This window comes from Amycolatopsis mongoliensis, assembly GCF_030285665.1.
GTDB lineage: Bacteria > Actinomycetota > Actinomycetes > Mycobacteriales > Pseudonocardiaceae > Amycolatopsis > Amycolatopsis mongoliensis.
Window position 1 is genome coordinate 8,332,823 of sequence record NZ_CP127295.1, and the last position, 57,671, is coordinate 8,390,493.

Here is a 57,671-nt window from a genome sequence, read left to right on the forward strand (position 1 = left end):
GGATCGACGCGGAAACCGTCACCACCATGGCGGACTTCCGGAAGCTGCCGCTGCTCGACAAGGCCGGCTACCACCGGAAGTACCCGCTGCCCGAGCTGTGCCGCGGCGGCACGCTCGCCGGCACCGACATGATCGCCGTCTCGTCCGGCTCCAGCGGCCACCCGACGATCTGGCCGCGTGCGCTCGAGGACGAGCTGCACGTCGCGCGCCGGTTCGAAACCGTCCTGGTGGACGCCTTCGAGGCCGACCGGCGCAGCACCCTCGCCGTCGTCTGCTTCCCGCTCGGCACCTGGGTGGGCGGCCTGTTCACCACGGCGTGCGTGCGCCACCTCGCGGCCAAGGGTTGCCCGATCACCGTCGTGGCGCCGGGCAACAACAAGGCCGAGATCCTGCGCGTGCTCCCCGAGCTCGCGCCGCACTTCGAGCAGGTGGTGCTGCTGGGCTACCCGCCGTTCGTCAAGGACGTCGTCGACACCGGCCTCGCCGAAGGCGTCGAGTGGCCCGCGTACGCGATCAAGCTCGTGCTGGCGGGCGAGGTCTTCAGCGAGCAGTGGCGCGAGCTCGTGGCCCGGCGCGCCGGGATCGCCGACCCGGTCCGGGACATCGCGTCGCTGTACGGCACGGCCGACGCGGGTGTCCTCGGCACCGAAACCCCGGTGTCGGCGGGCATCCGCCGGTTCCTGGCCGGCCACCCCGACCTGGCCCGCGAGGTCTTCGGCGACGCGCGCCTCCCGACGCTCGTGCAGTACGACCCGGCGAGCCGCTTCTTCGAGGTGCACGAGGGCACGCTCGTCTTCACCGGCGACGGCGGAATCCCGTTGATCCGCTACCACATCGCCGACGACGGCGGGCTCCTGCCGCACGCGGAGCTGCTGGACTTCTGCGCCCGCCACGGCTTCACCCCGCCGCCGGGGCCGGAGCTGCCGTTCGTGTACGTGTTCGGCCGGTCGCTGTTCACCGTGTCGTTCTTCGGCGCGAACGTCTACCCGGAGAACGTCACGGTCGGCTTGGAGCAGCCCGGCATCAGCGACACGGTGACCGGCAAGTTCGTCATCGAGTCGGTGGAGGACGCCGACCGGGACCGCCGGCTGCGGATCACGGTCGAGACGGCGCCGGGCGCGACCGCCGACGCCGGCCGGATCGCCGCGGCCGTGCGCGAGCAGCTGCGGCGGCTCAACAGCGAGTTCGCGCACTACGTCCCGGCCGAGCGGCAGCTGCCCGACGTCGTCCTGCGCCCGGCCGGCGATCCCGAGTACTTCCCGGTCGGGGTGAAGCACCGCTACACGCGGCAGTCCTAGGCTTCGGACGCCCGGATGACCCGCTCGGTCGGGTCCGGCGCACCCGGGTCGCGCACGCGGTCGGTGATCAGGAAGCCCGGGAGCTCCGGCCCGGTTTCTTCGGTGAGCCGGAAGGTGCCGCCGCACGCGCCGGGGTCCCAGCCGAGCGCCCGCGCGTGCTCGACGAGCCGCCGGACGTCGCCGGACGCCGGGTAGGAGCCGTCGGTCGCGGCCGGGGTCCAGCCCGCGCTCGTCGCTTTCGAGAGCAGGTCGGCTTCCAGCGCGCGGCCGTTCTTGCCCGCTCCCCAGACGCGCACCCGGACGCACCGGTGGAGCTCGGCGCCGTCGCCGCGCACGGAGCCGATCGTCGCCCGCCAGGTGTAGTCCCGGTCGTCGGCACGCAGGTGGCGCAGCCTCGTTCGCACGGGCACCAGCTTAGGGCCGGAGCAACTTGCGGAAGCGGTCGCGCCGTTCGCCGGCGGACGAGCCGTCGGCGATGTCGTCGTCGAACCACGAGCAGAGCGCCGCCCACAGCTCCGCGCGGGCGCCGAAGCCGTCTTCGGCCACCAGGGAGTGTTCGAGCTCGGCGATGTCGGCGGCCAGCTGGTCGAGCCGCTGGTCGCACAGGCGGACGTACTCGCGGACCACGATGTTCGCGTCCAGGCCCGTCTTCACCCGTCGTCCGGCGGCTCCGCGCAGCTGGGCGTGCAGCTGTTCCTCGCGGTACGGCGGGAAGCCCGCGATCGATCCCGGGTAGCCCGAGTCGGCCGCCCACCCGCGGAACGCGCAGATCGCCTGGTAGCGCGTGTACCAGTCCTGCTTGCCGGTCGCGAGCTCGGTCAGCCGGCGCCAGGCGTCGCGGTCGGCCGAGCGCCAGCGGTCGAGCGTCCGGCCGTCCGGCGCCGGCCCGTCGTCGAGGACGCGGGTGCGCCAGAAGTGCGCCCGGCAGCCGGCGATCTCCCCGACGAGCTGCCGGACGTAGCTGACCTGTTCCCAGACGTGGGCGCGCTGCGGTCGCAGCGGCGCGGCGCGATCCGGGGAGAACGTGACCATCTCGAAAACGCGGAACAGCTCGTGGCCGCGCAGCGCGACGAGGTCGGGGTCCTCCCCCATCACCCACGACCGCCGCTCGGGCAGCCGGCCGCTGTGGCTGATCGTCGCGGCGTGGTACAGCTCGCGGACCGCGCGGCGGGCCACTTCGTCGCGCGCTTCGCCTTCGAGACGCGGGTTGCGGGCGCGGTCGCGGAGATCGCGTTCGCCGCGCGGGCCGACTTCGAGCATCGCGACGGCGTACACGCTCGCCGCGTTGTAGCACTCCTCCCACGACTTGCGGGAGCCCGCCGCTTCGACGGTGTCGTCGAGCGCCCGCGGGTCCGGCGGCCAGCGCCGGTCCGGGCAGACGTCGGCCAGCCGCACGCGGCTGGCCGGGTAGGCGGGCTGGGGCACCGGGACCGCGCCGGTCACCGGCTCGACGTCCGCCATCGCGCGCCGCACCACCGCCCAGACCAGCGACAGGTCGAGCGCGCGGTTCGTCAGCTGCTGCCAGCTGCCGCGCCAACGCCGGCCGAACCGGCGGTAGTCCGCGATGAGCCGTTCGATCTCGTACTGCGACAAGGCGCCGAAGTACGAGCGCATCTCGGCGGCGCGCTGGTTGTATTCGGCCAGCTGCGCCGGCGTTGCCTCGTGGACGACGAGCTCTTCGGCCGGGACGCGCAGCACGCGGCGGTGCAGCTCGAGCCGCTTGTCCGGCGGGATCGCATACGGCCGCACGCGCACGTCGAGGTCGACGTACCGGCGGAAGCGCAGCTCCAGCGCCTGTCTCAGCTCGGCGCGGCGCAGCGCCCGAGCGTCGCCGGGCGCGCCCGCCGTCGTGCGCCGCACCCACCACGAGCCGGCCACGGAGTCGCCGTGACCGAGGACGAGCGCGTGCCGGTAGCGGGCGATCAGCAGCGCGACGGCGCGCCCGCGGCCCGCGTGGCGGGGCTGGCGCGCGAAGTCGGGGCCGATCCACCAGCGCGCCAGCTTCGGGTGGCCCCGGCTGCACAAGGTGATCACGTCGTCGTACGTGGCGAGCGCGTCGAGGTGCAGGTCGAGCTGCTCCTGCAGGGCGGCGATCTCGAGTCTGATGTAGACGTTCGACGGGTCGAGGCTCACCGCGCGGTAGTACTCGGCGAGGGCTTCGTCGTAGCGGCGGTGGACGATGAAGTGGTTGGCGCGCTGGTAGGCGTCGAACAGCTCGTACGGGATCTTCGCGCCCCGCCAGGCGGCCCAGTGGATGTTGGTGCGCACGTAGGCGCTGCGCGGGATGACGAGCGCGGCGACGGCGTTCGCCGCGCGGTGCAGCACGCGCGGCCAGTTCTCGTCCTCGATCACCAGCGGGCTCGCGGCGAACCGCGGCACGCGGACGAGCTCCAGGATGAGCTGGTGGCGGCCGGTGGTGTTGCCCGGCCGGACGGTGCCGGTGACCGTGAACGCCGCAGGTGGCTGGGCGAGCCGGACCAGCTTGGTCGCGGCCTTCCACCAGCCTTCCGCGGAGTCGCCGGCGTGCTCGACGATCTGGATGAAGTCGTAGGAGCTCCCCGCCCCCGGCACCGGGGTCGGGGTGTAGAGCCGGGATTCGTTGAGGATCCGCTTGAACGCGGCGGTCAGCTCGACGGCGGAGTCGATCTCGCGGTCGTGGTCGCCTTCGAGGCGCTCGTCGGCGAAGAGGCGGATGTCGATCTGGTTGGCGCGGAAGGCGGCGGCCTCCAGGCGGGCCCGGCCGACGAAGTACAGCGTCAGCACCGCGGAGATGATGACGACGGACGTCTGCAGCACGGTCCAGGTGATGACGCTCGCGACCTTCGGGTCGCGGACGAACGTCCAGCTCTGGAAGAACGGCAGGTACGGCACGACGGCGAAGCCGGCCGCGACGAGCCCGGCCGTCACCGCCGCGAGCCACCACCTGATCCGGTGAGCCGCCGGAAGTTCAGCCTGATCGAAGCCGCCGTGACGTCGCGCGGGCACCGTCGATCACCCCCTCGTGTCGCCAGGTTACTCGCGGAGGGGGTGTGGTTCGTTACGGCCCGTGATCCGCGATCTCGGCGATCACCTGGGCGTGGCACAGCTCCGGGACGCACCAGCAGCCGAGCCGCTTTCCCCGCAGCCCGGGCAGGAGGGCGAGCAGGTCCGGCCGGGAGAGCAGGTACTCGCGGTACTTCGTGACGACCTCCTCGCGGGAACCGTCCGGACCGGGCCGGAACGGGCTGGCCAGCTTCGACCCCGCCAGGTGCCAGCCGCCGCGGTGCATGGCCCGCCCGACGTAGACGACGTCGGCGTAGTCCGGGTCGTCGCGGTGGCCCTTCAGGTTGACGACGGTGGTGGGCATGCGTCCTCCTTCCTCCCCGCCCAGCCTGGCGGCCCCGGCGCGGGGCCGCCAGGGGCGGGCGTCACGCCCGCTCGGTCACCGGCACGTTCCGCCCGGTCCGCCCGGCGCAGTGCGCCTCGGTGGTCCACCTAGTGCAGATGCACTATGCTGAGGGCTCACGGTTGAGCCGTCAGCCGCTGCCGGACGTTTCCGCGCCCGGGCCGGCGAGCTGCCTTGACCGGCATCACTCCGACCCCACGTCCGGCTCGCCCCCGCTGCCCGACGAAAGGGTGTGCCCGCGATGGTTCCTGAACCTCGCTCGGCCGACCACGAGCTCACCACCACCGGCTGGATCACCACCGGCGGTCACCTGTCCCTGCGCGTCTCGCGCCCCGGCCCGCGCACCGTCCTGGTCCGGGTGACCGGGGAGGTCGACCTGAGCACCGCGCGCGGACTCGACGAAGTCCTGCGCTCGCGCATCCACAGCCCGGTCGGCGAGGTCGTCATCGACCTCTCCGGCGTCACGTTCTTCTCCGTCGCGGGCCTCAACTCGCTGCTGCGTGCCCAGCTCCTCGCCGACGCCACCGGGGCGCGCCTGACGGTGGACCCCGGCGGCTCGCGCGCCGTGGAGCGGCTGTTCACGTTGCTGCCGATGGACTTCTACGGGGTGATGAGCCCGCGGGCGGCCGGCTGACCGCTCACGACGGCGGCTGCCCCAGCCGCCGGACGGTCTCGACGATCTTCGCGTTCGGCACGCCCTTCACCAGGTACTCGGTGACGCCGACCGCGGCGAGCCCGGCCATCGACGCCCGGTCGGCGTAGGCCGAGAAGGCCAGGATCGCGGTGTCCGGGCAGCGCCGGGTGATCTCGCGCGCCGCCCTGGCCCCGCCGCCGCCCGGCATCCGGACGTCGAGGACCGCGACCGCGGGCCGGTGCTGCTCGGCGAGCCGGATCGCCTCGTCGGCGTCCCCGGCGACCGCGACGACGGCGATGTCGGGCTCCTCGTCGAGGACCTCCCTGAGGACGGCGCGGATCATCTCGTCGTCGTCGGAGATCAGCACCCGCAGCACCTCGGTCACGGTTCGGCCCCCGCCACCTCGGGCAGCGTCGGCAGCCAGAACTCGACGGACGTGCCGCGGCCGGGCTCACTCGTCACCGACAGCCAGCCGTGCGCCGCTTCGGCCCGTTCGTGCATCTCGATCAGGCCGAAGTGGCCCGCTCCGGCGTCGCCGCCCGCCGTGCCGACGCCGTCGTCGGTGATCCGCACGAGCGTCCCGTTGTCCACTGTGGACAGCCGGAGGTCGACCCGGGTGGCGCGGGCGTGCCGGTGGACGTTGCTGAGCGCCTCCTGGCAGATGCGGTACACGGTGATCGCGACGGCCGGCGACGGCTCGGCGGTGAGCTCGTCCCGCAGCGAGTGCGCCAGCCCCCAGCGGCCCGCGACCTCGTCGACGTAGCCGGAAACGGCCTCCACCAGGCCGTGCCGGTCGAGCTCCGGCGGCCGCAGCCGGGACACCAGGCCCCGCAACCGGCCGATGGCGGCCTGCACCGACTCGTCGAGCCCCGCGACGGCGCTCGCGTGCGGCTCCGGCAGCCGGGCGGCGAGCAGCTGCAGGCGCATGCCGACGGCCACCATGGACTGGATGGACTCGTCGTGGACGTCCCAGGCGATCCGGCGCCGTTCGACCTCCTGCGCGTCGACGAGGTGGCCGACGAGCCGTCGGCGTTCGCGCAGGGCCTGCTCGGCGTTGCGGCGCTCGGTCATGTCGCGGGTGACCTTCCCGAAGCCCTGCAGCCGGTGCCGCCCGTCGAACAACGCCGTGATCACGACGTTCGCCCAGAACCGCGTGCCGTCCTTGCGGACCCGCCAGCCCTCGTCCTCCAGCCGCCCCTGCTCGGCGGCGATCTCCAGCTCCCGCACCGGCTTGCCCGCCGCGACGTCCTCCGGCGGGTAGAACACCGAGAAGTGCCGCCCGATGATCTCCGCCGCCGACCAGCCCTTGATCCGTTCCGCACCGGCGTTCCAGCTCGAGATGTGCCCGCCCTGGTCCAGCATGAAGATCCCGTAGTCCTGCACGCTCTGCACCAGCAGCCGGAACCACTCCTCGCTCTCGCGGTCCCCGTCGGCCGGCCGGGCCACCGAAAGCCGCCGCCCGACCACCTCGTCGGCCGGCCACCCGGTGATCCGCTCGGCCGCCGGGCTCCAGCCCGAAACGCGTCCCCCCGCGTCCAGCGTGACGGTGGCGTGGTCCTCGCCCGGCCGAAGCTCGTCGTCCATGCGGCAACTCTGCCGGATGAGCGCCGGGCCGGCACAGCGCGCCGGCCTCAGCCGATCAGGCCTTCCCGGCGGGCGACGGCGACCGCTTCGAGCTTCGACCGCGCGCCGAGCTTCCCGAGGACCCGCTGCACGTGGTTGCGCGTGGTGTTGCGGGAGACGCCGAGCCGCTCCCCGATTTCCTCGGTGGTGGCGCCCTCCGCGAGCAGGTCGAGGGTCTCGCGTTCCCGCGCGGTCAGCGCCGCGCCGGTGAGCCGGTCGAAGATCTCGGGCTGCGGCTCCGGGTCGAAGACCACGCCGCCGGCCGCGACCTCGCGCACCGCGGCTTCCAGCACGCCGAGCTGCGACGACTTCAACAGGAGCCCCGCCCCGCCGGCCTTCGCGACCTGCGCGGCGACCGACGGCGGCGCGTCCCCGGTCAGCACCAGCACCCGCGCGCCGCCGGAGCCGAGCTCCGCGACGACGCCGAGGGCGTCGCCGTCGGCGAGGCGCCGGTCCAGCACCACGACGTCCGGGGCGTGCTCGCGCGTGTCGGCGACGGCTTCCACCCGGGACCGGGCGCGGCCGACCACCGTGATCCCGTCGGCGCGGTCGAGGGCCAGCTGCAGCGCCTCCGCCACCATGTCGTGGTCCTCCACGAGGAGGACACGGACGGGACTCGGCTCATCGGCGCTGCTCACGGGGTTCCCTCGGTGGACGGGTCGCTGCCGGCCCATCCTAGGCGCCCCGCGCGCGTCACCACGCGGGCGAGCTCGCCCGCAGCAGTCCCTCGGGGCCGGTGACCGGCAGCCGGTCGACGAGATCTTCGTGGTGGCCGGGTGCCCGGAACACCGGCGGCCGCGCCGGCCCGGCGACCGGAAGCCGGTCGACGAACCGCGCGACGGCCGGCGGTGGCGGCAGGACTTCGGCCCCGCCGAGGTAGGCGAGCACCTGCGGCGCGCCGCCGCCCGCGGGCTCGGTCACCGCCGACCAGCCGTGCACCTCGTCCCAGATCAGCGCCAGGTCGAGGCCCGGCCGATCCGGGAGCTCACGCTCGATCGCGACGTAGCCGGAGGTGGGCACGTGGAGGTCGAGCGAACACGATTCGAACCCGACGCCGACGGCGCGGGCGACCCGGCCGAGGTAGGCCCGCAGGCCGCGGGCGAAGTGGTATTCGATGTCCCTGCCGAAGCCGATCAGGGTGTTCATGCTGGCCTCCCACGCCCCCGTGGCGCCCGGATACCCCCGCCGACGGAAGATCACACGTTCGGGTCACTCCTCGATGGCGCCGCCGACCGCCCGCAGGTGCACGCGGAAGGTCAGCCCCGGATCGGCTTCCCGCGCGGCGAGGAAGTCGGCGAAGCGGACCTGGTCCCGCAGCGGCTCGCCGGCCCGGATCCGCTCGGCCTGGCGGCGTTCGGTGTCGCGGATGCCCTCGGCGAGGGTGAACAGCTCGTCCGCGCGATCCAGCGGGAGGAAGACGACGCCGTCGTCGTCGCCGGCGACCAGGTCCGACGGCCCGATCCGCCACGTGCCGACGACGGCTTCGGCGAGCCCGCCCTCGATGCGCGGGCCGAGGCTCAGCGGACCGGTGGGGATCGAGCCGAGGCTGAACACCGGCAGGCCGATCGCGCGGATGTCGGCGGTGTCGCGGTGCAGGCCCCAGATCACGACCCCGGCGAGCCCGGCCGCGCGCGCTTCGAGGACGACGAGGTCGCCGACGCAGCTTTCGTCGAGGCGGCCACCGTTGTCGACCACCAGCACCCCGCCGGCGACGGCGTGCTCGAAGGCCTCCAGGAAGACGTCGACGCTGCCGACGTGCCGCGCCGGGACCGCCGGCCCGAGCACGCGGGCGCCGGGCACCACCGCGCGCGTCGGCGCCGGGGCGCAGCGCACCGGGAGGCCGGCGCGGATGCACGCGTCCGCGAGGTGGGCGGTGGTGAGGGTTTCGAAGCGCTGAACGAGGTCTTCCATGCTCCGAATCTAGCCAGCGGATTCGGCCGTCAGCCAGGCCAGGTAGTCGGCGCTGCCGCCTTCGATCGGCGTCGCGATCACCTCGGGCAGGTCGTAGCCGTGCAGCTGCCGGAGCCGCTCGGTCAGCGCGGCCACCCGGCCGGCGGTCGTCTTGATCTCGACGCGCCACTCCCGGTCGGTCCGCACCTCGCCCTCCCAGCGGTACACGCTGGTCACCGGCCCGACGACCTGCGCGCAGGCGCCCAGCCGCTCCTCGATCGCCTTCGCGGCCAGCTCCCGGGCCGCGGTCTCGGAGTCGGTCGTGGACGTCACGATCACGTGCTCTGCCGCCATGCCGCGAGGTTACCGCCGGCGCAGGCGGTGCATCGCGAGCGCGCCGGCAGCGCGCTGCCCGCGATCAGTGTCCGCGGCGGGACACGCTCCGATTGCGCCGGATCGGCCCCTCGGTGGCAACCGGGCCCGACGGTGGCCGGGCCGGCCCCCGAACCGCACGCGCCGACCCGGCCCCCTCGCCCGGCGGCCTCGCCCCGGGCCGGCCGCCGCGGATCCCCTTGCGCCGCCGGGAACCTCCCCCGCTACGGCGTGGGCTTCGCGCTCGTCGTGGTCGTCGGCGTGGTGGTCGTCGTCGGAGTGGTCGTCCGCGTCGGCGTCGTCGTCCGGGGCGGGGTCTTGCGCCGGGTCGTCACCGGTGGGTTCGTGTGCGGGGCCGCCACCGTCACGTGCGTCGTCGCCGGGGTCTCCGGGGACGGCACCGTCACCAGCGTAGGTGTCTCGGTCGCCGAACTCGTCGCCGGTGGTGTGCCGCCCGCCGGGCTGCCACCCGAGCTGCTCACCGCGACCGCCACGCCGCCGATCGCCACCACCGCGACCGCGCACAGCCCCACGACGACCCCGCGGCGCGAGGCCCGCCGGCCCGGGCTCGCGTCGGTCTTGACGCGGCCCAGCGACGGCGGCGGTGCGCCCGCGCCGAACCCGGGCGTCGCCAGCTCGCGCGTCTCCTCGCGCGGCGCCGGCACGCGCGGGACCGGAGGCTGCGGGACCGGGGGCGGCGGCACGGGCCGGATCGCCGGCTGGGAGCGCGTCGCCTGGACCAGACCGGACCGGCCCGAGGCCAGCGCCGCGGCGCCGAGCGCGACCCCGTACTTCGGGTGGATGTCGACCGCCGTCGGGCGGCCCAGCTCGGCCGAGACGAGCTGGGACACCAGCGGGATCCGCGACGAGCCGCCGACCAGCAGCACCGCCCCGAGGTCGGCCGGCCGCAGGGTGGCCGAGCGCAGCGCGCGGTGCAGCGAACCGATCGTCGCGGTGATCGACGGGCGGATCATCTCCTCGAACTCGCCGCGGGTCAGCCGCACCTCCGTCTGCACCGACGGCAGCAGCACCGGGATCGCCGTCTCGGTGTCGGCCGACAACGCCTCCTTCGCCAGCACGCACTCCTGGCGCAGCCGCACGACCGCGGCCACCGCACCCGCGTCGTCCGGGTCGATCTGCGACAGCTTCCCGTCGAGCGCCCGGTCGACGTGCCCGAACACGGCCTCGTCGAAGTCGACCCCGCCGAGGCCCTCGATGCCCTCCGGAGTACCGAGGATCTCGAAGCCGCTGCCGCGCTTGCGCAGCACGGTCGCGTCGAACGTGCCGCCGCCGAGGTCGTACACCGCGACGACGGCGCCGTCGTCCAGCCGCTCCTGGGCCGCGTAGTGCGCCGCCGCCGCTTCGGGCTCGGTGATCAGGCCGACGTGGTCGATCCCGGTCAGCCGCGGCACCTGCTCGAACAACTCGCGCTTGTACGGCCCCCAGTTCGCCGGGTGCGTCAGCGTGATCCGGTCGGGACGGCCGCCCTGCTGCCCGGCGACCGTCCGCACCACGTACCCGAGCAGGTGCGCCATCAGCGATGCCACCGAATGCGGTGCGCCGCCGAGCAGCACCGGCGTCGGGTCGCCGAGACGCCGCTTGAACTCGCGCGCCACGCGGTCCGGTTCGACGGCCGCGCGCCGGCTCGCCGCGTCCCCGACCAGCACGCTGCCGTCGGCCCGCAGCAGCACCACCGACGGGATGGCCGCCGTGCGGTCGCCCAGCGACACCATTTCGACGTGGCCGGCGCTGTCGACGGCGGCAGCCGTGAAGGTCGTGCCGAGGTCGATGCCCAGTCCGTAGCCCATGTCAGCCTCCGCCGCCGGTGTGCACGTGGTCAAAAGTCGGGTGCTCGTCCGGAACCTGCTCCGGTTCCCCGAGGTGGTCTTCGTGCCCCGGCGGACCGGGTGGCTCCACCGGGGGCAGGTCGTGCGGCTCCGGCGGCGGGTCGTCCGGCGGCGGGCCCGCGGCCGGTACGGGGTCCGGCTCCGGCCGGTGGCCGGGCTCCGGCTCGGGGTGCCGCGGCGGCTCGAACGGGTGTTCCTTCTCCGCGGGGTGCGGCCGGGTGCCCGTGACCTCACCGGCGTCGTGGTGGGCCGGCTCGCGGTCGGTGGCGAAACTGTGCTTCACCACCGGGTGCTCGGCGAGCGAGTTCGACGCCGCCAGCGTCGTCGTCTCGACCGCGATCGGCAGCGGCGCCGGAGCGTCCACTGTGGACGGCTGACGGCTGAACGTCACGACCGGCGGCGACGCCGGACCGGGCATCGAGGGCGCCGGGGCCGTGACCGACGCGGTCACCGTGGCCCCGCGGCCCTTGTCGGCGATCACCTCGGTCTGGTGGATGGTCGGCCCGGCCGGCTCGCCGAAGGGGTCCTCGGCCGTGGCCTGCTCGTCCACGCCGACCTCGACGTCGATCCCCGGCGGGCCGGCCTCGGCCTCGTCGAGGACGACCGTCTCCTCCTGGAACACCTCGATGTCGCCGTGCCCCGGTGCGTCGGGTGTGAGTTCGTAGGTCAGCGAACCCTCGTGCTCGACGGTGATCGTGCCGTCCGCGTTTTCGTGGATCACGATGTCGGCGTCCTGGACGACGTCGATGTCCGTGTCGCCCGGTGTCCCGTCGCCGGGCACGACGAGGTGCTGGTGGTCGACATACACCTCGTCGTGGCCGTGGTTGTGCACCACGAACCGCTCGGTCGCGTCGATGACGAAGTTGCCGAACTCGTCTTCCCGGACGTCGATCTGCTCGAACTCCTCGACGGTCGGCAGGTCCTCCAGCGGCGCGCCGTCGGTGGTCTCCGGGTGCCACACCGTGCCGGTCCGCGCCTCGACGGAACCGTCCTCGCCCCGGGTGACGGTGCTGGTCTCGACGTGGGGCACGTACTCGTGGGCGGGAGCGTCGTGCGGGGTCTCCGCGGCGGCCGGTTCCGGCCGGGGCGGGGGCGCCGACGCGCCGGGCGATCCCGGCGTGAGCAGGTTGCCGGCCACCTCCGACGCGACGGCGCCGGCGACGGCCGTGGCCGCGCGCTTGATCTTCTTCGGCAGCTCGTTCACGACAAGACCTCCGCCCTGGCTTCGCTGAGCAGGATTCCTTCGCAGGTGCGCACCAGTACGCGGGCCGCGTCGCGGACGTCGCGCGGGGACGCGGGGTGCTCGGCGCGCCGCTGCCACCTCAGCAGCTGCGCGCCGAGCGCCTGCCGGATCGCGGCGCGGCCCGCGTTCCCCGGCAGGTTCAGCCGGCTCGGCACGTCCACCCCGGCCGCGCCGAGCAGCCGTTCCGCGTCGCGGGCCTCGTCGGAGGTGAAGAGCACGACGCCGAGCCGGATCGAGTCGATCAGCTGGATCTCGGCGAACTCGTGCGCGCCCGCGACGATCCGCTCCCATTCGTGCAGCAGCCCGCCCGTGCGGTCCGGGTAGGCGCGCAACACCAGTTCCGCCGCCTGCAGCGCCGAACGCGCCTTCAGCACGTCGGCTCGCGCGGCGAACTGGGTGGTCAGCAGGGACCGCAGCCGGTGCAGGCCGCTGCGGGCCAGCAGCTCGCCCGACAGCGCCCGCGCGCCGGTCACCAGGCCGCCGCGGGTCAGTTCGACGGCCAGCCGGACGCCGAACAGGCCGTAGCGCGCCAGGAGCTCGGCGCGTTCGGCCGCCGGGACGTCCGCTTCGGACTCCGCGCGGACGAGCCGGTCGGCCGACGTCAGCAGCCGCGCCACCTCGGCCTCCGGCGCGGCGGCCAGCAGCCGGAACGCGCGGTACTCGGACTCCTTCAGCGACGCGGCGGAGCTGGCCAGCAGGCCGGCCACCGGGACCACGGTCTGGCAGAGCCCGCGGACGCGGGAGTCGCGGGCGTAGCGGTCGGCGATCTTCGCCGCCGAGTCGAGCGCGTCGGTCCGCGCGTGCCCGACCTCGTCGGCCCGCGACAGCACGCCGATCGTGTTCACCGGGCGCCGCTGCGCCGGGTCGTCGTGGAAGGCGTCGAGGAACCGGACGTCGTCGCCGTGGACGTGGCGCATCAGGTAGACCACGGCGTCCGCGGTGCCGACGCCGTCGCCCTCGGGGACCAGCGCCACCTCGGTGCGTTCGGAGACCGCCGAGCGCGCCGAGCCCAGCCCGGGCGTGTCGATCAGCGTCATCGCCCGCAGTGCCGGCGACGGCCAGTCGACGACGAGCCGGTCGACGTCGTCGGGCGCCACGCCGAGCTCGAGGCCGAGCGTGCCGGACAGGCGCCCGAACGGCAGCTGGCGCGGCATCCCGCGGACCGGGTGCAGCATGATCCGGTAGGTCGGGCCGTTGCGGTACCAGGTGACGACGCGGGTGCACTCCCCCGCGTCCGTCGCCGCCAGCTCCTGGCCGACGAGCGCGTTGAGCAGGGTGGACTTGCCGGCCTTGACGCGCCCGGCGATGGCGACGCGCAGCGGTTCGGCCAGCCGGGCGGCGATCTGCCGCAGCTGCGGCTCGGCCGGCGTGCCGGCGTACCCGGCGCACGCGCGGGCGACGAACCCGCGGACCTGGACGTAGAGCGGGGTCATCGCGTCACCGCCGGGACGGGCTTGGGCGCACTGCGCAGGGTGAGTTCGTCGGCGCGGCGGCCGAGCACTTCGAGGGCTTCGATGTCGGCTTCGAGGCGTTTGAGCTCGGCCGCTGCGGTGTCGTCCTCGACGACCGCCTTCTTCGCGTTCGCCAGTGCTTCGGTGAGGGACCGCTGCAGTTCTTCGACGCGCGCGCTGTAGGCGTCGCGGAGTTCCCTTTGGACGGTCCGCATCGCGTCGCGGGAGTCCTTGCCGACCTGGAGGTTGAATTCGTCGACGAACCGACGCACAGCGGTCTTGGCCAGGCCGCGGCGCTTTTCCAGCTGCCGCTTGCGTTCGTCGAGGAAACCGGAGCGGCCCATGAGCAGGCCGGCGGCGACGCCGAACGGCGTGGGGATGGCCAGCGCGGCCATCTTCGTGAGCATGGAGAACATCAGGAAGCCGCTGTAGGCCTTCTGGAACGCGGCCATCCCGGTGGTGCCGCGGGTCTTGACGCCGGTGAACGACGAGTCGATGTCGATCTCCTCGACGACCTGGACCGGCGCCTGCACCTCGCGCGGCAGCACGGCCTGGGACTCGGCGAGCTCGAAGTGCTCGGCGACGCGGGACGCGAGACCGCGGGCCTGCTTGACGAAGGTCGCGTAGTTCTCGAGCGTCTCGTTCGCGAGGCGCTGGCGCAGCCACTTCTCGAACTCGGCCCAGTTCTTGGCCGGGTCGCCCTCTTCGATGGCCTCTTCGGCCTCGTGCAGCACACCGCGGGAGCGGGCGCGCAGGTCGTAGTCCACATCGGACGAAATGTCGGCGAAGCCGTCGAAGAGCAGCTGCTGCCACTTCGCGGACTGGCTGCGCAGCGCGTCGACGCGGTCGTTGACCCGGTTCAGTTCCGCGACGAGCGCGGCGGACTGCTCGGGGTGGGCGAGCGCGGTGCGGCGGGCGCGCAGGGCGGCGTGCAGCTGGCCGACCGCGGACCCGACGTGCAGGCCGACGGCGTTGAGCGCGGATCGTTCGGCGTCGCCGACCACCCCCTGCAGCCGCTTGACCAGCTGCGGGAAGCCGGATTCGACGTTCATCTGCTGGTCGGCCGAGCGGGCGGCGACGGTGCGCAGCTCCGAGGAGACGGCGACGGTGTCGATGGCGATCCCGCAGGCTTCGAGGTGTCCGGCGTTGAGCTCGAGGATCCGCCGCCACTGCGGGTAGAGGTCGGTCTTGGTGAGGACGAAGAAGACCGTCGGGCAGAGTTCCTTCACCGTCCGGAGGAACCGCAGTTCGGCGGCGGTGAGTTCCTGCGAGGCGTCGGAGAGGAAGAGGACGGCGTGCGCCCGCGGCAGCGAGCTGACGGTGACGGCGTTGTGCAGCGAACCGAGCCCGCCGACGCCCGGGGTGTCGACCAGCACCAGCCCGCCGGAGAGCAGCTGGCGGCTGATCGACGCGGTGACGGATCTCAGCTTGCGGAGGTTGCCGGGGTTCCCGGCTTCACTCACGTGGGACGGAAGATCTTCGAGGGAGATCCGCTCGGTCCACGGCGGCGACGACGGGTCGGCCGGCTCGTAGGTCGCCAGGGCCCCGGACTCCGGCGCGTAACGGACGACGGTCGGCACCGCGGTCGCGATGTCGTCGTCGACCGGGCAGATCTTGGCGGTCAGCAGGGCGTTGATCAGAGAACTCTTGCCCTGCTTGAACTCCCCGACGACGTAGACGGTGACGTCGGGCTCGGACAGCAGGCGCCGGGCGTCGGTGAGGCGCTGGACGAGATCGTCCCGCCCGTAGGCCTTCGCTCCCTTGACGGCGAGGTCGAGGGTGTCGAGGGCGATGTGCCCCCCGCCGCTCGGCTCCTGCATGACCGCTCCTCGGTGCTTTCTTGCCTCAGTGCTTTCTTGCTTGGTTTCCCGCTGACGCCGGCTCAGTAGTGGTCGACGTCGTGGTGGTGGTCGGCGTGGTGATCCTGGTAGTGCTCGCCGCTGTGGTGGTGCTCGTGCTCGTGTTCGTGGCGCTCGTGGCCGTGGTGCTCGGTGGACGCCTGCTCGTTGAACTGGTTGCCGCCGTGGTGGCCCGAGCCCTGCTCGTTCTGGAAGATGTTGCCGTGGCCGCCCGTGGAGGCCTGCTCGTTGAACTGGTTCCCGCCGTGGCCACCGGAACCCTGCTCGTTCTGGAAGATGCTCCCGTGACCGCCGGTCGAAGCCTGCTCGTTGAACTGGTTCCCGCCGTGGCCACCGGAACCCTGCTCGTTCTGGAAGATGCTCCCGTGACCGCCGGTCGAAGCCTGCTCGTTGAACTGGCTGCCACCGTGACCACCGGAACCCTGCTCGTTCTGGAAGATGCTCCCGTGACCGCCGGTCGAAGCCTGCTCGTTGAACTGGTTCCCGCCGTGACCACCGGAACCCTGCTCGTTCTGGAAGATGCTCCCGTGACCGCCCGTGGAGGCCTGCTCGTTGAACTGGCTGCCACCGTGACCACCGGAACCCTGCTCGTTCTGGAACACGTCACCGTGGTGGCCGGCCGACGCCTGCTCGTTGAACTGGTTGCCGCCGCGGCCGGAGCCTTGCTCGTTCTGGAAGATGTCGCCGCGCCCGCCCGTCGAGGCCTGCTCGTTGAACTGGCTGCCACCGTGACCGCCCGAGCCCTGCTCGTTCTGGAAGATGTCGCCGCGCCCGCCCGTCGAGGCCTGCTCGTTGAACTGGCTGCCACCGTGACCGCCCGAGCCCTGCTCGTTCTGGAAGATGTCGCCGCGCCCGCCCGTCGAGGCCTGCTCGTTGAACTGGCTGCCACCGTGACCGCCCGAGCCCTGCTCGTTCTGGAAGATGTCGCCGCGCCCGCCCGTCGAGGCCTGCTCGTTGAACTGGTTCCCACCGTGACCGCCGGAACCCTGCTCGTTCTGGAAGATGTCCCCACGACCACCCGACGAAGCCTGCTCGTTGAACTGGTTCCCACCGGAACCACCAGAACCCTGCTCGTTCTGGAAGATGTCCCCACGACCACCCGACGAAGCCTGCTCGTTGAACTGGTTCCCACCGGAACCACCAGAACCCTGCTCGTTCTGGAAAATGTTCCCCGAGCCCCCCGTGGAAGCCTGCTCGTTGAACTGGTCCCCGCCACGGCCGGAACCCTGTTCGTTCTGGAAAACGTCGCCCGATGAAGTCGTCATCGTGTGCACTCCTGACATTCGGATCGGTGAAGCCCGTGCCCCTCCGTTGTCATCCAGTGTTGGGCCGGCGGGCGCCCGGGTCATGAGTAGCGGACTACTCGGCTTGCCCACGGCCCCGGCCGCGGACTACCTATGGACCGTCGCCGGGACTACTCCCCGAGACGAGCGGGCCTACCACCGAAGCCAGTTCGCGCCGCCCGGAAATACCCAGCTTCGCGTAGACCCCGTGCAGCACGTTGTCGACCGTGCGCACCGAAACCACGAGCCGGTCCGCGACCGCGCGGCTCGTCAGGCCCGTCGCCACCAGGCGGGCGATCTCCAGCTCCCGGACCGTCAGGTCCAACGGCGTTTCCAGGGAAGCGAGCGCCGGCGTCGCGGCGTCCTCACAGGACGCCAGCCACCCGCGCGCCCGCTGGGCCGACATCGCCGCGCTGCCGTTCTTGCCCGCGAGGCGGTACTCCCGCGCTGCCTGGGCCGAGGCCTCCGCGGCCAGCAACCGCGCGCCCGCGTCGGCGAACGACGCAGCCACCGCGTCCAGCTCCGAAGCGTCCGAACCGGCCGCGGCGTGTGCCGAGTAGAGCTCCGCCATCCCGCCCACGGCCGGGATCTCGCCGGGCTCGCCCCCGAACCGGACCAGGTCGTGCCGGATCTCGGCGGCGACCGCGAGCCGGCCGTCTTCCGCGGCGGCCGACGCGGCGGACGCCGCCAGCTCCAGAGCCCGGGTCAGCTCGCCCCGGGCCGCCGCCACCCACGCGCCGTCCCAGTCGCCGAGCGGCTCCGCGGTGCGCCCGCTCATCGCCGTCGCCCGCACCAGCGCCGCGGCGACGGCGGGGCGGAACTCGTGCGGCTGGTCGTGCGCGTCCGCGGCCAGGGCCTCGCGCAGCCAGCGGATCGCGCCTCGGACGTTGCCGTAGGCCAGCGCGACCGTCCCGAGCGACGCCGCCGCGCCCGCGACCGCCGGGCCCCACCGGTCCCGGACGGCATCCCGGTAGTCGTCCCCGGCCCGGTCTTCGGCCTCCTCGAGCCGGCCCGCCCGGCACAGCGCGACGATCCGGGCGTGCTCCAGCCGGACCTGCGCACCGGGCGCGGACGCGTCCGAGATCCGGGCCGCGATCGCCAGTCCTTCGTCGACGACGCCGAGGCACGCTTCGGTGCGCCCGGTTTCGGCCAGCGCTCCGGCCGCGACCACCAGCGCCGCCAGCCGGAGGGCGTCGCCGCGGCGGTTGCGGTCCAGCACCGGCCCGAGCAGGTCCAAGGCCTCGCGCGCCGCACCCGACGCCGCCCGCAGGGCCGCCCGGGCGGTCGCCAGCTCGTCCGCGGCCAGGGCCCCGGACACCGCCGTCTCGGCGGTGTCGAGCACCGCCGCAGCCTCCTCGGGGCGGTCGAGACCGAACGCCAGGTTGCGGGCCCGGGTCGCGGCGACGCGGGCGTGCTGCGCGTCCGACACCGTTTCGCCCGCGAGCTCGGAAAGCAGCGAGTCGGCGTCGGCATGCCGGCCGCCGGCGATCCGGACCTGGGCGAGCAGGAACTTCGCGCCGAAACCGCCGCCCGTCCGGGCGGCCTCGGCCGCCAGCTGCTCGGCCTGCGGGAAGTCCTTGCGCAGCAACGTCTCCGCCGCGGCCCGGACCAGCTGCGGGTCGGTCGGAAGCCCGGCGGCCAGCCGCCACCGCACCAGCCTCGGCTTGTCCTCGGCGCGCCGCGCGCCGGTGAGGTCCAGGGTCTGCGCGAGGATCCGGTAGGTGTCGCGCTGGCGCAGCGGTGACGTCCGGCGCCGGATCACCTCGGCGTAGAGCGGGTGCGCAAGGCGGACGTTCAGCCGTCGCCCGGTCCGTTCGGACACGACCAGCCCGGCCTGCTCGGTCGAGGCGAGGACACGCGCGGCGCCGAGCCGCACCAGCGGTTCGACGCCCAGCGGCTCCCCGAAGGCGAGCAGTTCCAGCAGCCGCCGTTCGTCGGCGTCGACCCGGTCGGTGCGGGTTTCGATCAGCTCCACCAGCCGCGGGGTCGCCATGAGGGCACCGCTCCACCGCCACACGCCGTCTTCGGCCGAGAGCGAGCCGCTGTCGAGCCCGCCCTGCACCAGCTCGCGCAGGAACAGCGGGTTGCCGAGAGTCAGGTGCCACAGCCGGTGCTCCGCGCCGTCGTCGAGCCGCCCGCCCAGTGCCGCGGTGATCAGCTCGGTGGTCTGCGGCCGGGTGAGCTCGCCGATGTCGAGCCGCTCGGCGACGCGGTCCTTCCACATCGCGAACACCGGGTCGGGCACGCTCACGCCGTGCGGGGCGATCACGATCACGAACGCCGACGCGGTCGCGGCCAACTGGTGCACCAGCGTCGCGGACAGGTCGTCGAGCAGGTGCGCGTCGTCGACGCAGAGCACCAGCCGGCGGCCCTCCGCGCCGCGGGTGAGGTGGCCGGCGACCTGGTTGAGCCGGTGCGCGCGGTCCCCCGAGCCGTCGGCGCTGCCGGGCAGGAGGTGGGCGAACGCGCCGAACGGGATCGTCGAGGCCGACGACATCGCGCGCACCCAGTGCGTGCGCGCCCCACCGCCGGCCAGCTCGGCCAGCAGCACCTTGGCCAGCCGGGTCTTGCCGGCGCCGGCCCGCCCGGTCAGCAGCAGCCCGCACACCTCGGGATCGCCCAGCGCCCGGCGCGCGAACGCCAGCTCCTGTTCGCGGCCGACCAGCGGCCAGTCGTTCGCCACACCCACTGCCTCCCCAACCCCTCACGGGCTTTCCGGCGCCCGCGCACACTCGTTCCTCGGATAATGACTACGCCCGCCCCCGCCAAGTACAGAATCCGCGCAGCGATTTGGCATAAATCGACGAACGGCGCGGCAAATGCGACACAACGGACAGTCGATCTCCCCTTTCGTGAGTATTTTCCGCCCCTTGAAGGAATGCCGTGATCATCGGTTTTCCGGTGATTCTTTTTCCTGGGCGACCATCATTCCTATGACGCGCGGCAGCACCACCGCGTTCCAGCCGGCCATCGCGGCGACGAGCTCCGGCTCCGGCCCGCCCGTCCACACGCGCACCTGGCCCGCGCGCAGGTCGGTGCCGAGCACCCCGGACCACGGCACCTTCGGCGCGAACCACCGGCAGCGGCGCAACCCTTCGGCGTCCGCGGCGATCCGCGGGTGCCCGCCCCCGCCGAACCGGGCGGTGGCGCCCGCCGTGATGGCGTCGACCGCGGTGCGCGCGATCCGCGGGCACGCCGCCGACTCGACCAGCTCGACCAGCCGCCGCCAGGTCTCGCGCGCGTCCTCGAGCTCGCTGCCGCCGCGGAAGGCGTCGAACACGAACCGGCTCCGCACCGGGCCGCGGGCCAGGCCCAGTGCGTAGCTGGCCTGGTGCGGCCGGGCCGCCGCGTGGTAGGCGACCCGGTCCACTTCGGCCAGCCGGAAGATCCGGTCACCGATCACGATCACGTCGCCCGCAGCGGCGAGCGTGCGCCCGCCGCTGCGGACCCGGACCTCCCCGGAACCGGTGAACGAGAACTTCCCGCCCGCCATCGGGCTACTTGCCGGTCTTCGCCAGGCAGAGCACGACACCGGTCTCGCCCTCCTTGCCCTCCCAGAACACCTGGTCGGCGTCCGGGTACGGGGTGCACGCGCTGATCTGCGCCTCGATCTGCGTCTTGTCCTCGACGCGCGCGACGACCTTGAGCGTCGCCTCCGGCGTGCCGCAGTCGACGATCTTCACGTAGTTCTCGCCGCTTTCGGTGACGCAGTTGCCGACCTGCGCGTTCTCGCCGTTGGACCGGGTGGCCACCCAGACCAGCGCGAGGATCGCGGCGACGACGACCAGGAACACGGTGAGCACGATCTTCTGCCGCCGCTTCGACTTCTTCGGCGCGGCGGCGGGCGGCTGAGCCGGGCCGGGCACCCCGGCCTGCGGCGGCACGGGCCGGGTCGGGTCCGGGTACTGGGGTCCACCCGTCTGGGTCATGGCGTTTCCTCCCTCGAACGTCCAGCTGTCGCCTTCTAGGCGTTCCACCCGTGTTCCACGGCGTTCCACCTGGAATTCGGGACAGCGGCCGCTCCGGACGGCCAGGATGGGACGGCCCTGTCCCCGAAGTGAGGACCCGAGGATGACCCGACTGCCCGCACTGGCCGTCTCCGCTTTCACCACCGCCGCGCTGCTGACCGGCGGGACGGCGGAAGCCGCGAGCCCGCCGTTCACCGGCTCGGTCTTCCGCGCCACGCACAACAGCTATTCGGGCAACGTCGACGGCGCGAAGAACTCGATCGCCTACCAGCTCGACCACGGCGTCCGGTTCATCGAGCTCGACGTGCACGACAACGGCTACGCCACGACCCACGACTACGGCGTCGGCCACGACTCGCCCGGCAACGCCGTCGACCACAGCGGCGGCAACCCGGCGTCGAACAACCTGCGGGACTGGCTGGGCACCGTGAACACGTGGTCGGCGGCCCACCCGGCGGCCGCGCCGATCGTCGTCATGCTCGACCTCAAGGACAACCTGACCGACAACGCGAACTTCGCCGAGGGCAACCTCGTCGCCGTCAACCAGGAGCTGGAGTCGGTGTTCGGCAGCCGGCTGCTGCGCGCGCAGGACTACCCGGCCGGGCAGCCGACCGTCGACGCGCTGCGCGGGCGCGTGCTGCCGCTGCTGTCCGGCGACGGCACGAGCCGCAGCGAGTACAAGCGGGACGTCGGGTACCACCCGGCCGTCGCGCTGAACGGGCGCGGTCAGATCGTCGAGGTGCACGACTCGGGCGGCGGCGCGCTCTGGTACTGGACCGGCACGTACGGCGCCGACGGCCTCGTGACCTGGCTGCGGCACGGGAAGTACGACAACGGCCAGACCCCGGCCGTGGCGCTCAATGACAACGGCGACCTCGTCGAGGTCCACCAGTCCCAGGGCGCGAGCACGCTCTGGTACCACGTCGGCAAGCTCGGCGCCGACGGCGAGATCACCTGGCAGGCCAGCCACCAGTACGACAACGGCGTGCAGCCGACGGTCGCCTTCACCGACGGGACGCACCTGCGGGAGATCCACCAGAGCCAGAGCAGCAGCCAGAACTGGACGTGGAACGGCACGCTGTCGGGCACGACGGTCTCCTGGACCGGCAACGCCAAGACGTCCGACGCGCGGTTCGCCAAGGACACCGCCACCAACGGCACCCGGCGCGTGAAAGTGTGGACCGGCGCCGACGGCCCGACGCCGTCGAACACCCTGCGCGCGGACACCGCGAGCGTCACGGGTGACCGGATCCGCTACCGGCAGGTCGCGTTCGACGAGTTCCAGAAGGGCGACAGCGCGGAGCTGCAGCAGGGCGCGCTGTTCTACGGGGCACCCGCGACGGAGTCGGCGTTCATCACCTCGGCCCGCCAGTCGGGCAAGCTGGTCCGCGGCTGGGACTTCGACTCGGCGGGCGACGCGACGACGCCCCTGGCGAACTACCCGGCGACGAACCACCCGTACGACGCCTGGTACCAGACCCTGGCGACCCAGAACGGCGCGGCCGAGTAGCCCGGTCTGCCGCGGCTTGTCGTGAGTGTTCAGGGCGGTTAGAACCGCCCTAAACACTCACGACGGGTCAGGTGGGGTGGTAGGAGCAGCGGGTGCCGGTGCGGACGCCGTCGCGCAGGACGTCGCCGATCACCGCGTCCGCCGCGGCGATCCGGGTCAGCGCGCGGCGGATCGCCTTGCCCACCGCGATCCGGGCCTTCTCCTCCGCGCCCGCGAACTCGCGGACCCGGCCCGCAAGCCCGGCGGCGGCGGACAGCTCGCCCAGCAGCCAGTCCCGCTCGGTGCGCACCTTCTCCGCCCGGTCCGCGTCGTGGTTGGCCTCGTGCTCGTCGAGCTCGGCCTCGAGGTTCGCGAGCCAGCGCCGGTAGTGCGCGGTCGCCGCCTGGTCGAGCACCGGCTGGGCGGACGTCGCCTCGGCAACCACTCCGTGCGCCAGCTCGACGGCGGTCAGCTCGTGGCCCGGGTTGTCCAGCAGCGTGGCCAGGTAGCCCATGCCGACGCTGTGTTCGGCCAGCACGGACCGCCCGTCCAGGGCGAAGAGCCAGTGGCTGCCCTGGCGCCGGCACGTGACCCGCCGGTCCGCGACGGGGGCCGCGAAGTCGGGCAGCACCATCCCGAGCTGTTCGGCCTCGCGCGTCGCCGCGGCCAGCTCCCGCCCGGCCTCGGCCGAACCGGGGCCCAGCGCCTGCGCGAGCCGCGCGCGGGACAGCGCCGCGGCCGGCCAGTGCGCCAGCGCCAGGTTGTCGCGCACCGCCGCCTGGAAGTGCTCCGCGGCGCGCTCGGTCTCGCCCGCGGTCAGCATCGCCACGCCCAGCGCGTGCTGCACCGAGCCGAAGCAGGCGACGGCGAGGCTGGCCGTCATCGGCAGCCGCGCGAAGGGCGTCAGCAGCGCGTACGCGGCGAGCGCCGACTCGACGTCCGAGAGCAGGTACGCCGATTCGACGATGCCGTACATCGACACGAGCCAGCTGCTCGACCGCGGCAGCAGCGCCAGGTCCCGGCCGCGCAGCCGGGCCAGTGCCCCGGCGGCCTCGCGCTCGTCCCCGGCCGCCGCGGCGGCCACGGCCAGCCCGGCGATCAGCGCGTTGTCGACCGCGCTGAGCGTCGGCGAATGCACCGTCTCCCGCAGCACCGGCAGCAGTTCGGCGACGCGGCCCTGGTACCAGCGGACCGCGCCGAGCTGCGCGGTGTACCAGCCGATCGCGTCGGCATCCCCGGCCTGCTCACCGCGCAGCGCGCAAGCAGCGGCGCGGGATTCGGCTTCGTCGAAGCGCCCGGCGCGGATGCTGAGCATGACGTCGATCGCGTCGAGCACGAACCCGACCGCGAGGTGGTCACGTTCGGCTAGCAGGCCGCGCAGGTCGGCGAGCCCGTGCTGGGCGTGCGGGTCGCCGTCGAGGAAGAGATCGACCGTGCGCCAGAGCATGCCCATCAGCAGGTCGCTGCGCCGCCCGGTGCGGAAACCCTCGGTGATCAGCTCCTGCGCGAGCGCGCGCCGCTGGCCGCCGTGGTCGGGTCCGAGCAGGCAGTGGTGGGCCAGGCTCGCGGCCTCGGCCCAGGCGACCGGGTCGCCCGCGCGCTTGGCTTCTTCGAGCACGGCGAGGATCTCGTTGCTCTCCCCCGCCACGTAGTCGGCCTCGCCCGCGAGCCGGGCCTTGAGGCGCAGGGCCAGCGACGACCCCGGGTCGACCGCCGTGCGGGCACTGCGCAGCCGCGCCTGCAGCAACGCCGCCGCGGGCGCGCTCCGGTGTTCGTGCACCCACAGCCCGCCCATGCCCAGCGCGGCGCGCGCCATCCCCGCCCCGTCGCACTCGGCCTCCGCGGCCCGGTACGCCCGGTCGAACCACTCCCGGCCGGCGCGCAGGTCGCCATCGGCCTCGAGTGCGCGCTCCCCGTTGCGCAGCAGCTCGCCGAGCGCGGTGGCCGCCGGTCGCGTTTCGCTGTCCAGCATCGCCGCCCCCTCTCCCCCGGCAAATGGTGCCCGGGCGACCGGCCGGGGTCAACGTGCGAAAACCGGCGGGAAGTCCCTGGTGACGGCCGGGAATTTTCCGCCGTCACGGTCCGCGCGCGGTCCATTCGCGACAGTCGCTGACGGCCGTCGTCAGCGCTTCGCCAGGGACCGGTAAGCGGGCGCGGCGAAGCTCTGCGGCATGACCAAGCCGAACGTCCTCATCGCCGGCGCCGGCATCGCCGGCCCCGCTCTCGCCCTGTGGCTGACCCGCTACGGCTACTCCGTCACCGTCGTCGAACGCGCCCCGTCGGTGCGCCCGGGCGGTCAGGCCGTCGACTTCAAGGGCGCCACCCACCGGACCGTGCTGGCGCGCATGGGCATCCTCGACGACGTCGTGGCGCGGCAGACCGGCGGCACCGACCAGACGATCATCGACGCCGGAGGACGGCCGCAGGCGGTCATCCCCGGCGAGTTCACCGGCGGCGAGATCGAGATCCGCCGCGGCGACCTGGCCGGCATCCTGTACGAGCACACCGCCCCGCACTGCGAATACCTCTTCGGCGACACCATCACGGCGCTGACCGAGACGGCCGACGGCGTCGACGTCAGCTTCGCCAAGGCCGCGCCGCGCCGGTTCGACCTCGTCGTCGGCGCCGACGGCATCCACTCGACCGTCCGGCGGCTCGCCTTCGGCCCGGAAGCCGGCTACGTCACCTTCCTCGGCCACTACTACGCCCTGGCCGAGCTGGGCGAGCAGGTCGACGGCGGCGAAGCCGTGATGTACAACGAGCCGGGCCGGATGGCCGCGGTGGGCGGGCCGAAGGCGTCGGCGTTCTTCGTCTTCGCCTCACCGGAGCTGGACTACGACCGCACCGACACCGACACGCAGCGGAAGCTGGTGGCCGCCGCCTACCGCGACGCCGGCTGGCGGGTGCCCGAGCTGATCGAGAAGCTCCCCGGCGCCCGCGAGTTCTACCTGGACTCGCTCGCCCGCGTCACCGTCGACCACTACTCGCGCGGCCGGGTCGTCCTGCTCGGCGACGCCGCCTACGGGAACACCCTCGGCGGCTTCGGCACGGGCCTGGCGATCGTCGGCGCGTACGTGCTCGCCGGCGAGCTGCTGGCTGCGAACGGTGACCACCGCGCCGCCTTCGCCCGCTACGAGGACCAGTTCCGCGGCTACGCGAAGATCTCGCAGCGCGGCAGCGCGGGCCCGTTCCTCGCGCCACCGTCCCGGCTGCGGATCAAGCTGCGGGACCGGACGTTCAAGTCCCGCTTCCTGCTCGGCCTGATGCTCAAGGCGACGGACAAGTTCGCCACCGACATCGAGCTGAAGGACTACGCCTCGGGCTCGTAGGCCAGGTTCGGCCGCAACCACTGCTCGACCTCGGCCACCTCGACACCCTTGCGGTGCGCGTAGTCCTCGATCTGGTCGCGGGCGAGCCGCCCGACGGTGAAGTACTTCGAATCCGGGTGGGCGAAGATCAGCCCGGACACGCTCGCCGCCGGCGTCATGGCGTACGACTCGGTCAGGGCCATCCCCAGCTGGTCGGCCTCCAGCAGCTCGAACAGTTCGCGCTTCTGGCTGTGGTCCGGGCTGGCCGGGTAGCCCAGCGCCGGGCGGATGCCGCGGAACCGCTCCGCGTGCAGGTCCTCCAGCTTCGGGTCGGCGTCCGGCTCGAACCAGCCGCGGCGTGCCTTCAGGTGGATGTACTCGGCGAAGGCCTCGGCGAGGCGGTCGGCCAGCGCCTTGACCATGATCGCGCGGTAGTCGTCCTGCTCGGCCTCGTAGCGGGCGGCGAGGTCTTCCGCACCGTGGATCGCGACCGCGAACCCGCCGAGGTGGTCGCCGGCCGGCGCGATGTAGTCGGCCAGGCAGCGGTTCGCGCGGTTCTCCGGCTTCGACGTCTGCTGCCGCAGCATCGGGAAGCCGACGTGCGAGAACTCGCCGTCGAGCCGGATGTCGTCGCCCTCGCTGTGCGCCGGCCAGTACGCGTACGCGCCCTTCGCGGTGAAGCCGCCGTTCGCGATGATCTCGTCGAGCAGCGTGTTCGCGTCGTCGAACAGCTCGCGGGCGACCGGCTGGTCCAGGATCGCCGGGTACTTGCCCTTGAGCTCCCAGGCCAGGAACAGGAACTGCCAGTCGATCATCTCGCGCAGCTCGGTGATGCTCGGCTCCACGACGCGGACACCGGTGAACTCCGGGACCGGCAGCTCGTCGAACGGCACCTTCTCCGGGTTCGCCCGCGCCTGCTCGAGGCTGAGCATCGGCCGGCGCTGCTTGTTCGCGTGCTGCTCGCGCAGCACGTCCTGGTCGGCCCGGTTCTGCTCGGCCAGCACGATCGAGCGGTCCGGGTCGAGCAGGTCGGACACCACGCCGACCACGCGCGACGCGTCGAGCACGTGCACCGCCGCGTTGTCGTAGGCGGGCGCGATCTTGACCGCGGTGTGCTGCCGGGACGTCGTCGCGCCGCCGATCAGCAACGGGATCTTCAGGCCCCGGCGCTGCATCTCGGTGGCGACGTTGACCATCTCGTCGAGCGAGGGCGTGATCAGCCCGGACAGCCCGACCGCGTCGGCACCCTCGGTGACCGCGGTGTCGAGGATCTTCGCCGCCGGCACCATCACGCCGAGGTCGATCACCTCGTAGTTGTTGCAGCCCAGCACCACGCCGACGATGTTCTTGCCGATGTCGTGGACGTCGCCCTTGACCGTCGCGAGCACGACCTTGCCCTGGCCGTTGGACACCTCGGCGCGCCCCGCCAGCCGGGCCTCCTCCTTCTCGGCCTCCATGAACGGCTCGAGGTAGGCGACCGAGCGCTTCATCACGCGCGCGCTCTTCACCACCTGCGGCAGGAACATCTTGCCGGCGCCGAACAGGTCGCCGACGATCTTCATGCCGTCCATCAGCGGGCCTTCGATCACCTCGAGGGGCCGGGCCTTGACCTGGCGCGCCTCTTCGGTGTCCTCCTCGATGTAGTCGACGATGCCGTGCACGAGCGCGTGCGAGAGCCGTTCCTCGACCGTGCCTTCGCGCCACGAGAGGTCCACGACGCGCTTGGTGCCGCTGCCCTTGACGTTCTCGGCGAAGCTCACGAGCCGGTCGGTGGCGTCTTCGCGGCGGTCGAACAGCACGTCCTCGACCAGCTCGAGGAGGTCGGCCGGGATGTCCTGGTAGACCGCGAGCTGGCCGGCGTTGACGATGCCCATGTCGAGACCGACCTGCACGGCGTGGAAGAGGAACGCCGAGTGCATGGCCTCGCGCACGACGTCGTTGCCGCGGAAGGAGAACGAGAGGTTCGAGATGCCGCCGCTGGTCCGGGCGCCGGGACAGCGCTCCTTGATCCGGGGCAGCGCGTCGATGAACGCCTTCGCGTAGCCGTTGTGCTCGGAGATGCCGGTGGCGACGGCGAGGACGTTCGGGTCGAAGATGATGTCCTCGCCCGCGAACCCGGCTTGCTGCGTAAGCAGGTCGTAGGCGCGGCCGCAGATCTCGACCTTGCGGTCGGCGGTGTCGGCCTGGCCCTGCTCGTCGAAGGCCATCACGACGACGCCGGCGCCGTAGTTCCGGATGATGCGGGCCTGGGCGAGGAACGGCTCCTCGCCCTCCTTGAGGCTGATCGAGTTGACCACGCCCTTGCCCTGCAGGCAGCGCAGGCCGGCTTCGAGCACGGTCCACTTCGAGCTGTCGACCATCACCGGGATCCGGGCCACCTCGGGCTCGGTCGCGATGAGGTTGAGGAACGTCGTCATCGCCTGCTCGGACTCGAGCAGGTCCGCGTCCATGTTGACGTCGAGCAGGTTGGCCCCGCCGCGGACCTGCTCCAGCGCGACGTCGACGGCGCCCTGGTGGTCGCCGGACTCGATGAGCCGCCGGAACCGCTTGGAGCCGGTGACGTTGGTGCGCTCGCCGATCATCACGAAGCCGGTGTCGGCGCCGATGCCGAACGGCTCGAGCCCGCTGAACCGGGTGTGCGTGCGCGGCGCGGGCACCTCGCGGGGCGTGACCCCCTTCGCCGCGGCGGCGATCTTCGCGATGTGGGCCGGGCTCGTGCCGCAGCAGCCGCCGACCAGGTTGACCAGGCCGTCGCGGGCGAACCCGCCGATCAGCCCGGCGGTCTCCTCCGGCGTCTGGTCGTAACCGCCGAACGCGTTGGGCAGCCCGGCGTTCGGGTGGCAGGCGACGTAGGTGCCGGCGATCCGCGACAGCTCCTCGACGTGCGGGCGCATCTCCTCCGCGCCCAGCGAGCAGTTGACGCCGACGACCAGCGGTTTCGCGTGCTCGATCGAGCTCCAGAACGCCTCGACGGTCTGGCCCGAGAGCGTCCGGCCGCTCAGGTCGACGATGGTCACCGAGATCCACAGCGGCAGGTGCGGCGCGACGTCGCGGGCGGCGGCGATGGCCGCCTTGCAGTTGAGCGTGTCGAAGATCGTCTCGATCATCAGCAGGTCGACGCCGCCTTCGGCGAGCCCCGCGATCTGCTCGGCGTAGGCCGCCTTGACCTGCTCGAACGTCACCGCGCGGTAGGCCGGGTCCTCGACCTTGGGCGACAGGCTGAGCGTGACGTTCAGCGGGCCGATCGACCCGGCGACGAACTTCCCGCCCAGCTCGTCGGCCGCCTGGCGGGCGAGCTGCGCGCCGCGGACGTTCATCTCGTGGACGTGGTCCTGCAGCCCGTAGTCGGCCTGGCCGATGCTGGTCGCGGTGAAGGTGTTCGTCGTGGTGATGTCCGCGCCGGCCGAGAGGTACTGGCGGTGCACGTCGAGGATGACGTCCGGGCGCGTGAGGTTCAGCAGGTCGGGGTCACCGGTGACGTCGTGGGTGTGCTCGCCGAAGCGGCCGCCGCGGTAGTCGTCCGGGGTCAGCCCGGCGCCCTGCAGCATGGTGCCCCAGGCGCCGTCGAGCACCGCCACCCGCCGGCCGAGCAGCTCGCGCAGGCGCGCGGCGGCTTCGGTCTCGCTCGGGGTTTCTCGCGGGGTGATCGGGTTCACCGGCAGCCTCCCTCATCCGGGAGGCGCCCTTGATCGGTGGTTCCCGGTCGAGCGTGGCGGACCAGGCGGTCCGTTGCAGCGCCTCTCGACCTGTGGTCCACGGTACTGGAAACGGCCACGCGAACGCCATCCAGCCCCGCCGGTGCGTCCACTGGCTGGGACACCGTGAGTCCACAATGGATTGCTGGGTCCACCCTGCCTCCGCCTCGTGTTCGGTCCGCGCCCGTCCACCCTGACGCGTCCCGGGCCGGCGCTCCGCTCCCTGCCTGCGCACCAGGGTCGCCTCGATCATCGTTCGAGCGCACCACGACGTTACTCTCCGCGTCCACGTTGCCACTTTTCGCACTCACGGCCGACCTTGAAAACTGAAACACGTTCTAATACGCTCCTCGCGTGGACTACGGAATCGTGCTGTTCACCAGCGACCGCGGCATCACCCCGGCTTCGGCGGCGCGCGCCGCGGAGGCCGCGGGGTTCGCCACCTTCTACGTGCCCGAGCACACCCACATCCCGGTGAAGCGCGAGTCACCGCACCCGCGCACCGGCGACGCGTCCCTGCCCGACGACCGCTACAGCCGCACCCTGGACCCCTGGGTCGCGCTGGCGACGGCGGCCGCGGTGACGTCGCGGATCCGGCTGTCCACGGCGGTGGCCCTGCCGGTGGAGAGCGACCCGATCACGCTCGCCAAGACGATCGCGAGCCTGGACCACCTCTCCGGCGGCCGCGTCACGCTCGGCACCGGGTTCGGCTGGAACGTCGACGAGCTCACCGACCACGGCGTCCCCGGCAACCGCCGTCGCACGGCGCTGCGCGAGTACCTCGAGGCGATGAGTGCACTGTGGACGGAGGAAGAGGCCTCCTACGCCGGCGAGTTCGTCTCGTTCGGCCCGAGCTGGGCGTGGCCCAAGCCGGTCCAGGCGCACATCCCGGTGCTGCTCGGCGCGGGCCCGACGGAGAAGACGTTCCGCTGGATCGCCCGCCACGCGGACGGCTGGATCACCACCCCCGCCAACACGGACCTGGACGGGCACGTGGCTTCCCTGAAGGAGATCTGGGCCGGGGAAGGGCGAACGGGCGCGCCGCGGATCTGCGCGCTCGGCGAGCGTCCCGACCCGGACCGGTTGGCGCACCTGGATTCCCTCGGCGTGACCGAGACGATCTTCGGGTTGCCGGACCGGGCACCGGAGGAGGTCGAGGCCTGGATCGGGCGGCTGGCGGGCAAGCTCGGGCTCGTCACCGCCACCGTCCGCTGACCCCGCCCCGCAGCACCCTCAGAACCAGTGCAGGCAGTGCGGGGCCCGCTCGGCGCGGAAGAGCGCGTCGGCGAGGCCGGCCGCGGCCGGGTGGTGGGCCCGGACGTGCCCGGCCCGCACCAGCGTGCTCGGGGCCGTGCCGCCCAGGTAGACCGAACCCAGGTCGCTCACGTCCAGCGACAGGTCGGGCTCCCGGTCCGTCCGCACGCACTCGGCTTTGCCGTCGCGGACCGTCAGCGCATAGCGGCCCCGCTCGTCGAGGAAGGGGTCCTCGACGTCGAGGACCAGCTCGCCGTCGGCCTCCCAGCCGCGTGTCGTCAGCGCGCGGGGGATGTCCAGCAGCCGCACCCACAGCCAGTCGGTCTCGTCCGAGGCCTGCCCGGCGCGGAAGTCGGCGAACTGCCAGCGCAGCGGGTGCCCGGGCGGGCAGTGCTTGAACACCACCTGGGTGATCAGGTCGTGGTCGAGCGCGAACCGGGCCAGGGCCGTCGCGACGGCGTCGTCGGCCGTGATCGTCTCGTCGACCGTCAACGTGCCGGAATCCAGCGAGTAGCTCGCGTACCCGTCCGGGACGCCGGCATCGTCCCGGTGGACGGCGACGTACCGCGGCGCCAGGGAGACCGGCGGTTGCCCCGCACCTGCGTCCCACCAGCGGTGCGGCCGGGACAGCGCGCCGGGCCGGGCGCGGCGGTACCGGTCGTAGACGTCTTCCAGGACGTCACCGCACTCGGCGCGCCGCAGCACCTCGATCGAGCCGGGTGCGGCCACCTCGCCCGCGCGCGGAGACGCGAAGGCGGCTCGGTGCCGGGACACCGTCAGCCGCTCGGTGTAGGTCGCCGGTCCGTAGCCGAACCGGCGGTAGATCCCGGCCTCCGAGGCCAGCAGCACGGACAGGGCCTCGCCGCGGGCCCGGACGTCGGCGAGCTGCTGCCGCATCAGCGCGCTGAGGACCCCGCGGCGCCGGTGCGAAGGCAGGACGCCGACGGCGGTCACCCCGGCCACCGGGACTAGGATCTCCCCCGGCAGGGTCAACTCGAACGAGTACGCGGCGGCGGTGCCGACGGCCCGCCCGTCCGGTGCGACCGCGAGCAGGCCGCGGTCCAGCTCCATTGCCGAGAACAGCGCGTCCGGGGTTTCCGGGAAGCGCCCGAACGCGGTGTACAGCGTGCCGGCGAAGACGTCGCGGTCCTGCTCGGTCGTGGGGCGGATCTCCATCCGGGCACAGTGCAGCCCCGGCCGCGGCCGGGGCAAACGAATTACGGCGGGACACGGACGCGTCCGTGCCCCGCCGCGGTACCCCCGGGGTCAGCTCTTGGCCGCGACCCCCTGCCGCGCCCGGAGGTCGAGCTCGATCTGCTCCAGCGAACGGCCCTTCGTCTCCGGCACGAGCCACTTGGTGAGCACGAAGAGCACCACGTTGATCCCGGCGAACAGGAACATCGAGCCGCCGATGCCGAGCGACTTCGGGTCGGAGATGATCGGGAACACCGCGCTCACGATGCCCGTCGCCGCCCAGAGGACCACGCTGCTGACGCCCATGCCCGCCGCGCGGAACTTCAGCGGGAACACCTCGGACATCATCACCCAGACGACCGCGCCCCAGCCGAGTTCGTAGCCGACCAGGTACAGCACCATCATCACCAGCATCAGGATGCCGCGCGTGCCGGTGTCGTGGACGTTCAGCACCACGAGCCCGGCCGCCACCAGCGTGATCACCATGATCACGTTGCCGATGAGCAGCAGCGGCTTGCGGCCCCAGCGGTCCACCACGAACACGACCCACGCGGTGAACAGGAACTTCGTGACACCCAGCAGCACGCCGGACAGCAGCGCGGCCTGCGTGGCGAAGCCGAGGCCGATCAGCATCGTCGGGAAGTACGCGTTGATCGCGTTGACCCCGCTGAACTGCTGGCCGACCGCGAGCAGCAGGGCCACCACCAGCATCGGGCGCACGAACCCGGAGAACAGGTCGCGCAGGCGCGGCTTTTCCTCGGTGTCGAGCCGGATGACCTCGTTGATGGTCTCGATCTCTTCGTCGAGGTTCACGGTGTTGCCGTGCGCGCTCGCCAGGACCCGCCGGGCTTCCTCTTCCCGGCCGTTCTTCACCAGCCAGCGCGGTGTCTCCGGCAGGAACACCAGCCCGACGAGCAGGAGCGCCGCGGGCGCGATCGCGCCGGCGAACATCCAGCGCCACGCCGAGATCGGCCCGAGCCAGTAGCTCACCAGGAACGCGATCAGGATGCCGAGCACGATGAAGATCTGGTTCAGCGCGCCCATCGCGCCCCGCAACCGCGCCGGGGCCAGCTCGGACAGGTACGTCGGCACGGTCGACGACGAAAGGCCGATGCCGAGCCCGATGACCAGCCGCGAGATCACGAGCAGCGCGAACGTCGGCGAGAAGGTCGCCGCCAGCGTGCCGACGATGACGATCGCCGCGGCGACCTGGATCGTGCGGCGGCGGCCGAGGGCCTCGTTGGTGCGGCTGGAGAACAGCGCACCGACGATGGCACCGACCGACAGGCTGGCGGTGATCACGCCCTTGTCCCAGCTGGTCAGCGCCCAGAGTTTCCCGATGAACGGGAGTACCCCGGAGATCACGCCGAGGTCGTAGCCGAACAAGATGCCGCCGAGCGCACCGAAAAAGTACAAGGTGGTTCGGCTGATGTGCCGCGCCGGGGCTGTCTGCGTCATTGCCGGGTCGCCTCTTTCGTAGGTCCAGTCCAGCCAGCGGCCACCACACTCACACGCTTGAAAAAGCCGGGCAAGACAGTCGTTGATAACGATTCAGAAACGTGATCACCGTTCACATATGTGATACCGGTTGGCGCACAACGTTGCTCCGTCCGCCGCGCCCTCCTATCCGGCCGTGAATCAGTACACAATGGACACGAGAACGGCGACCCGGCGGTTCGAACAATCCACTGTGGACATACGCGCTCGGTCGGGCGCTCGCGAAGAAGAGGCGACGAGCGGCGAGGGCGTCGGCGACGGGGCCCGCCGCGGGTATGGAGGGCCCCTGCCCGGCGCGGGGATTCGAGAGACGCGCGCCTGCGGGAACCGGGCGCCGGCGGGCGGGCACGCGTCCGAGCTCACCGCAGGTCGGGGAAACGGTGAGCCCGGACGTGGCCGCCGGACCCGTTCGGGCGGGTGTCTCGGCGGCGCAGGCGGGAAGGAGGTTTCAACCCACCCCCAGGCGGTTGAAACCTCCTCCCCGCGCCCCCAGTCCCGGGCAGCGGTCCCGAGCATCCGCAGCCTGCTCGGGTGACGTCCCGGTGACTATCACTCTCCCGGTTGCGGTCACCGGCCGCCATTCCTGTCGAAAGAGGACTTTCTTCACCCCGCTCAGCGCGCTGAGCTGCGAATACGCCACCGCAGGCGGTCAGAAATACCCAGGCGGCCGGGCAAAACTTACCCCGGCGCCGCGGCGCCTCAGGCGCTCTCCAGCACTACCTTCCCCACGTGGGTGCCGGACTCGACGTGCTTGAGAGCGTCGGCGATCTCCTCGAAGGCGAAGCGGCGGTCGATCACCGGCCGGAGGCCGCTGTGGCCGATGGCCCGGTTCATGGCCTGGAACGTCTCCCGCGACGCGTTCGTGAGGCCGCGCAGCGTCAGCTGCTTGACCAGCACGAGCACCGGGTCGGCGGCACCTTCGTGGGTCAGGACGCCGGCGACGCTGACGTGCCCGCCGGACCGCGCGGCGAGCATCGACTGGCCGATCGTGCCCCCGCCGCCGACGTCGACGACGTGGTCGACGCCGCCGCCGGTCAGGTCCGCCACCGCCACGCCCCACTCCGGCGTCGTCGCGTAGTTGATCGTCTCGGAAGCGCCGAGCGCGCGCAGCCGGGCCAGCTTCTCGTCCGAGCTGGACGTCGCGATGACGCGGGCCCCGCCGAGCACGGCGAACTGCAGCGCGAACGTGGACAGCCCGCCGCTGCCCAACGTCAGCACGGTCTGGCCCGGGGCCACCCGGCCCTCCTCGACGATCGCGCGCCATGCCGTCACGCCGGCGCTGGGCAGCGTCGCGGCTTCCGCGAAGTCCAGGTGCGCGGGCACCGCGACCAGCGCTTCCTCGGCGAAGACGGCGTACTCGGCGAGCACGCCGTCGAGCGTCCCGGCCAAGTCGTCAGCGGTCTTCTCCGGAGTGCCGGGACCGGAGAGCCACTTCGGGAAGTACGTCGCGGCCACCCGGTCGCCCGGGGACCATTCGCGCACGCCGTCGCCGACCGCGACGACTTCGCCGGCGCCGTCGGACAGCGGGACGACGCCCGGCTTCACCGGCTTCGGGTAGAAACCCCGGAGGATCATCAGATCGCGGGCGTTGACCGCCCACCCGCGCAGCCGGACCAGCACCTGGCCGGGACCGGGTTCGGGGACGTCACGTTCGATCAGGACGAGCTCGGCGCCGGGACTCGGCAGGGAAAAGCTCTTCACAGCGGCTCCAAGGGTGCGGGAACTCCTCAACGGGGCCAGTGTGTCGAAGACGCGAGCTCCGCGTCGACGGTCTCCAGAAGTTCCGGCGTCAGTTCGGCGAGCGAAGTCGCGAAGTGGCGGACGCCGTACCCGGCCATGAACTCCCGCTGCCGCCGGTGGGCCGGGCTGCCGGGGAACCCGACGAACCCGGCGCCGTGCGCGCGGGCGTCCTCGGCCACCCGGCTGACGTCGTCGACGAACACGATCTCGTCGAATCCGACGCCGAGCACGCGCCGGGTGATGTGGTCGACGCCCGGCCGGTGCTCGTTGATGCTGACGTAGGGCACTCGAGGGTCGAACAGCCCGGCGAACTCGCCGAGGTACCGGTCGAAGGTGTGTTCTCGGGTCCGGCCGCCGTAGCAGACCAGCCGGAGAGGCAGCGCCGAGAGCGCTTCCAGGCAGGCTCGCACGCCCTCGGCGACGCGGATCGGGTGCTCGGCCAGGTACTCCTGCCGGGCCGCCCACAGCTGCTCGAGCGTCTTCTCCGCCGGCTGGTCGAGCCCGCACAGGCGGGTCACCTTCCCGGCGACGACGATGTCGCGCAGCCCGATCACGTCCCGCTCGGCCGCCGCGTCGTAGACCCCGCCGTGCGCGCGGACGAACCGGGCGATCATGGCCAGGTAGGTGTCGTCGACGAGCACACCGTCGCAGTCGAGCGCGACGGCTCGCAGCTTCCGCAGCGCGGTCACCGTTGCGCGAACACTTCGCGCGCGGCGGCGATGGCGTTGAGCGCGGCCGGGAAGCCGCAGTAGAACGCCAGGTGCAGGATCGTCTCGATGACGTCCTGCTCACTGCCCCCGACGTTGAGCAGACCGTGGATGTGCACCTTCAGCTGCGGGAGTGCGGTACCCAGCGCGACGCACGCGGCGACCGTGACGATCTCGCGGTGGCGCAGGCTCAGCCCTGGCCGGGTGTAGAGCTCGCCGAAGGTGAACTCGATGATGGAGGTGGCCAGGTCGGGCGCGATGTCCGCGAGCGCCGCGACGACCTTCTCGCCGGCCTCGCCGTCGACGGCCTTCATCGCGGCCAGGCCCCGCTCGTAGCGGTCCTCGATGCCGGCCCACGGCACGTCGGCGGGCGCGCCGGACGGCGGTGCTTCGGCCGGCAGGCTCTCGAACAGGGTCTTCAGCTCCGCCAGGGCGTTGAGCGTCGCGGGGAACCCGGCGAACGAGCTGACCTGGATGACCGTCTCGACCAGCTGGCGGCGGTCGCAGCCGACGGTGAGCGCGGCCTTGGCGTGGAAGCCCAGCTGCGAACCCGCGTAGCCCAGCGCGGTGAGCGCCGCGACCGTCACCAGCTGCCGTTCCGGCAGCGGCAGGCCGGGCCGGTGGTAGACGTCTCCGTAGATGAACCCGACGCACTGCTCGCCGAACTCGGCCTCGCCGATGCTCGCGAACAGGTCCAGCACAGCGGGCCGCTCGGCGCCGCCGAGACGCTGGATGAGGTCCAGGCCCTGGGCAAAGGACGCGGAGCGGTCCTGCGCTTCCGACATCGCGGTGTCTCCCCTTCCGGTGTGGGTTCCGGCTCACCCGAGGTAGGCCCGGGTGGCCTGGTCTGCCTTGCGGCGCTCCAGGGCATCGATGCGCCCCTGCGCGATCATGGCGTACTCGATGACGGCGGTGGCGACCGTGCGGCCGTGCTGGCGCACCGCCGTCGTGGCGCGGAACTTCAGGTTGGCCTCACGGCCGAGATCCGACTCCTCGATCAGCGACTCGACCGTGGCCGGCAACGGGAAGAGGAAGTCCTGGAAGGACAGGTCGATCCGCTTCCACACCCCGGCGTACCCCGCCGGGCCCAAGCCGGGACGGACCGCCGTCTCGAACTGCGCTATGCAGATCTGCCGCATCGCCTCGACGATCACGATGCCCTGCACGTGCTCGCCGGTGTGGTGGTCGAGGATCAGCTCGTTGTCCCGGTGGATCCGGAGGTCGGCCCGGCAGTGGCCGGACGCCGGGGCGTGCACGCCGGCCAGCAGGACGTTCTGCGGCCGGTCCTTGTGGACGGTCCCCGCCCGCGCGACCGGCGGCCGGAACGCGTCCGGGTCGGCCAGGCGCACCGGTGCGCAGCCCTTCTCGGTGGCGGCCTCGATGAGGTCGCGGTCGGTCCCGTCGACACCCTGTCCGGCGTGCACGACCCACTGGCCGTCCCCGGTGTCCGGGCCGAGTGAGTCGATGAGCGCCAGCAGGCCCGTCATCGTGAGCACCTGGTCGCCGCGGGCGAACCGGTCGAACCGGTCGGCGATCACCACGACGTCGCGGTGGGTGCGGCCGGCACCGGCCGGTGGTTCGCCGGTTCCCGGGCGCGCGTCACCGCCGGGGTGCCCGCTCCGCCGCTGCGTCCGGGTCGGGTCGGGCGTCACAGCCCCGCCGAGGCACGGGCTTCGAGGAGCGCCTCGGCGAGGTGCCGGGCCGTCGCCGCCGTTCGCCAGCGCGGGCCGGCCAGCTCGGCGGCCAGCACCTTGAGCATGGCGTGCACCATGTCCGGCTGCTTCGCCACGTCGGTGGCGAGCAACGGCTCGACCTGCGCGGCCGCGCCTTCGAGATCGTCGAGCCGCAGGTGGGCGCGGCCCGTGTCGATCCGGATCATGGGTTCCATGGCCTCCCAGCGGCTCTCCAGGGAAAGCTTTTCGTAAGCCTCCCGCGCGGTCGTGAACTCGCGCAGCGCGGCGGGGGCCTGCCCGACCGACAGCAGGGAGGTACCGGCCATGTAGTGGCGGCGGTCCTTCGTGATGTTGAAGAACCGGTCTTCGCCCCCCGCGTCGAGGTCCGGGTCCTCGATCGAGGTCCAGCGGGCGATGGCGTCCAGCACCTGCTGCTCCGCCTGCACCGACGACCAGCCACGGGCCTCCGCGAGGATCAGCGGCGCGTCGGTGATCCGGTCGCCCACCTGGTAGTTGAGCCCGTCCGCGGCGAGCTTCGCGGACTCGACACCATTGCCCGACCAGAACGCGACGCGGGCCTGCGACGTGCGCACCCAGCGGCGGGCGAGGTAGTCGTCGGCGTACTGGGAGTAGAGCCACGCGACCGAGTTCAACCGACGGGAGAACGGGTACCGCCCCAGGTCACCGGCGATCCAGGCCATCATCGCGCTGCACTTCGCCCCGATGAGCAGCAGGTCCTGCGTCTGCTTCGGACGTTGGCGGCCCTTCAGCAGGGTCGCGACCCGCTCGTCGACGACGGCGAGCTGGCCGAGGACGGCGTCGGGCGCGGTGCGGGTGTAGGCGTTGCCCAGGAAGCCGAGGTCGGACCACAGGTCGTCGAGCTGGAGGTCGTCGACGTTGGTCGTGGTGAGCAGCATGGCGTCGTCCAGGGCGGCGCCGCCGATCTCCGCGTGCGGGACGGCTTCGACGCGGGCCGGACACGCCGGCCCGGGTTCCGGTGCGGTCGCCGGCGTCTCGGTGTCGGCGTGGTACTCGGCGAGGTCCTTGGCAGGCAGCTGCTCGAGGTCGCGCAGCCCCAGCAGCGACTTCCAGCTGGTGCCGTACACCCGGGCGAGCACGCGCAAGGCGGCGACGGTCGGCCGGACGCCGCGCTCGGGCCACTGCTCGTACTCCCAGATGCGGGTACCGCGCATGCCCGCGCGAGGGTCACCGGTGACGGCGTTGTACTGGTGCGCCGCGACGTCGAGCGAGAGCTCCGACGCCAGCCGCCACGCCGTGCGCGGCGGGATGCCGCATTCGACGATCAGATTTTCCGCCACCCGCGCCGGCATCGCCCCTTCGGAAAACCCCAAGGCGGCCAGCCGGTCGCGCAACTGTGCACGGTACGGCTTACTGCCCGGTTTGGCCTGTCGACTCATCGTTCATCCAACGATTCGCGGAGTACGGGTGCACGGAGACGACAGTACCGCAGCGTGACCGCAGGGGCCCAGGATGTGACGAACGCGCTTGCCGAGGGGTGAGGGGGCGGTGCCGGCCGACCTGGGGGTTGCCGGCCGACACCACGAAACCGGCCGCCGCGGGGGCGGCCCGTAGGGGGTCAGTATGCCCGTGCGGAGGCCGGAGCGCAGCCCCTCGGGCCGGTCCGGACCCCGAACAGGGGTGGCGGGGCCGCCCCGGTGGTGAGCCGGCCCGGGTCAGCCTGCCGCGAGGAAGTGGGCGCGGATGCCCGCACCGAACGCCGTCGGCGTGCCGTCGTAGGCCGAGATCAGGGCCGGGCCGGTGCTGCAGTTCCAGGTGTTCCAGGTCCAGCCGAGGTAGGACGCCTGGTGCCGGTCGAGCCAGTCCATCAGGCCGGTGACGTAGCCGCTCGCGCAGTCGTTCTCGCCGATCTCCCCGGCCACCAGCGGCACGGCCGCGGCGACCGGCGCGAGCTGGCTGTCCCAGCACGACGACGAGCTGCACGTGTTGAAGTTGTACGAGTGCCAGGACGCGACCAGGTTGCCGGCCGGGTCGCTCGGCTTGTACTGCAGCCACCCGGTCAGGTCGTTGGAGTAGGCGAGCCCGCCGAGCATGAGCACGTTGGTGGCGCCGGTCGCGCGCACCGCGTTCACCAGCGTCTGCATGCCCGCCACCGGGTAGCCGATGCCGGAGCAGGCGGAACCGCCGTCACGCCAGCACGTCCAGGCCTGGGCCGAGCCGGACACCGCGCGGTCGAGGTAGGGCTCGTTGAACAGGTCGAGGATCGTGGCGTTGTCCCCCTTGAACGTGTTCGCGACCGACGTCCACAGGTCCACCGAGTGCTCGGTACCGGTCATCGGCTTCTGGCAGGTGGCGTTGACGTCGCTGCACGCCGAGGAGTTGCCCGTGTAGCCGCCGTGGGTCCAGTGCAGGTCGAGGATCGCGACCACGCCGTTCTGGTGCAGCAGGTCCACATAGGACTTGAGGGCGGCGCGGTAGGTGGCGCCGGCGTACCGCAAGTCCACATTGGACAGTCCGAGCCAGCAGTCCTCGTTGAAGGGCACGCGCACGACGTTCGCGTGCCAGCTCTTGATGGCGGCCACCGAGGCCGCGTCCATCGGGCCGTCGAAGAGGCCGGTGCCCTGCACGCACGCGAACTCGCCGCCGGAGCGGTTCACCCCGCGCAGCGTCACCGGGGTGCCCGCGGTGTCGGCCAGCCGGTTGCCCGAGACGTGCAGCTGGGGCGCGCCACCGGGCGGCGTCGGCGTTGTGGTGGTGGGTGTGGTGGTGGCCGGGGTCGTCGGGGTGGTGGTCGGCGGCTGCGTGCCCCCGCACGGCTCGCCGTTCACGCTGAACGACGTCGGCGCGGCGTTGGTCCCGCGGTAGCCGAAGTTCGCACCGGCGGTGACCGAGGCGTTCGGCGCGATCGTGCCGTTCCAGGTCGCCGGGGTGACCGTGATCGTCGGGCCGGACTGCGCCCAGGTGCCGTTCCAGCCCTGCTGGAGCTGCTGGTTGCCGGTGTAGGTGTAGCTGATCCGCCACCCGGAAAGCGGGGCCGTGCCGAGGTTCTTCAAGGTGAGGTTGGCGGTGAAACCGCTTCCCCAGTCGTTCACCGTGTAGCCGACCTCGCAGGCCGCCGCCGCCGACGCGGGCGACGGGGTGCCCAGCGTGAACGCCGTCGTCGCGCCGACGACGGCGAGCGCGCTGACGGCGCCGAGCAGTGCTGGTCCGGAACGCATCGATGACTCCCTTGGTCCTGAACAAGATTCGTGAGAGCGCTCCCAGCAGCGCTGGACAGTACCCGGCACCCCGCGACGCTGTAAACCCCGGAGCGATCTTCGGCAGGAATTCCCGGAATCCACTCCAACGGCGGCATCCGGGGGCACCGGCCGGTGGCGCAGCGCGACCACGGGATGCTTTGCCTCCCAACGGCTTCGGCCGTTCAGGAGCGTTCAGTTCCGGCCGGGCCCGACCGATGCCCCCGAAAACGGACCACCGGGTCGAGCCGCGTCCCGGTCGCACTTTACAACGACGACACGGCGGGTTACCTTTCCGGCGGCTGGAAGCGCTCCCATGCCAGGTCGCCTCGTCAGAACGCGGCCACCACCCAGGGGCGCCGAGGTGCGAACCCCGGCGCCCCTGTCCGCGTCCCGGGAGGCCCCGATGCACAGGTTCGCCGCCGCCCTCGCCGGACTCTGCCTCGCCGCCGCCGGCACCACCGCGGTCGTCACCGCCGGGCCGGCCACCGCCGCGGCGGCCTGTTCGGTCGGCTACCGCGTCAACCAGTGGCAGACCGGGTTCACCGCCGAGATCACCGTGACCAACGGCGCCACCGCACTCACGTCCTGGGCACTCACCTGGCACTACGCCGGGAACCAGTCCGTGACGTCGGCCTGGAACGCCACCGTCCGCCAGTCCGGCACCACGGTCACCGCGGAGAGCCTGCCCTACAACGCCGCGCTGCCCGCCGGCGGCACCGTCTCGTTCGGCCTGCAGGGCACGTACAGCGGGACCAACACCGAGCCGGCGGACTTCGCACTCAACGGCGTCGCGTGCGGGGACCCCGCTCCCCCGGCGACGACCACACCGACGACCCCGGCCACTACGACGTCCGCTCCGCCACCCGCCGGATGCGCGGACGCGACGTTCTGCGACGACTTCGAGCAGCAGACGGGCAGCACCCCGGCCGGCCGCTGGACCGTCGGCGCGGCGAACTGCCAGGGCACCGGCACGGTCACCGTCGACCCCGCCGTCGCGCACTCCGGCACCCGCTCGGTCAAGGTCACCGGGGGCGGCGGCTACTGCAACCACGCCTTCTTCGGCACGAGCGTGCCCGGCTCCGGCGTGGTGTACGGCCGGTTCTGGGTGCGCCACACGACCCCGCTGCCCGCCGGGCACGTCACCTTCATGGCCCTGCGCGACACCGCGGATGGCGGCCGTGACCTGCGGGCCGGCGGGCAGAACCGGGCCCTGCAGTGGAACCGCGAGTCCGACGACGCGACGCTGCCCGCGCAGAGCCCGGCCGGTGTCGCCCAGAGCGTCCCGCTGCCGACCGGAACCTGGTCCTGCTTCGAGTTCGAGATCGACGGCGCCGCCGGGCAGCTGCGGACGTGGCTGGGGGCCGCCGAGGTCCCCGGGCTCGTCGTCGACGGCGTGCCCACCGCCGACGTCGACCAGCAGTGGCTCGGGCGGGCCTGGCACCCGGCGGTGACCGACCTGCGCCTCGGCTGGGAGAGCTACGGCACCGACGCCGACACGATCTGGTTCGACGACGTGGCCGTGGGCACCGCCAGGATCGGCTGCTAGGCCGCGACGATCCGGTCGATCTCGGCCAGCTCGTCGTCGGAGAACTCGAGGTTCGCCGTCGCCGCGACGGTGTTCTCGAGCTGGGCGACGCTGCTGGCCCCGATCAGCGCGGACGTGACGCGGCCGCGCCGCAGCACCCACGCGATGGCCAGTTGCGCCAGCGTCTGCCCGCGCCGCTTCGCGACGTCGTTCAGCGCCCGGATCGTCGCCAAGGTCTCCTCGGTGAGGCGGTCGCGGGTGAGGAAGGGGCTGGCCCCCGCCGCGCGCGAGTCGGCCGGGACGCCGTCGAGGTAGCGGTCGGTCAGCAGGCCCTGGCTCAGCGGCGAGTACGCGATGGAGCCGACGCCGTGCTCGTCGAGGACGTCCTGGAGGCCGTCTTCCACCCAGCGGTTCAGGATCGAGTACGACGGCTGGTGGATCAGCAGCGGCGTGCCCAGCTCCTTCAGCGCGGCGATCGCGGCTTCCGTCTGCTCCGGCGAGTAGTTGGAGATGCCCGCGTAGAGCGCCTTGCCCGACCGGACCGCGGTGTCGAGGGCACCCATGGTCTCCTCGATCGGCGTCTCCGGGTCCGGGCGGTGCGAGTAGAAGACGTCGAAGTGGTCGAGGCCGGTGCGCGCGAGGCTCTGGTCCAGGCTGGCCAGCAGGTTCTTGCGCGAGCCCCACTCGCCGTACGGGCCGTCCCACATCAGGTAGCCGGCCTTCGACGACACCAGGATCTCGTCGCGGTACGGGCGGAAGTCGGCGGCGTAGTGCCGGCCGAAGTTCGCCTCCGCCGCGCCGGGCGGCGGGCCGTAGTTGTTGGCCAGGTCGAAGTGCGTCACGCCGAGGTCGAACGCCCGGCGCAGCACCGCGCGCTGGACGTCGAGGGGCTTGTCGTCCCCGAAGTTGTGCCACAGGCCGAGCGACACGGCGGGCAGCTTCAGCCCGCTGCGCCCGGTCCGCCGGTACGGCATGCCCGCGTACCGGTCTTCGGCGGCGACGTAAGGCGACATGGTTCTCCTCGTCGGAAGGGGGTTCCCGGGCAGTCTATCCGCGGGTGATCAGCGCGCCGGCGAACGACGCGGCGGGCGGCAACGCGGGCAGGAGCGTCGCCTGGTAGGCGTGGTAGATGTCCGGTTTGCCCGCCCAGACCGCTGCCGCGGGCCGGTTCTCCGGGTCCAGTTCGTGGTGCCAGGAGCCGAGCTCGCGGTCGACGAAGCACGCGTCGGCGTGGGCGCACCACTCCCCGAACCGGTCGAGGTAGACCGCCTCGCCGGTCTCCTGGTGCAGCGTCCACGCGGCGGCGATCGCTTCCGCCACGACCCAGTGCAGCCGGGTGCGCACGACCGGCGTCCCGGCGAAGTCGGTGGTGTAGACGAATCCCGGCCGGCCGTCGACGGCCCAGCCGTGGCGCACCGCCGTCGCGAACAGCGCCTCCGCGTCCGGTACCAGCCACGCCGGCGCGTCGCTCCCGAGCGCGCGCTTGAGGTGCACGGCCAGCCTGGCCCACTCGAAGAGGTGGCCGACGGTGGCGCCGAACGGCCGGAACGGGTGGGCTGGCTCGTCCCGGTTGTGGTCCAGCCGCACGTGCCAGCCCGCGTCGTAGTGCTCCGGGAGCAGCCAGCCGTGGGCGCGGGCTTCGCCGTGCACCAATTTGTCCACAATGGACAGCGCGCGGGTGGCCCAGACGCGGTCGCCGGTGACGTCGGCGGCGGCCAGGAACGCCTCGACCGTGTGCATGTTCGCGTTGGCCCCGCGGTAGTCCTCCAGGTCCGTCCAGCCGCGGTCCCAGACGTCGGCGACCCGGCCCGGGCCCGGTTCCCAGAACCGGCGCTCGACCACTTCGAGCACCTCGGCCAGCAACGGTTCCGCGCCCGCGGCACCGGCGGCGGCAGCGCTCGCGGCCGCCAGGACGACGAAGGCGTGTTCGTAGGCGCGCTTCTCTGACAACGTTGTCGTCGCGTACCAGCCGCCGAAGTCCGGGTCGCGCAGCGGGCCGGTCAGCGCCGAGACACCGTGCGCGACCTGCGCTCCGGCGTCGGCGCCCTGCAGCGACGCGAGCGCGAAGACGTGCGTCATCCGGCAGGTGATCCAGGTTTCGACGGGCCGGTCGAGGACCGGCCGCCCGGCCTCGTCGAGCCAGGCGAAGCCGCCGGCGGGGTGGGCCGCGCGAGCGGCGAAGCCGAGGAGCCGGGCGGGTTCGGCGCGCACCCAGGCGGGAACCGATGACGGACTGTCCACTCTCTGCCCTTCTCCACGGCCGGCCCGGTGATCGGCTGCCTCCGCCAACGTAGGCCACGACGCCGCCGGCGGTCACCGCGGGATGTTCCGGAAGTGACCGCCACCGCGTATCCTGATCGTGAGAGCGCTCCCAGTCTTCGACGCACGCTACCCGACGAAGGGACAGACGTGACCAGGAGACGAAGTACGATCCTCGCCGCCGTCACCGTGCTGCTGGCGAGCTTGACCGCGATCCTGCTGAACACCGGCACGGCCGAAGCGCACGGCGCCATGATGAAACCGGGCAGCCGGACGTTCCTGTGCTGGCAGGACGGGCTCAGCTCGACCGGCCAGATCATCCCGCAGAACCCGGCCTGCGCGGCCGCGGTGGCCACCAGCGGCGCCAACTCGCTGTACAACTGGTTCGCCGTGCTGCGCTCCGACGGCGCCGGGCGCACCCGCGGCTTCATCGAGGACGGGAAGCTGTGTTCGGGCGGGAACCCGGGCTACGCCGGGTTCGACCAGGTCGGCGACTGGCCGCTGACCCACCTGACCGCCGGGGCCTCGTTCGACTTCTCGTACAACGCGTGGGCCGCCCACCCGGGCTGGTTCTACACGTACGTGACGAAGGACGGCTGGGACCCGTCGAAGCCGCTCACCTGGGATTCGCTGGAGGACCAGCCGTTCCTGACCGTGGACCACCCGCCGGTGACCGGCCAGGTCGGCACGGTGGACGGGCAGTACAAGTGGACCGGCGCACTGCCGGCGAACAAGTCCGGGCGGCACATCATCTATTCGGTGTGGAAGCGCTCCGACAGCGCCGAGACGTTCTACGGCTGCTCCGACGTCACCTTCGACGGCGGGCACGGTGAAGTGACGGGCGTGCACCAGCCGGGCAGCCCGACGACCACGCCGACGACGCCCACGAGTCCCCCGCCGACGGGCGGCGCCTGCATGGCGATGTACGAGGTCACGAACGCCTGGAGCGGCGGCTACCAGGCCACGGTGACGGTGATGAACCACGGCACCACGGCCTACCGCGGCTGGCAGGTGGGCTGGACGCTGCCGGCGGGCCAGACGATCGGCAGCGTCTGGAACGGCACGCTGAGCCAGTCCGGCTCGGTGGTGACGGTCCGCAACGCCGACTGGAACGGCCAGATCGCGCCCGACGGGTCGACCACGTTCGGGCTGGTGGTGAACGCGACGGGGACGAACCCGGCCCAGCCGTCGCCGACCTGCCAGGGCACCTGAGTCGTCCCTTGTGGACGGCAGCACCGGCCCCGCTCAGCGGGCGGGGCCGGTGCTGCCGCGGGTGATCAGCCGCGGCCGGGAGGCGCAGACGTCGCCGACCTCTTCGCCGGCGATGAGGTCTCGCAGCATCGACGCGGCGAGCGCGCCGAGCTCCGGCAGGGGGCGCCGGATCGCGGAGAGAGCCGGGCGGAGGAGGCGGCAGAGTCCGGAGTCGTCCCAGGAGACCACCGAAAGGTCGCCGGGCACAGCGAGCCCGAGTTCCCGCGCGGCGACGAGCGCGGCGACGGCGAGGGAGTCGGTGTCGCAGAGGAGGGCGGTGGGCCGGGGGCAGGCGAGGAGGACGTGCCGGACCGCGTCGGCGGAGGGTTCACTGTGGACGGTCGCGGCCCGGTTTCCGAACCCGGCGCGCGGGTTTGCGCCGGGCGTATCGCCGGAGCCGCCGCTCCACCCGGCACGACGATTCCCCGCACTCGCGGCGGTCCCCCAACCGATGGCCCGATATCTCGCACCTGCGGCCGGACCGGCGCTACCCGGGTCCCCGGCACCGCCGGCCCCCACCCCCGGCCCCGCACCAAGGCCGCCGGAGCGATCCCCGGCGCGCGCCGCCGGCCGCGCGCTCCCACCCCCGCCGGCTCCCGCGGCCTCCGCACCCGCCAACCCCAGCCGTCGCGCTTCGGCCCTGAACGCCTCCTCCCGCTCCCACGGGTCCGCGAACGCCGCCGCTCCCGGGATGCGGACCACGTGCCGGTGTCCCAGCGCGGCCAGGTACTCCAGTGCCTCCGCGGCTCCCGCGGCGTCGTCCACCCGGACCGACGGCACGCTCAGCCCGCCCGGCCCGCCGAGCACCACCGCCGGCAGGCCGATCCGCACCAGCTCCGCCGCGTGGTCCGGCTCCGTGAGCAGCACGCCGTCCACCTTCCGCTCGGCGCGCCAGCGGCGGTAGACCGCCAGCGACGCGTCGAGACCGGCGGCGACCTGCAGCAGCAGCTCCGGCTCGAACCCGTCGAGCAGAGCCGGGAAGAACGCCTCGGACGGCCCGTCGAGGACCAGCCCGATCACCCCGGCCCGGCCGCCGGACAGGGCCCGCGCCGTGCTGCTCGGCGACCACCCCAGCTCCCGGGCGATCCGCGTGATCCGGTGCCGGGTCGCCTCCGACACGCCCGGGCGGCCGTTGAGCGCGTAGGACACCGCGCCCTTGGACACGCCGGCCTCCCGCGCGATGTCGGTGATCGTCGGACGCTTCATCGCCCTCCTTCCCCACGGGACTCCAAAGAGGACTCCACACGGGAAAACCCGTCCGTGTCCGCCCGGGCACCCGCCGTCGCGCACCTTGACACCCGCCGCCCCCGGAAACGACACTCGCTCCGGGAGCGCTCCCAATCACAAGGGAGTGAATCGCGAGTGGGGAGTGCGTGCGCATGAGGCTGATCCGAAGACGGCTGGCCTTCGCCGTCGCCGTCGTCCTGCTCGTCCTGACCGGCGGCTGCGGCCCGAGCACGCCCGAGCGCATCACGCTCACCCTGGCGACGTTCGGCGAGTTCGGCTACGACGACCTGATCCCCGGGTACCGGTTCACCCACCCCGGGATCGACGTCCGCCAAGTGAAGACCGAGCAGGGCGGCCCGTACCACCAGGACCTGCTGGCCAAGCTGCAGAGCGGGCAGGGCCTCGCGGACGTCCAAGCCGTCGAGGAAGGCCACCTCGCCGACATCCTCGCGCAGTCCGGGAAGTTCACCGACCTGGCCGAAGCCGGGCCGCCCGACGTCAAACCGGGCCGGTGGCTGGAGTGGAAGTACGAGGCGGGCCGCAGCAAGGACGGCAAGCTCGTCGGCTACGGCACGGACATCGGCCCGCTGGCGATGTGCTACCGCAAGGACCTCCTCGAGGCGGCCGGGCTGCCGACCGACCCCGGTTCGGTCAAGACGATGTTCGCGACCTGGGACAGTTACTTCGAGGCCGGCGAGAAGTACGTCAAGCGCTCGAAGGGCAAGGCGTGGTTCGACTCCGCGGCGCAGAACTTCAACGCCATGGTCAACCAGCTCCCGGTCGGCTACCTCGACCGCGAGGACCGTTCGACGCTCGAGACGAACACCGCGCTCCGCGGCGCCTGGGACCAGGTCACCACCGCCGTGCAGCAGGGGCAGTCGGCCGGGCTGACCGCCTTCGCCGACGACGGCAACAACGGCCTGCGCCTCGGCGCCTTCGCGACGAAGGTCTGTCCTTCGTGGATGCTCGGCGTCATCGAGCAGCAGGCCGGGATCGGCAACGCCGGCAAGTGGGCGATCACCGACGCGTTCCCCGACGGCGGCGGCAACTGGGGCGGCTCGTACCTCACCGTGCCGGCCACGAGCGAGCACCCGAAGGAGGCCGCCGCGCTCGCGGCCTGGCTGACCGCGCCCGAGCAGCAGCTGCACGCCTTCCGGGCGAGCGGGAACTTCCCGAGCCAGGTCGACGCCTTCACCTCCCCCGACCTGCTCAGCGAGATGAACGGCTACTTCGGCGGCGCACTGAGCGGGCAGGTCTTCGTCGCCCAGGCCCGCAAGGTCGGGAAACCGCAGTACAAGGGGCCGGGCGACGGCAAGATCCAGGAGACGGTGGTCGCGCCGGCGCTCAAGGCGGTCGAGCGCGGGGCCGACCCGGCCGCCGTCTGGCAGCAGGTGCTGATCGGCGTGCACCAGGTGGTGCCCTGACGGCCCGGCCGGTCCCGGGGCCGGGCACGGAGATTCTGGGAAGGACACCCGGCGAGCTCCTGTCGATGGTCTGGGCACAGTGGACCGGATCAGCCGGTGGCGAAGGTTCCCGGTGGCGGTCCGTGGCGGCGGAACCGCCGCGTCCGGTCCGGCCCGAAACCCGCTCGCGCGCCGCTCCCCCGTACGGCACCCTGAGCCCGTGACGACTCCGGACCTCACCCCGCTCTTCGGCCACGCCGTCCGCCACCCGGGCCCGGACGACCACCTGCCCGTCCTCGCGGTCCTCGACTCCTGGTGGGGCGGCCTCGGCGGCGACGAAGGCTCCCGCCAGCGGGCCCTGCTCCTCCCGAAGCTGATGTTCCAGCACTTCACCGGCAGCAGCTTCCTGGTGACCGGCGACGACCGGATCGTCGCGTTCCTGATCGGGTTCCTCTCGCCGTCCCGGCCGGCCGAGAGCTACGTCCACTTCGTCGGCGTCGACCCCGCCGAGCGCGGCAAGGGTCTGGGCGCCGCCCTGTACGAACGCTTCTTCGCCCACAGCCGCGCGCACGGGCGGACCACCGTCCGCGCCATCACGTCACCGGTGAACAAGGGGTCGCACGCCTTCCACACCCGGATGGGGTTCGTCACCGAGCCCGGCCCGAAGGAGGTCGACGGCCTGCCGGTCCAGCCCGACTACGACGGGCCGGGACTGGACCGGCTGTCCTTCCGGAAGGACCTCTAGCCCGACACGCTGAACGAGCGCACGCCCAGCCCGGTCTGGCCCTGCCAGGGCTCGAACCCGAACTGGACGCTCGTCAGGTACCAGGCGTCGCTGATCTTGCCGCGGTTCACGCCGTCGCGGGTGAAGTCGGACAGGGAGACGTCGAGGCTGTCCGTGCCGGAGTTCCGGACGTACGAGATCACGTTCCAGCCGATGTTCCCGAACCAGACGGTCCACGTCGCGCCGGCGAGCTGCGCCGTGCCGATCACGCTGCCGACCGGCTGCGGGGCGCCCCGGTGGTTGCCCCAGATCATCACCTCGGCCCCGGTGTTCTGCCCCGCCGGGTTCGGCGCCGGGTCGTACCAGACGTCGTAGGCGGCGTCCCACTGTCCCGCCTGGACGGTCGTGTAGTCCACGTGGGACGTCAGCGCGCCGAGCGACCGGACCTGCCGGGGCAGGCCGCTGCCGCTGCTGCAGTTGCCGTAGTGGCAGCCGGCGTAGACGGACGGGTAGCTGCCCGGGGCACCGTTCGTCGGCCGGTTGTGCGACGCCGTGGTGACGGTGAACCCGGTGGTGGACACCGAAAGGCACTGGGTCGTGTCGTCGCCCCAGTTGTTGTTCTGCACGATGTAGCGGCCGCCCTGGATGCGCAGCGAGCCGTACTTGTCGCACAGCTGCGTGTCCGCTGCCGCCGGCGGGGCGGTCAGCACGACACCGCCGGACAGCAGCACGGTCGCGGCTCCGAACGACGCCAGTGTGGCTCGTAGCCGGTTCTTCATGGGAGCTCCTCTGTTCGAAGGGACGGGGTGGGGGCCCGGGCCGGACGGCGGCTGCGCGGCACCGTCCGGCCCGGGTGGTCTTGCCTTACTGCACCGGCGGGTAGGCGTTCTGGACCAGTTCCTCGAACTGGGCCTGGAACCACTTGCCGGACAGCGGCGAGTTCGGCAGGGCGCCGGTCAGGTTGCCGCCGTTGGCCTGGTCGCTGCCGTGGTAGGTCGGGTCGCACATCCGGTCGAAGCCCTTGCCCTCGTCGTTCGGGATCTGCGAGCTCGCGCCGTCGGACTCACCCGGCGGCTTGATCCAGACGTAGGCGTCGAAGTGCGCCGCGGGCGACGCGGTCGGCCGCGTTCCCAGCCCGGCCCCGCTCTGGTTGCACCAGTTGCCGCGGTGCAGCCGCCGGTCGATCCGGCCGGAGTTCACATAGCTGTCCACAGTGGACCCCGAGGCGCCGCTGGGCCGGGCCGCGCCGCCCCAGCCGTTGCGGGAGGTGTCGATCAGCATGCCGATACCGCTGGGCAGGCCCGCGGAAACGAACGCGTTGTACATCGCCGTGGCGTACGGCACCTCGGAGAAGTACGGGTTCCACTGGTAGAACGTCGCCGACTTGAGCTGCTGGCCGCCGACGGTCAGGTTCGGGTCGGGCAGGTTCGGCTCGGTCAGCGGGGTGTAGTTCGCGGTGTCGCTGATGAAGCCGTCGATGCTGTTCACCCCGGCCGTCGTCCCCTGCAGCGTCTGCTTGACCAGGTTGACGAACGGGCCGAAGTTGCTGTCCCAGCCCAGCCACGCCGAGTGCGCGATGTCCAGGTAGTTGTAGACGTTGGAGATCGCGTGCAGCTTGTTCAACGCGTACTGGATGCCCTGGGTGTACACCCCGGTGGACTGCGCTTCGGCGCACTTGGCCGTGGCGGTGTTGGTGATCAGGTTGGGCAGCGAGTCCGGTTCGACGACCGCCACGACCCGCAGCGGCGCGTACTTCGCATCGGACAGGATCGAGGCGATCGCGTCGATGTACTCGCTCTTGTACCGCGCCAGGCCGTTCTGGCCGGCCTGCAGCTCACCGTTGGACGCCAGCGCCGCGCAGTCGCGGTTCGGCAGGTCGTAGACGACGATCTGGATCGTCACCGGCGTCCCGCCGCTCTGCTGGGCCAGCGCGGCGTCGAGGTGCCCGCGCAGGCCGCGGGAGTCGGCCGTGCCGGCGATCGCGGCGATCCGGTCCAGCCAGACCGCGGTCGAGGTGTTCGCCACCTTGGCCATCTGGGCACCCAGCGTGCCGCCCTTGGCCGCGGCCGCGGCGGTCACCTCGGCCGACCAGTCCGGGTTCACGTACCCCTTGGCACCCGCGTACGGGTTCTCCACGTGCGTCCCGGGCTGGGTCGGCGTGGTCGGTGTCGTGGGGGTCGTCGGGGTGGTGGGCGTCGTCGGGGTGGTCGGCGTGGTGGTCGGGATCGTGCCGCCGTCGCAGTGGACGCCGTTGAGCGAGAACGACGCGGGGATGTCGTTCGTGCCCGAGTACGAGCCGTTGAAGCCGAAGCTCGCCGTCGCGTTCGACCCGAGCGCGCCGCCCCAGGACGGGTTCTTCGCGCTCACGTGCTTGCCGCTTTGGCTGAACGTGGCGCTCCAGCCCTGCTGGACCTGCTGGTTGCCGCCGAAGTCCCACTGGACGTCCCAGGAGGTGACGGGGTCGCCGAGGTTGGTCACCGCGACGTTCGCGGTGAACCCGGTGTCCCACTGGTTCACCGTGTAGGTCACCTTGCAGCCGGCGGCGGCGACCGCCGGGCTGCCGCCGGCCACCACCAGGCCGGCCACGACGGCCGCGGCCGTCACCGAGGACGCCACGGCGAGCCGTGACTTCCTCCTCGCGGACCAGAATTCACTCTTCATCGAGTGTGCTCCTTCGTGTTCGGTGGGCGGGTCAGGTGGTGCACGCGGTCGCGCCGACGGCGAAGCCGCCGGGCGAGCCGGTCGAGGCGCCGGTCGCCTGGAAGCCGATCGACACCGAGGCGCCGCCGGCCAGGTCCGGCGCCCAGGTGGGAGCCTTCGCGGTGGCCTGCTGGCCGGACTGGGTGACGGTCGCGCCCCAGCCGCCGGTGATCTGCGTCCCGGACGGCACGGTCCAGCCGAGCGCCCAGGACTTCATGGCCGCGCTGCCGGTGTTCTTCAGCGTCACGGAGGCGACGAAGCCGCCCTGCCACGCGTTGTCGACGTGGTAGGTGACCGCGCAGGAGACCGCGGGCGGCGGGTCGGTCGGGCCACCGCCCGAGCCCGTCGGCGGGATCAGGTACGGCTGCAGAATGGCCTGCTTGGCCTGGTTGACCGTGGTCCAGTCGTCGTTGAGGATGCCGCCGGTGTCCCCGGAGTTGGGGTTCCACGACCAGTACGTGAAGCTCATCCCGGTCGGGCCCGTCCCCGCGTACTTCATCAGCTCCTGCAGCCAGGTCTTGTCGCGCGGGTCGGCGAGCGTGGTGCCGAACTCGCCGAGCAGCACCGGTGCGATGTTCTGCTTCTGCAGGTAGCCGAAGAAGTGGTCCCACAGCGCCGGCAGGTTCGCCGGGAACGACGGGTCGGAGAACCACGGCTGGGCGAACACCGACGTCGCGTACTCGTGCGCCGAGTAGACCAGCTTGTCCGGTTTGGACAACCGCACCGGGAACTGGCGGGCGCCGGAGAGGTTGCCACCCCACCAGCCGCACTGCGGGTCGCCGGTGCCGCTGACGCAGTCGACGCCCTCGACGATGACCAGCCAGTCCGGGTTGGCCGCGAGCACGGCGTTCCCGCCGCGTTCGGCGGCCAGGCGCCAGTCGGTCGCGGTGTCGCCGCAACCCCAGCACGCGCCGCCGCCACCCTGGATCGAGTGCGGCTCGTTGTGCAGGTCGGCGCCGATCACCGTGGTGTTGCCCTTGTAGTGCTGGGCGAGCATCGTCCAGTCGGACAGCCAGCGGCTCTCCGGGTACGCGCTGGTGTACCAGAGCGGGGACTGCGCGCCGGAGTCCGGCCGGTGCTGGTCCAGGATCACGCGCATGCCCTTGGTCCCGGCGTACGCGATGATCTTGTCGAGCACCTGCAGCCCGGAAAGCCCCTGCAGGTCGGGGTTCTGGACGGCGTCGATGCTGTTCGGCTTGACGCCCGGGTCGAAGAGCTGGTTGGAGTACGGCAGCCGCAGCGTGTTGTAGCCGAGGCCCGCCATCTGGTCGAGCATGTCCTGGTAGTTGCGGCTCCAGAGGCCGTGGGGCGAATAGTTGCCGGTCTCGGCCCCGAACCAGTTGATGCCGGTCATCCGGACCGCGGCGCCGGTGGCGTCCACGAGCTGGGAGCCCGAGGCGTGCCAGTAGCCGGTGCCGGTCCCGGCGGCTTGGGTGGCTTGCGGGGCCGCGGTGGCCGGGGACGCCGTGAGAACGGCGCCCCCGACCAGTGCGGCGACCGCGAGTGCGAGCAGTCGCTTCATCGAGAGCCTCTCAGCCGAACAGGACGACGTGCGCGGCGAACGCCGTGGCGATCTCCGACTGCGCCCAGAACCGGTGGTAGGTGAACGTCGGGGCGGCGCCACCGTCCAGGTAGGACTGGACCTTCGGCCACTGCGGGTCGCTCTTGTAGAAGGAGCGGATCGAGGTGAACGTCGAGCCGGAGTTGATCGGGTCGCCGTTCGGCATGGTCCCGGTCCAGCCCGTCGGGACGTACAGCCCCTGGTCCGTGGTGGCGTTGTAGGTGTCGTCGAACCGGTTGTAGTCCGTCCGGGTCTCCGGCACCGCGATGCCTTGGGCGTCCGTGTTGGCCGACAGCGCGGTCAGCAGCTGCTCCCCCACGGTCTTGGCCTGGGCGTTGCCCGAGCCGGACGCGTAGTAGAGCAACGTCTTCGAAAGCGAAGCCGCGACACCGACGTCGCTGCTGTAGTTCTTCACCGTGACGTGCAGCCCGGTGTTGCTCCCCGGGCTGGTGGCGTTCCAGGTGTCCGGCGCGCCGCTCCAGGTCAGGTCGGACGGGACCTGGAAGCTCCCGCCGGAGCCGACCGTGGTGCCCGCGATCGCCCACGGGACCCACTTGTCGAGGATCTTCTTGGCCCGGGCGTCCTTGGTGGCCTGGTAGTACTCGGCGATGCGTTCCATGCCCCAGGTCTGGAAGCCGAACCACTGGTTGCTCGGCGGGTCGTGCCAGACCGGCTGCTGGTCGTAGAACATGCCGTAGAACGTCGGCGTGCCGGCGGGCGGCGTGCCGTACTGGCCTTCCCAGCTGTTGGTCGCGCCACCGGCGAGACCGCCTTCGGACGACTGGAGCCACTGCAGGAACTCCATCTGCCGGCCGAGACTGGTCGCCCAGTCCTGGGCACCGGTCGCCGACGTCACCTTCAGGCCCGGGTCGGTCGACAGCGCGTACGCGGCGAGCGGGTTCTGGTAGCCCTGGTGCGCCGCACCGTCCCCGATGCGCCACGCCCAGGCGTTCTGGTCGAGCGAGCCGCCCCAGGCGTAGTACCAGGAGACGAGGTAGTGCTCGCTGTCCTTGCCGGTGCCGGCCGCGCAGGTCGACGCGCCGACGCAGTTGCCGATCTTCTTGAAGTACTTGTCGAACAGCGAGTACCGCAGGTAGTCGCCCATCTTCGACGCCTTCTTGACGACGGCCGCGACGTCGGCGCTCTTGCCCTGCGCAGCAGCCCACTTTTCGGCCTGGAAGGCGACCTGCACCGCGCGGGCGTCCGCGTCCGGCGCGTCGGTGTACTTCCACTGCTTGGCGTAGGCCGAGTCGCCCGTGAACAGGTCGAGGTACCCGTTCTTGCCGCCGAACTTCAGCGTGTCGCAGCTCGGCTGGGTCACCGTCTCCCAGACCGACTCCTGCGAGCCGCGCTGGAAGGTGTTGATGAACGCGGGCGCGGTGTTCGTGCCGTCCTCGCAGTGGCCGAACTTGTAGATGTTGTCCACGTCGAGCAGCCAGTGCATGCCGTAGACGTCCGGCGAGCCGTAGGCCGCCTTCAGCTCCGCCGCGATCGGGTCACTGCCGACGGAGACACCGGACTGCAGCTGCGACGGGTAGGACTTCGGGCTCGGGTACTCCGCCGCGTAGGTCGCCGGCTTGCTCGCGTTGTAGCCGGAGTTGCCGCTCTGGTCGGCCGCCGACGGGATCGCGTACGTCTCGATCGAGGTCCAGGCGGCGTTGAACGGCGCCCAGTCCCCGGTGATCTGGCCGTACGAGGCCTCGAGCCACAGGTAGTAGCTGAAGGCCTCCGACGTCGTCTCGTGGCCGTGGTCCGGCGCCTCGACGATCAGCGTCTCGATCGAGTGGTAGGGCACCAGGATGGTCCCGAACTTGCGGAAGTAGCCGTTGTTCGGGTCCTTGATCTTGTTGTACTGGGTCAGGAACGCGAGCTGGTAGTCCGAAGTGGACGACGAGATCTCGGTGGCCGTCACGGTGGCCGCGGTGTACCCGCTGCTGCTCGCGGTGAAGGTGGCGCTGCCCAGCGCCCCGCCGTTGTCGGCGCTGGTGATCGTGACGTTCTGGGCCACGTTCCAGTTCGCCGCGGTGAAGGTGAGGCTGGCGGGGCTCGCGGTCAGGTCCGTGCTCCCCGCCGTGCGGGCGATCGCCACGGTCACCGGCGCGGACGGGGCGCCGGCGAGGGTGACCGCGAACGTCGTCGTCCCGCCCTGCTTGACCTGAGCGGTCGCCGGGGCGGCGACGATCGTGGGTCCGGAAAGAACCTTCACGCTCACCGGGCTCGACGTCGTCGAGGCGTTCTTGTTGTCGTAGGCCTTGGCCGTGATCGAGTACGTCCCGGCCGGGACGTTGGCCCAGCTGCCTTCGAACGGCGCGGACGTGTCGGTGGCCAGCAGCGTGTCGCCGGCGTAGAACTCGACCTTGCCGACCGTGCCGTCGCTGTCGGCGGCCGTCGCCGCCAGGGGGATCGTGGCCGGGGCGTAGTAGGTTCCGGTCGACGCCGGCGAGGTCAGGCTGACGGTGGGGGCCTTGTTGGCGCCGGTGCACGCGGAGCCGTTGACGGAGAAGTCGGTGGGCGGGCGGTTGGCGGAGCCCTTCGAGCCGTTGAAGCCGAACGACGTGCTCGCCCCGGTGTCCAGGTGGCCGTTGTAGGAGAGGTTCGTCGCCGTGACCGCGGCGCCGGTCTGGGCGAAGGTGGCGCTCCAGCCCTGCTGGACCTTCTGGCCGTCGAGGAAAGTCCAGCCGACCTTCCAGCTGTCGAGCGGCGCGCCGTCGTTGCGCAGCGAGACGGTGGCGGTGAACCCGGTGTCCCAGTCGTTGGTGGTGTAGGTGACGGAACAGGCGATGTCGGCGCCGAGCGCCGGGGGTGGGGCGACCAGCGCGGCGGTGAACGCGACCGTGGCCGAGGCCAGGGCCACCGCGCGGCCGCGCAGCAGGCGCGATCGGCGCCATCGGGGAGAGGAACGCATGGCTGCGGAACTCCTTTGTCCGTAGGGAGCCAGCGATCTGGGAGCGCTTCCAGGCGCAGACGGTAGCCAGCCGGAAACGTGGATGTAAAGAATCGAGTCAGAAGGACACCGCGGCCGCCGGCGTCACATCTGCGCACCCGGCGAACGAGGACTCGCTGAACGCTCCTGAACAGCCGCGGCCGATGGTCGCCCACTCACTCGGACGGCCTAGCGGATCGACTACACCGAGTGCCGAGGAAACACCGTTTAGCGCCGAAGGTGTGCACCTCAGACGGGAACGCTCCCAGCCACCGGCGCCCCGGACCGTGTCGACCCGCCCATCACGCGTGCCGACCCTTCAATCACGCGTACTGACCCTTCAATCACGCGTACCGACCCTTCAATCACGCGTACTGACCCGCCGGGCCCCCGAGTCCGCCGGTCGAGCCGGGCGGCAAGGGTCGACACGCGTGATCGGGAGGTCGACACGCGTGATTGAAGGGTCGACACGGCGTCAGCTGGAGGCGCGGACCGCCAGGGAGACCGGGAGGATCTGCTGCCGCGGTTTGAGGTTCTGGTCGTCGAGCAGCTGCATCAGCGTCTCGACCATCGCGTGGACCTGCTCGCGCGGGTCCTGGTGCACCGATGTCAGGGGCGGGTCCATGGCCGGGGCCAGGGTCGCGTTGTCGTCGAAGCTGACCACCGCGACGTCTTCGGGGATCCGGCGGCCCGCCGCGTCGAGCGTCCGCAGGGCGCCGACCGCCATCATGTCGCTGGCGACGAACACCGCGTCGAGATCCGGGTGCCGGGCCAGCAGCGCGGACATCGCGCCGGCGCCGCCGGCCAGTGTGAAGTCGGCCTCTTCGGCCAGGTCGGCGGGGTCGAGCCCGGCGTCGAGGAGGGTCTTGCGCCAGCCTGCGAGCCGGTCGATCGGGGCGCTCTGGTCCTGCGGCCCGGCAATGGTGCCGATCCGCCGCCGGCCGGCCGCGACCAGGTGCTCCACCGCCAGCCGGGCGCCGCCTTCGTTGTCGAAGTCGACGACGTGCACGCCGCGCCGGATGCCGGCCGCCTGGCCACCGAACACGACCGGGATGCGCAGCAGCCGCAGGGCCTTGGGCAGCGGGTCGGCCCGGTGCGGCGCGAACACGAGCGCGCCGTCGACGTGCCCGCCTTCCAGGAACCGGACGGTCTTGCCGAGGTCTTCGCGCGTGTCGCTGAAGATCAGCACCATCTGGCGGCCGATGTCGGCGAGCTCGCGGTACCCGGCGCGCATGACGGCGGTGCGGTACGGGTCGTCGAGCAGCCGGGCCTCCGGCTCGGACAGCACCACGGCGATCGCGCCGGTGCGGCGGGTGACCAGGGAGCGGGCCGCCTGGTTCGGGGAATAGCCCAGGTCACGGGCCGCGGCCAGGACCTTCTCGCGCGCCGCCGCGCTGACGTACGCGTCGTCGTTCAACGCGCGTGACGCCGTCGACCGCGACACGCCGGCGAACGCCGCGACGTCCTCCA

Annotated in this window: 44 protein-coding genes and 1 riboswitch (2 of these 45 running past the window's edge); of the genes, 10 read left to right on the plus strand and 34 right to left on the minus strand. The window is 72.3% G+C overall.

Translation table 11 applies throughout. The annotated features are described in order from the left end of the window. Positions 1 to 1,298 carry the 3' portion of a phenylacetate--CoA ligase family protein gene (locus QRX60_RS39965; RefSeq protein WP_285996648.1) on the plus strand. The gene continues 148 nt to the left of window position 1, outside the view, so only the last 1,298 of its 1,446 coding nucleotides appear in the window; the start codon falls outside the window, past its left edge; its stop codon occupies positions 1,296 to 1,298. Here the strand turns inward: QRX60_RS39965 and QRX60_RS39970 are convergent. The 3 genes from QRX60_RS39970 to QRX60_RS39980 form a co-directional block, all read right to left on the minus strand. Continuing rightward, positions 1,295 to 1,702: a hypothetical protein gene (locus tag QRX60_RS39970; protein WP_285996649.1), complete on the minus strand. Its 408-nt coding sequence runs from the start codon at positions 1,700 to 1,702 to the stop codon at positions 1,295 to 1,297. The two genes, QRX60_RS39965 and QRX60_RS39970, sit on opposite strands and share 4 nt — an antisense overlap. A gap of 10 nt (positions 1,703 to 1,712) precedes the next feature. After that, entirely contained in the window at positions 1,713 to 4,205 is a 2,493-nt protein-coding gene (locus tag QRX60_RS39975; protein ID WP_285996650.1) for a tetratricopeptide repeat protein, read from the minus strand. 130 nt (positions 4,206 to 4,335) lie between these two features. Further along, positions 4,336 to 4,644 carry a DUF4326 domain-containing protein gene (locus tag QRX60_RS39980; protein WP_285996651.1) on the minus strand — a complete coding sequence of 103 codons (309 nt, stop codon included), beginning with the start codon at positions 4,642 to 4,644 and terminating at the stop codon, positions 4,336 to 4,338. A 280-nt stretch (positions 4,645 to 4,924) separates the two neighbouring features. Here QRX60_RS39980 and QRX60_RS39985 point away from each other — a divergent pair, with 280 nt between their 5' ends. Further along, positions 4,925 to 5,317: an STAS domain-containing protein gene (locus QRX60_RS39985; protein ID WP_285996652.1), complete on the plus strand. Its 393-nt coding sequence runs from the start codon at positions 4,925 to 4,927 to the stop codon at positions 5,315 to 5,317. A gap of 4 nt (positions 5,318 to 5,321) precedes the next feature. Here QRX60_RS39985 and QRX60_RS39990 read toward each other — a convergent pair whose 3' ends face one another. From QRX60_RS39990 to QRX60_RS40035, 10 genes are all read right to left on the minus strand, one after another. Then, complete coding sequence (locus tag QRX60_RS39990; RefSeq protein WP_285996653.1) at positions 5,322 to 5,702, minus strand: response regulator; 381 nt, start codon at positions 5,700 to 5,702, stop codon at positions 5,322 to 5,324. Further along, on the minus strand, positions 5,699 to 6,901 hold the full coding sequence (locus tag QRX60_RS39995) for a PAS domain S-box protein (protein WP_285996654.1): 1,203 nt from the start codon (positions 6,899 to 6,901) through the stop codon (positions 5,699 to 5,701). Before QRX60_RS39995 ends, QRX60_RS39990 begins: the two co-directional genes overlap by 4 nt. 47 nt (positions 6,902 to 6,948) lie before the next feature. Then, entirely contained in the window at positions 6,949 to 7,578 is a 630-nt protein-coding gene (locus QRX60_RS40000; RefSeq protein ID WP_285996655.1) for a response regulator transcription factor, read from the minus strand. 55 nt (positions 7,579 to 7,633) lie between these two features. Then, positions 7,634 to 8,086, minus strand: coding sequence for a DUF6292 family protein (locus tag QRX60_RS40005; protein ID WP_285996656.1), 453 nt, complete (start codon positions 8,084 to 8,086; stop codon positions 7,634 to 7,636). A gap of 63 nt (positions 8,087 to 8,149) precedes the next feature. Next, a complete protein-coding gene (locus QRX60_RS40010; RefSeq protein ID WP_285996657.1) occupies positions 8,150 to 8,851 on the minus strand; it encodes an RraA family protein in 702 nt (233 codons plus the stop codon). A 9-nt stretch (positions 8,852 to 8,860) separates the two neighbouring features. Beyond that, complete coding sequence (gene cutA, locus QRX60_RS40015; protein ID WP_285996658.1) at positions 8,861 to 9,184, minus strand: divalent-cation tolerance protein CutA; 324 nt, start codon at positions 9,182 to 9,184, stop codon at positions 8,861 to 8,863. Between the two features lie 242 nt (positions 9,185 to 9,426). After that, a complete protein-coding gene (locus tag QRX60_RS40020; protein ID WP_285996659.1) occupies positions 9,427 to 11,010 on the minus strand; it encodes an Hsp70 family protein in 1,584 nt (527 codons plus the stop codon). Position 11,011: 1 nt separating this feature from the next. After that, complete coding sequence (locus tag QRX60_RS40025) at positions 11,012 to 12,253, minus strand: RodZ family helix-turn-helix domain-containing protein (protein ID WP_285996660.1); 1,242 nt, start codon at positions 12,251 to 12,253, stop codon at positions 11,012 to 11,014. Next, positions 12,250 to 13,725, minus strand: a complete 1,476-nt coding sequence (locus QRX60_RS40030; RefSeq protein ID WP_285996661.1) for a dynamin family protein — start codon at positions 13,723 to 13,725, stop codon at positions 12,250 to 12,252. The genes QRX60_RS40025 and QRX60_RS40030 overlap by 4 nt, the downstream gene beginning before the upstream one ends. Next, positions 13,722 to 15,563 carry a dynamin family protein gene (locus QRX60_RS40035; RefSeq protein ID WP_285996662.1) on the minus strand — a complete coding sequence of 614 codons (1,842 nt, stop codon included), beginning with the start codon at positions 15,561 to 15,563 and terminating at the stop codon, positions 13,722 to 13,724. Before QRX60_RS40035 ends, QRX60_RS40030 begins: the two co-directional genes overlap by 4 nt. Positions 15,564 to 15,631: 68 nt before the next feature. On the opposite strand from QRX60_RS40035, the gene QRX60_RS40040 reads away from it, so the two are divergent. Then, complete coding sequence (locus QRX60_RS40040) at positions 15,632 to 16,858, plus strand: hypothetical protein (protein WP_285996663.1); 1,227 nt, start codon at positions 15,632 to 15,634, stop codon at positions 16,856 to 16,858. A 139-nt stretch (positions 16,859 to 16,997) separates the two neighbouring features. Here the strand turns inward: QRX60_RS40040 and QRX60_RS40045 are convergent, their stop codons facing one another. The 3 genes from QRX60_RS40045 to QRX60_RS40055 all read right to left on the minus strand — a co-directional run bounded on the left by QRX60_RS40045 (position 16,998) and on the right by QRX60_RS40055 (position 20,814). Continuing rightward, positions 16,998 to 19,568 (minus strand): helix-turn-helix transcriptional regulator, encoded by a 2,571-nt coding sequence (locus QRX60_RS40045; RefSeq protein ID WP_285996664.1) that lies wholly within the window; start codon positions 19,566 to 19,568, stop codon positions 16,998 to 17,000. A gap of 204 nt (positions 19,569 to 19,772) precedes the next feature. Then, positions 19,773 to 20,378, minus strand: a complete 606-nt coding sequence (locus QRX60_RS40050; protein ID WP_285996665.1) for a hypothetical protein — start codon at positions 20,376 to 20,378, stop codon at positions 19,773 to 19,775. Between the two features lie 4 nt (positions 20,379 to 20,382). Beyond that, positions 20,383 to 20,814 (minus strand): LppU/SCO3897 family protein, encoded by a 432-nt coding sequence (locus QRX60_RS40055; protein ID WP_285996666.1) that lies wholly within the window; start codon positions 20,812 to 20,814, stop codon positions 20,383 to 20,385. A 142-nt stretch (positions 20,815 to 20,956) separates the two neighbouring features. On the opposite strand from QRX60_RS40055, the gene QRX60_RS40060 reads away from it, so the two are divergent. Further along, complete coding sequence (locus tag QRX60_RS40060) at positions 20,957 to 22,363, plus strand: PI-PLC domain-containing protein (RefSeq protein WP_285996667.1); 1,407 nt, start codon at positions 20,957 to 20,959, stop codon at positions 22,361 to 22,363. A 67-nt stretch (positions 22,364 to 22,430) separates the two neighbouring features. Here QRX60_RS40060 and QRX60_RS40065 read toward each other — a convergent pair whose 3' ends face one another. Beyond that, complete coding sequence (locus tag QRX60_RS40065) at positions 22,431 to 24,314, minus strand: hypothetical protein (protein WP_285996668.1); 1,884 nt, start codon at positions 24,312 to 24,314, stop codon at positions 22,431 to 22,433. A gap of 199 nt (positions 24,315 to 24,513) precedes the next feature. On the opposite strand from QRX60_RS40065, the gene QRX60_RS40070 reads away from it, so the two are divergent. Beyond that, a complete protein-coding gene (locus tag QRX60_RS40070) occupies positions 24,514 to 25,671 on the plus strand; it encodes an FAD-dependent monooxygenase (protein WP_285996669.1) in 1,158 nt (385 codons plus the stop codon). Here the strand turns inward: QRX60_RS40070 and metH are convergent. After that, positions 25,653 to 29,306 (minus strand): methionine synthase, encoded by a 3,654-nt coding sequence (gene metH, locus QRX60_RS40075; protein WP_285996670.1) that lies wholly within the window; start codon positions 29,304 to 29,306, stop codon positions 25,653 to 25,655. The genes QRX60_RS40070 and metH overlap by 19 nt on opposite strands. A gap of 14 nt (positions 29,307 to 29,320) precedes the next feature. Further along, a riboswitch (S-adenosyl-L-homocysteine riboswitch) is annotated at positions 29,321 to 29,399 on the minus strand. A gap of 300 nt (positions 29,400 to 29,699) precedes the next feature. Here metH and QRX60_RS40080 point away from each other — a divergent pair. Next, positions 29,700 to 30,560, plus strand: coding sequence for a TIGR03619 family F420-dependent LLM class oxidoreductase (locus QRX60_RS40080; RefSeq protein WP_285996671.1), 861 nt, complete (start codon positions 29,700 to 29,702; stop codon positions 30,558 to 30,560). A gap of 18 nt (positions 30,561 to 30,578) precedes the next feature. Here QRX60_RS40080 and QRX60_RS40085 read toward each other — a convergent pair whose 3' ends face one another. The 8 genes from QRX60_RS40085 to QRX60_RS40120 form a co-directional block, all read right to left on the minus strand. Beyond that, entirely contained in the window at positions 30,579 to 31,775 is a 1,197-nt protein-coding gene (locus QRX60_RS40085; RefSeq protein WP_285996672.1) for a GNAT family N-acetyltransferase, read from the minus strand. Between the two features lie 90 nt (positions 31,776 to 31,865). Beyond that, positions 31,866 to 33,251 carry a sugar porter family MFS transporter gene (locus tag QRX60_RS40090; protein WP_285996673.1) on the minus strand — a complete coding sequence of 462 codons (1,386 nt, stop codon included), beginning with the start codon at positions 33,249 to 33,251 and terminating at the stop codon, positions 31,866 to 31,868. Between the two features lie 738 nt (positions 33,252 to 33,989). Continuing rightward, positions 33,990 to 34,991, minus strand: coding sequence for a zinc-dependent alcohol dehydrogenase family protein (locus QRX60_RS40095; protein ID WP_285996674.1), 1,002 nt, complete (start codon positions 34,989 to 34,991; stop codon positions 33,990 to 33,992). 26 nt (positions 34,992 to 35,017) lie between these two features. Further along, complete coding sequence (locus QRX60_RS40100; RefSeq protein WP_285996675.1) at positions 35,018 to 35,719, minus strand: HAD family hydrolase; 702 nt, start codon at positions 35,717 to 35,719, stop codon at positions 35,018 to 35,020. Next, positions 35,716 to 36,522 carry a carboxymuconolactone decarboxylase family protein gene (locus tag QRX60_RS40105; protein ID WP_285996676.1) on the minus strand — a complete coding sequence of 269 codons (807 nt, stop codon included), beginning with the start codon at positions 36,520 to 36,522 and terminating at the stop codon, positions 35,716 to 35,718. The genes QRX60_RS40100 and QRX60_RS40105 overlap by 4 nt, the downstream gene beginning before the upstream one ends. Positions 36,523 to 36,555: 33 nt before the next feature. Further along, positions 36,556 to 37,389 carry an AfsA-related hotdog domain-containing protein gene (locus QRX60_RS40110; protein WP_285996677.1) on the minus strand — a complete coding sequence of 278 codons (834 nt, stop codon included), beginning with the start codon at positions 37,387 to 37,389 and terminating at the stop codon, positions 36,556 to 36,558. Then, positions 37,386 to 38,783, minus strand: a complete 1,398-nt coding sequence (locus QRX60_RS40115) for a hypothetical protein (RefSeq protein ID WP_285996678.1) — start codon at positions 38,781 to 38,783, stop codon at positions 37,386 to 37,388. The genes QRX60_RS40110 and QRX60_RS40115 overlap by 4 nt, the downstream gene beginning before the upstream one ends. A gap of 321 nt (positions 38,784 to 39,104) precedes the next feature. Then, positions 39,105 to 40,607 (minus strand): cellulase family glycosylhydrolase, encoded by a 1,503-nt coding sequence (locus QRX60_RS40120; protein WP_285996679.1) that lies wholly within the window; start codon positions 40,605 to 40,607, stop codon positions 39,105 to 39,107. A gap of 424 nt (positions 40,608 to 41,031) precedes the next feature. Here QRX60_RS40120 and QRX60_RS40125 point away from each other — a divergent pair, with 424 nt between their 5' ends. Then, the gene (locus QRX60_RS40125) at positions 41,032 to 42,174 is read left to right on the plus strand and encodes a cellulose-binding domain-containing protein (RefSeq protein ID WP_285996680.1); all 1,143 of its coding nucleotides are present in this window, start codon (positions 41,032 to 41,034) and stop codon (positions 42,172 to 42,174) included. Here the strand turns inward: QRX60_RS40125 and mgrA are convergent. Together mgrA and QRX60_RS40135 are read right to left on the minus strand one after the other, a co-directional pair. Beyond that, positions 42,171 to 43,166, minus strand: coding sequence for an L-glyceraldehyde 3-phosphate reductase (gene mgrA / locus QRX60_RS40130; RefSeq protein ID WP_285996681.1), 996 nt, complete (start codon positions 43,164 to 43,166; stop codon positions 42,171 to 42,173). The two genes, QRX60_RS40125 and mgrA, sit on opposite strands and share 4 nt — an antisense overlap. 34 nt (positions 43,167 to 43,200) lie before the next feature. Continuing rightward, positions 43,201 to 44,394: an AGE family epimerase/isomerase gene (locus QRX60_RS40135; protein ID WP_285996682.1), complete on the minus strand. Its 1,194-nt coding sequence runs from the start codon at positions 44,392 to 44,394 to the stop codon at positions 43,201 to 43,203. Between the two features lie 168 nt (positions 44,395 to 44,562). Between QRX60_RS40135 and QRX60_RS40140 the strand changes: the two genes are divergently transcribed. Further along, a complete protein-coding gene (locus tag QRX60_RS40140; protein ID WP_285996683.1) occupies positions 44,563 to 45,624 on the plus strand; it encodes a lytic polysaccharide monooxygenase auxiliary activity family 9 protein in 1,062 nt (353 codons plus the stop codon). 33 nt (positions 45,625 to 45,657) lie between these two features. On the opposite strand, the gene QRX60_RS40145 is transcribed toward QRX60_RS40140, so the two are convergent. Next, a complete protein-coding gene (locus QRX60_RS40145) occupies positions 45,658 to 46,869 on the minus strand; it encodes a LacI family DNA-binding transcriptional regulator (RefSeq protein ID WP_285996684.1) in 1,212 nt (403 codons plus the stop codon). Positions 46,870 to 47,042: 173 nt separating this feature from the next. Here QRX60_RS40145 and QRX60_RS40150 point away from each other — a divergent pair, with 173 nt between their 5' ends. Both QRX60_RS40150 and QRX60_RS40155 read left to right on the plus strand, forming a co-directional pair. Then, on the plus strand, positions 47,043 to 48,314 hold the full coding sequence (locus QRX60_RS40150; RefSeq protein ID WP_285996685.1) for an ABC transporter substrate-binding protein: 1,272 nt from the start codon (positions 47,043 to 47,045) through the stop codon (positions 48,312 to 48,314). Between the two features lie 199 nt (positions 48,315 to 48,513). Then, complete coding sequence (locus tag QRX60_RS40155) at positions 48,514 to 49,038, plus strand: GNAT family N-acetyltransferase (RefSeq protein WP_285996686.1); 525 nt, start codon at positions 48,514 to 48,516, stop codon at positions 49,036 to 49,038. Here the strand turns inward: QRX60_RS40155 and QRX60_RS40160 are convergent. From QRX60_RS40160 to QRX60_RS40180, 5 genes are all read right to left on the minus strand, one after another. Further along, positions 49,035 to 49,796, minus strand: coding sequence for a GH12 family glycosyl hydrolase domain-containing protein (locus QRX60_RS40160; RefSeq protein ID WP_285996687.1), 762 nt, complete (start codon positions 49,794 to 49,796; stop codon positions 49,035 to 49,037). The two genes, QRX60_RS40155 and QRX60_RS40160, sit on opposite strands and share 4 nt — an antisense overlap. 85 nt (positions 49,797 to 49,881) lie before the next feature. Beyond that, a complete protein-coding gene (locus QRX60_RS40165) occupies positions 49,882 to 51,678 on the minus strand; it encodes a glycoside hydrolase family 6 protein (protein WP_285996688.1) in 1,797 nt (598 codons plus the stop codon). Positions 51,679 to 51,709: 31 nt separating this feature from the next. Beyond that, the gene (locus QRX60_RS40170) at positions 51,710 to 53,239 is read right to left on the minus strand and encodes a cellulase family glycosylhydrolase (RefSeq protein WP_285996689.1); all 1,530 of its coding nucleotides are present in this window, start codon (positions 53,237 to 53,239) and stop codon (positions 51,710 to 51,712) included. Between the two features lie 10 nt (positions 53,240 to 53,249). Then, complete coding sequence (locus tag QRX60_RS40175; RefSeq protein WP_285996690.1) at positions 53,250 to 56,183, minus strand: glycoside hydrolase family 48 protein; 2,934 nt, start codon at positions 56,181 to 56,183, stop codon at positions 53,250 to 53,252. Positions 56,184 to 56,676: 493 nt separating this feature from the next. Further along, on the minus strand, positions 56,677 to 57,671 hold the 3' portion of the coding sequence (locus QRX60_RS40180; RefSeq protein ID WP_286003800.1) for a LacI family DNA-binding transcriptional regulator. Its footprint extends 1 nt past the window's final position; 995 of the gene's 996 nt are visible here — the last part of the coding sequence; the start codon is cut by the window's right edge — 2 of its three bases fall inside, at positions 57,670 to 57,671; it ends in the stop codon at positions 56,677 to 56,679.

Coding starts and splice junctions, on each gene's coding strand:
- QRX60_RS39980 (WP_285996651.1), bottom strand. CDS start 4,644: ATGCCCACCACCGTCGTCAACCTGAAGGGCCACCGCGACGACCCGGAC.
- QRX60_RS40160 (WP_285996687.1), bottom strand. CDS start 49,796: ATGAAGAACCGGCTACGAGCCACACTGGCGTCGTTCGGAGCCGCGACC.
- QRX60_RS40120 (WP_285996679.1), bottom strand. CDS start 40,607: ATGCGTTCCGGACCAGCACTGCTCGGCGCCGTCAGCGCGCTCGCCGTC.
- QRX60_RS40175 (WP_285996690.1), bottom strand. CDS start 56,183: ATGCGTTCCTCTCCCCGATGGCGCCGATCGCGCCTGCTGCGCGGCCGC.
- QRX60_RS40070 (WP_285996669.1), top strand. CDS start 24,514: ATGACCAAGCCGAACGTCCTCATCGCCGGCGCCGGCATCGCCGGCCCC.
- QRX60_RS40060 (WP_285996667.1), top strand. CDS start 20,957: ATGACCCGACTGCCCGCACTGGCCGTCTCCGCTTTCACCACCGCCGCG.
- QRX60_RS40055 (WP_285996666.1), bottom strand. CDS start 20,814: ATGACCCAGACGGGTGGACCCCAGTACCCGGACCCGACCCGGCCCGTG.
- QRX60_RS40010 (WP_285996657.1), bottom strand. CDS start 8,851: ATGGAAGACCTCGTTCAGCGCTTCGAAACCCTCACCACCGCCCACCTC.
- QRX60_RS40165 (WP_285996688.1), bottom strand. CDS start 51,678: ATGAAGAGTGAATTCTGGTCCGCGAGGAGGAAGTCACGGCTCGCCGTG.
- QRX60_RS40105 (WP_285996676.1), bottom strand. CDS start 36,522: ATGTCGGAAGCGCAGGACCGCTCCGCGTCCTTTGCCCAGGGCCTGGAC.
- QRX60_RS39985 (WP_285996652.1), top strand. CDS start 4,925: ATGGTTCCTGAACCTCGCTCGGCCGACCACGAGCTCACCACCACCGGC.
- QRX60_RS39995 (WP_285996654.1), bottom strand. CDS start 6,901: ATGGACGACGAGCTTCGGCCGGGCGAGGACCACGCCACCGTCACGCTG.
- QRX60_RS40145 (WP_285996684.1), bottom strand. CDS start 46,869: ATGAAGCGTCCGACGATCACCGACATCGCGCGGGAGGCCGGCGTGTCC.
- QRX60_RS40065 (WP_285996668.1), bottom strand. CDS start 24,314: ATGCTGGACAGCGAAACGCGACCGGCGGCCACCGCGCTCGGCGAGCTG.
- QRX60_RS40125 (WP_285996680.1), top strand. CDS start 41,032: ATGCACAGGTTCGCCGCCGCCCTCGCCGGACTCTGCCTCGCCGCCGCC.
- QRX60_RS40020 (WP_285996659.1), bottom strand. CDS start 11,010: ATGGGCTACGGACTGGGCATCGACCTCGGCACGACCTTCACGGCTGCC.
- QRX60_RS40170 (WP_285996689.1), bottom strand. CDS start 53,239: ATGAAGCGACTGCTCGCACTCGCGGTCGCCGCACTGGTCGGGGGCGCC.
- cutA (WP_285996658.1), bottom strand. CDS start 9,184: ATGGCGGCAGAGCACGTGATCGTGACGTCCACGACCGACTCCGAGACC.
- QRX60_RS40150 (WP_285996685.1), top strand. CDS start 47,043: ATGAGGCTGATCCGAAGACGGCTGGCCTTCGCCGTCGCCGTCGTCCTG.
- QRX60_RS40050 (WP_285996665.1), bottom strand. CDS start 20,378: ATGGCGGGCGGGAAGTTCTCGTTCACCGGTTCCGGGGAGGTCCGGGTC.
- QRX60_RS40085 (WP_285996672.1), bottom strand. CDS start 31,775: ATGGAGATCCGCCCCACGACCGAGCAGGACCGCGACGTCTTCGCCGGC.
- mgrA (WP_285996681.1), bottom strand. CDS start 43,166: ATGTCGCCTTACGTCGCCGCCGAAGACCGGTACGCGGGCATGCCGTAC.
- QRX60_RS40030 (WP_285996661.1), bottom strand. CDS start 13,725: ATGACCCCGCTCTACGTCCAGGTCCGCGGGTTCGTCGCCCGCGCGTGC.
- QRX60_RS40090 (WP_285996673.1), bottom strand. CDS start 33,251: ATGACGCAGACAGCCCCGGCGCGGCACATCAGCCGAACCACCTTGTAC.
- QRX60_RS40005 (WP_285996656.1), bottom strand. CDS start 8,086: ATGAACACCCTGATCGGCTTCGGCAGGGACATCGAATACCACTTCGCC.
- QRX60_RS40035 (WP_285996662.1), bottom strand. CDS start 15,563: ATGCAGGAGCCGAGCGGCGGGGGGCACATCGCCCTCGACACCCTCGAC.